Genomic DNA, 55,437 nt, shown 5'->3' with positions numbered 1-55,437 from the left:
GCCGGGCCGGCGATGATCGTCTGTTCGGCGGTCCAGGCGCCGATCGCTTGGAAGGCGGTGCCGGATTCGACACCGCTGAATACGTTGGATCCTCCACGGGGGTGAAGGTCGATCTGGCAGCGGGTAAGGGTGAAGGCGGCTTGGCCGACGGCGACACCCTACAGAGCGTCGAGGCCCTGGTTGGCTCCGACCACGCCGATTCCCTGTTCGGTGACGGAAGGGCCAACCGGTTGGAAGGTGGGGCCGGGGATGACCGCCTTTCCGGACGCGGAGGTCCCGACCAGCTGATCGGAGGACGCGGGGCCGACACCGTAACCTACCGGGGTGGCCCATCGGGTGTAGAGGTGGACCTCGCCGCGGGGACCGGCAAGGGTGGTTTCGCGGCGGGCGATTCCCTTACCGGGATCGAGAACGCGACCGGTACCGCCTTCGGCGACGGCCTGTTCGGAACCCGGGCCTCCAATACCCTTATGGGATCAAAGGGAGACGATCTCCTGGTCGGCCGCCAGGGTGGGGACCGCTTGGTCGGCGGGGCCGGTACCGACACGGCCGGCTACGCCGATTCCAGAGCCGGGGTCAGGGTCAACCTGGCCACCGGGGAGGCAGCCGGCGGTTCCGCGCAAGGGGATGTGCTGAGCGGCATCGAAGGCGTCACGGGGTCGGCCCACGGCGATCGGCTCTTCGGCGATGGAGGGGCGAATCCCCTGAAGGGCCTGGCCGGGTCGGACCGCCTTTACGGTATGGGAGGTGACGATACCCTGGCCGGAGGTGCGGGCTCCGATCGCCTCTTTGGGGCTGCCGGGGACGATACCTTGGCCGGGGGGCGCGGTAGCGATGTCCTGTTTGGCGGCCGCGGCAGCGATACGGCGAGCTACGCTAAGGCTTCCGAGGGGGTAACCGTCAATCTGGCTTGTGGCTACGCCCACCAGGCCAGCGGCACCGATCTGCTGTTCGGTATGGAGAATGTCCGCGGATCCGCCTTTGACGACACCCTAAGAGGTGACTGGGGGGCGAACCGGCTGGCCGGCGGCGCCGGCGACGACCGCCTGCGCGGCGGCTGGGGTAGCGATACCCTGGTGGGCGGCTCCGGAACCGATACCGCCGATTACCGCGATTCCTGGCGGGGCGTCTCGGTGGATCTCGGTGCGGGAACTGCCTCCGGTGGCACGGCCGAAGGGGACACCCTTATCGGGATCGAAGCCGTCGCCGGTACGTTCCGCAGCGATTCCCTCATCGGTGATGACCGCGCCAATACCCTCTCTGGCGATTACGGTTTCGACCACCTTGAGGGTGGTGGCGGAGCCGACCTCCTGAATGGTGGCCGCCACCATGATCGCCTCGCGGGAGGCACCGGTACCGATTGGCTCAACGGTGGTCGGGGGCGGGACCATTTCCGGGGTGGCCAGGGCAATGACGCGCTGCTTGGCGGAGCACACCGGGATCGCATGGAAGGAATCTCGGGCAATGACCTGCTGGCTGGCGGTGAAGGCTCGGATGCGCTTTCTATCGGCGGAAGCGATGTGGTCCTTCATAACGCCGATGAGGGTAGGGATCGCATCGAGGGGCTGGGGCGGACCAATCAGTTGACCCTCTCCTTGGGTGGTGGAACTTCTCTTGAGGACCTGAGCCTGAGCCGGCGGCAGGATGATTTGGTGCTTTACACCGGTGGCCCCGGTCAAGGTGGTCGCCGGTTTGGCTCCTTGTTTGGCGGCTTCCGGGGCGGCTGGGACGGCCTGGTTCTGGAGGACTGGTACGCCGACGGCGGTTCCGGTCAACCGGACTCGGTAACCCTGCAGATGGTCACCGAGGCCACCGACTGCTACGACCCGAACGCCGACTCTGAGCGCCTGAGCCAAAAGCTGAACCGCTACGACTTCAACAAGATCGTCGAAGCTTACGATCAGGCCAAGGGCGGAAAAGGACGTCGCTGGGAGGCCATGGATGCCGCCCTGGACAACCACCTGGCAAGCAGCGACTCCGAGGCCCTCGGCGGGGAGCTGGCCTACCGTTATGGCCTGAAAGGGTCCCTGGACGGCGCCTCCCGGCAGACGGTGCTCGCCACCCTGACCGATGAGCGGTTCGGCGAGAAGCCGCAAAGCCTGCAAGGTGCCGGCAATGGTTGAAGGGGGCGGAGGTGAGCGGTGATAAGGACGAGTCTCCCGTCCCGGCCTTTCATCCCCGGCTGATCGAGGTGGTGCGGCGGCCGCCTTCGCCCAAGCCACGGCTCATGCTCGGCCTGTTAGCGGCGTTACTGGTCGGGTTGTTGGTTTGGGCGGTGATCGGCCGTTTGGACGTGGTAGCCCGGGCGGAGGGGAAACTGGTTCCGAAGGGTAGGCTGAAGATCGTCCAGCCTTTCGAGAAGGGCCGGATTGAGCGGATTCTGGTGAAGGAGGGGGACAAAGTCGAGGAGGGCCAGCCGCTGGTCATTATGGATACCCGGCTGACCGATGCAGATCTACAGCGGATTGGTCATGAGCTGGCCCGGGTTCGTCTGGAGCTGCGCCGGGTAAGAGCAGAGCTGGAGCAGGGGGCTTTCGCCCAGCGTCCTCATGACCCCCCAAAGTTGTTCAAGCAAGTAAAGGCGAAGCTTGTAGGGCATCGCCGAGCTTTCCGAAACGCCCTGGCGCGGGAGGAATCCCGGCTGAAAAAGGCGAAGAATGACTTGGCCGCAGCCAAAGCGAAACAGCGGCGCCTGGAGAAGACCCTGCCCATCTTTAAAGCGAGTGAAAACGCCTTGGGTAAGCTGGAGCAAAAAGGCTACGCCTCCCATGTGGATCTTCTTGACAAGCGTCGTGTCCGTATCGAGACCCAGGAAAAGCTCGCCGGGCAGCACAAACGGATCAGTGCGCTCAAAGCCCAAGTCGAGGGGATCCAGGGGAAGATACGGTCCCTCCGCTCTTCCCATCGGAAAGAGCTACTCGACGAGCGGGTAAAGCAAAGCGCCCGACTGGAGGAACTGCGGCAGAAAAAACGCAAGCTGGACTACCGATTTAGTCTGAAGCAGATCCAGGCCCCGGAAGCCGGGGTGGTGAAAAGGTTGGCGACGCATACACAGGGCTCGGTGGTTTCCTCCGGCGCCGTGCTGATGCGCTTGGTTCCGGGCGATCAACCGCTGCAAGCGGAGGTGATGGTTTCCAATAGCGATATTGGGTTCGTTCATGCGGGGCAGGAGGCGAGGCTTAAGCTCACAGCATTCGATTTCCAGCGGTACGGCACCCTGGAGGCCGAGGTGGAGTACTTAAGCCCCGATGCTGGGAAAAACCGGAATGCCAAGGGGCGAAGGAAAGCCGGGTCCGCCCGTGCCCAGGGGGAGAGGTATCCGGCCATGCTCAGTCTTGAAAGCCAGCACATGACGGACGGCAAGGAGCGGCTGGACCTCCGGGCGGGCATGCACGTTACCGCGGAGATCAAGCTTGGGACCCGCAGTGTCCTGGAATATGTCCTTTCCCCGGTCACCGAAGGCCTGAAGGAGGCTGGACAGCAACGGTAGAGAATCAGACCTCCCATTGCTCCCGGGCAGACTGAAAGGCTGCGGGGTCGGCCCCCGCGCAGCGCAGCTCCTTGTCCTTCCCTTTCTCCCCCCGCTCCACCGTCACCGTCGACTTGGGCAGGCCCAGCTCCTTGGCTAGGAACTGGGTGAGGTGCTTGTTGGCGGCGCCTTCCACGGGCGGGGCCGTGATGCGTACCTTGAGGGCCCCGCCGTGGCGGCCGGCGACCCGGTCCCCGGACGCCTTGGGCTGGACGCGCAGGCGCAGGATCAGGTCGTCGCCGTCCCAGCGGAAGAAATCGGCCGCTTCCGCCATGTCTTCCTCACATGCCGTAGGCGAGCTGCTGGAGGCTGTTCACCAGGAAGATGCGCAAGAACTCGATGGCGAGCAGTACCACGAGCGGGGAGAGGTCCAGGCCGCCGAGCGGCGGGATGATCCGCTGGGCGGGGCGCAGGATGGGGTCGGTAGCCTGGATGAGGCCGCGCACCAGGGGATTGGACGGGTCGGGGCTCACCCAGGACATGAGCGCGCGGATCAGGATGGCCCAGAACATGAGGGTCAGTACCGCGTTCAGCAGGGTGGCGATGGCGTTCACGAAATTGGCGGCGATGCCCATCGGTGCTCCTAAATGGGTTGGGACCGGGGAGTTCGGAGTGTACGGAGGATAACAAACTCCGGCCAATCAAGGGTTAGCCAAACAGCCCAGCGTTCTTCGTATCAGCTACCCAGCTCCCGGGATCGGTTGGCCGCGGCGGCCACCGCATCCATGAGCGCGGTGCGCAGGCCGCCACGCTCCAGGGCCTCCAGGCCGCGGGCGGTGGTGCCGCCGGGGCTGGTGACCCGGCTGCGCAGGACGGCGCTGGGCTCCCCGGTATCCCGGGCCAGGGCGGCGGCCCCGCCGGCGGTATGCACCGCCAGGGTGCGGGCCGTTTCCCGGTCCAGCCCCTCGGCCACGGCCGCCTCCTCCAGAGCCTCCAGAATCAGGAAGAAATAGGCGGGCCCGCTGCCGGAGACGGCGGTGACGATGTCCATGTGGGCCTCCTTGGCCACCCAGACCACCTCCCCGGCCGCCTGCATGATGGCCTGGGCGGTGAGCCGGTGCTGCTCGGAGACGTCGTCGTCGGCATACAGGGCGGAGACCCCGGCGCCCACCAGCGCCGGGGTGTTGGGCATGACCCGCACCAGGGGGCCGTCGGTGCCCAGCCAGCCGCGCAGCTTGGCCAGCGGGATGCCCGCGGCAATGGAGATCACCAGGGGGGTCTGGCCGCGCAGGTCCGGGCCCAGGGCCTCCGCCACGGTGCCCAGGATCTGCGGCTTGACCGCCAGTACCACGGTCTCGGCGCCCTGCACGGCCTCGCTGTTGTCCGCCGTGGTCCGCACGCCGAACCGGTCACTCAGGTCCCGGCGGCGCTCGGCGTCCGGTTCGGCCACCATGACCTGCCCGGGCGTCCAGCCCGCGTCCGACAGGCCGCCGATGAGGCTCGCCGCCATGTTGCCGCCGCCGATGAAGGCGATGGAGGTTGGGGCCGCCATGGGGTTCTCCTTTGGTTGGTCCGGGAAGTCAAGTGTAGCTGCGCGCACCAAACAGGGCCGAGCCCACGCGGACATGGGTGGCGCCCTCCTTCACCGCCACCTCGAAGTCCCTGCTCATGCCCATGGACAGGGTGTCCCAGGCCGCTTCCGGGAAGCCGCCGCGGAGCTCGTCGGCCAGCCGCGCGAGCTGGCGGAAGGCCGGACGGGACGCCTCGGCCTGCGCGCCGGGTGCGGGGATGGCCATGAGTCCCCGCAGGCGCAGGTTCGGGCATTCCTGCAGCGTCACGCCCACCAGCTCCGGGATTTCCTCTGGCCGGCAGCCGGATTTGCTTTCCTCGCCGCTGACATTGACCTGGAGGCAGACGTTCAGCGGGGGCTGGCCTTCCCGGTGGCGGTTCAAGGTCCGGGCGATCTTGGCCCGGTCCACCGAATGCACCCAGGAGAAGCGCTCGGCCACGGGCCGGGCCTTGTTGCTCTGCAGGGGGCCGATGAAATGCCATTCAAGGTCGAGGTCGGCGAGCTCCGCCTGTTTGGCCGTGGCCTCCTGGGCGTAGGATTCGGCGAAAACGCGCTGTCCGGCCTCCGACAGGGCCCGGATGGCCGAGGCCGGAAAGGTCTTGGATACGGCCAGCAGGGTGACTTCATCGGCTTCCCGTCCGCTGCGCGCGGCGGCCTCGGCGATGCGGTGCCGAATGTCCGCCAGGGTCCCGCTATAGGCTGTGCGCTCGCTCACAATGCTGCTCTCCGGCCCGGAAGTGCTCGTCCTGGATGGAAGGAAACCGCTATTATGACGCCTCGGGCTCCGCGGCCAAAGCGGGGATGCGGATCGCGCCGGTAGGCGGTAGGATCGCGGGAATCGGTCAGCAGGAACCATAAAGGGGACGCAGATGGCGATGGACATTTCCGAACTACTGACCTTCGCGGTCAAGCACGGCGCCTCGGACCTGCACGTGTCCGCGGGCGAGCCCCCCATGATCCGGGTGGACGGCGACATCAAGAAGATCAAGGCCCCGGCGCTGGACGAGAAGCAGGCGCACGACCTGATCTACGACATCATGACCGACGACCAGCGCAAGAACCTGGAGCAGCAGCTGGAGGCGGACTTCTCCATGGAGGTGCCGAACGTGTCGCGCTTCCGTGTCAACGCCTACCACCAGGACCGCGGCGTGGCGGCGGCCTTCCGGACCATTCCCTCGGAGATCCTGACCCTCGCCGACATCAAGGCCCCGGACATCTTCGCGAGTATCGCCGAGAAGCCGCGCGGCCTGATCCTGGTGACCGGACCCACCGGCTCCGGCAAGTCCACTACGCTGGCGGCCATGGTCAACTACATCAACGAGAACCGGCAGGGCCACATCCTCACCATCGAGGATCCCATCGAGTTTGTGCATCCCACCAAGAATTGCCTGGTGAGCCAGCGCGAGGTGCACGCCCACACGCACAGTTTCGGCAACGCCCTGCGCGGCGCCCTGCGCGAGGACCCGGACGTGATCCTGGTGGGCGAGCTGCGCGACCTGGAGACCATCCAGCTGGCGCTGACCGCCGCCGAGACCGGCCACCTGGTGCTCGGCACCCTGCACACCAGCTCGGCGCCCAAGACCATCGACCGCATCATCGACGTCTTCCCGGCGGCGGAAAAGGACATGGTGCGCGCCATGCTCTCCGAGTCCCTGCAGGCGGTTATCTCCCAGGCCCTGCTGAAGAAGAACGGCGGCGGCCGGGTGGCCGCCCACGAGATCATGCTCGGCACCCCCGCCATCAAGAACCTGATCCGGGAGAACAAGATTTCCCAGATGGTCTCCTCCATCCAGACCGGCCAGCAGATGGGCATGAAGACCCTGGACCAGGATCTGCAGCGCCTCATCCAGAACCGGGTCATCACCGCCGAGGAGGCCCTCACCAAGGCCAACAACCCCGACGCTGTGAAGGCCGCCTGAGGCCGGCTGCCGGGTCGGGCCCTCGAGGTAACGGGCCCGGCCGCCATGCTTGGTTTCCCTCGGGAGTGGAAGCCGCGACCGAAGGCCGGACCCCTTATGGTGCGCAGGATCCGGATTGCCGGGAGGGGCGGTTCAGGGTGCGGGAAACACCCGCTCGGCGGGGAATACCGGACCGTCCACGCACACCCTGCGCATGGCCGGGCCCGTGGGCTCCTCCACGCGCACCGTGCAGCCGGCGCAGCCGCCCACGGCGCAGGCCATGTACTCTTCCAGGGACACCCAGGTAACCACGCCCAGCTCGCGGCCGAGGCGGGCCGCGGCGGCGAGCATGGGCTCCGGGCCCACGGCGTAGATGGCCGCCTTTCGCCGCTCGGCGGGCGCCAGGGGCTCCAGGAAGGTGGCCGCTAGGTCGGTGACGTAGCCCCGGTAGGCGCCGGGCAGGTCGGCCAGGGAGGCCAGCCGGCTCGGTATGCCCCAGGCCTCCAGGCGGGCGTCGGCGGCGGTAGCCTCCACCGGCGCTCCCGGGACCTCCAGTCCGGCGTCGCAGGTCTCGAAGGGGAAGGGGACCTCGGAGCCGAGGAAGGCCACCGGGGATAGGTCCTGGTGCTCCTTCAGCGCCTCCGCCAGAAACACCATGGGCGGGATGCCCACGCCGCCGCCGATGAGCACGGGGAAGTGGACGGATTCGTCCACCTCGAAGGGCTGGCCGATGGGGCCCATGAGACTGAGTCGCTCGCCTGGCGTCCGCCGGGCCAGGAGCCGGGTGCCGTGGCCGAGGCGCTTGTAGAGGAATTCCACAACGCCCGCCTCCGGCTCCACGCGCTGGATGGACAGCGGCCGGCGCATGGGCAGCTCGGGATCGCAGGAGAGGTGGGCGAACTGGCCCGGCCGGGCGCGGGACGCCGTCTCCGGGGCCCGCACCCGTAGCTCGAACTGGTCGCCCGGCCAATCGCGGTGGGTGAGGACCTCCGCGTCCTCCACGAAGATGGTGGGCTCGCGCCGGCTCACTCCTCGCCTCCGAAGGGGTACACTACCCGACCGCCCACCAGGGTATGGGTGACCCGGCCCCGGAGCTCCCAGCCGGCGAACGGCGTGTTGGTGGAGCGGCTGTACATGCGCTCCGGCTCCACGGCCCATTGCGCCTCGGGGTCGAAGAGGCAGATGTCGGCCATCTCGCCCACGCCGAGCCGGCCCGCCTCCAGGCCCAGTACCGCCGCCGGGCCGCTGGTTACCCGCGCCAGCGCGGTGGGCAGGTCCATGACGTCCTCGTCCGCCAGGCGCAGGGTCAGGCCCAGCAGGGTCTCCAGGCCAGTGACGCCGTTGGCGCAGCAGGCGAAGGCCTCGTTCTTGGCGTCCGCCTCGTGCGGGGCGTGGTCAGTGGCGATCACGGACAGCGTGCCGTCCGCCACCGCCGCCCGCACGGCCTCGCGGTCGGCGGGGCCGCGCAGCGGCGGGGCCATCTTGGCGTGGCTGTTGAACTCGCCCACGTCGCTGTCCGTAAGGAACAGGTGGTGCGGCGCGGCCTCGCCGGTGACCCGCAGTCCCTTGGCCTGGGCCTGGCGGATCAGCTCCACGCCGCCGGCGGTGGCCACGTGGGCGATGTGGATGCGGCCGCCGGTGAGCTCGGCGAGGATCACGTCGCGGGCGATCATGACGTCCTCGGAGGCGTTGGGGATGCCGGCCAGCCCCATGCGGGTGGCGTGGGCCCCCTCGTTCATGGCGCCGCCCGCCGACAGCGCGCCCTCTTCCTCGTGCAGGATCAGGAGGTAGTCGAAGGTGGCGGCGTACTCCAGGGCGCGGCGCATGATGCCCGCATCGGGCACCGGCCGGCCGTCGTCGGAGAAGGCCACGCAGCCGGCGCTGGCCAGCTCGTGCATCTCCGAGAGGGTCTCGCCGGCGAGGTCCCGGGTGATGGCGCCGATGGGGTGGACGCGGCTCAGGCCCGCCCGCTGCGCCGCCGACTTGATCTGCTCGGTGACGGAGCGGCGGTCGTTCACCGGCTGGGTGTTGGCCATGCAGGCCACGGAGGTCACCCCGCCCGCCGCGGCGGCGCGGCTGCCGCTCTCGATGTCCTCCTTCCATTCCTGGCCCGGCTCGCGCAGGTGCACGTGCATGTCCACCAAGCCCGGACAAACCACCTGGCCGCCGGCGTCGATGACCCGGTCCGGATCGAAGTCCCCGGGCACGTCGCCGACGGCCTGGATGCGGCCGTTGGCGATGGCGATGTCGGCGACCTCGTCGCGGCCGCTCGCCGGGTCGATGACGCGGCCGCCGCGAATGACCGTTCTCATGCGGATTCCCCTCCCGCCAGGAGCTTGAGCACCGCCATGCGGATGGCCAGGCCGTTGGTGACCTGGGGCAGGATCACCGAGTAGGGCCCGTCGGCCACCTCGGAGGCGATCTCCACGCCCCGGTTCATGGGCCCGGGGTGCATCACCAGCACGTCGTCGGCGGCGCGCGCCACCCGCCGCCGGTCCAGGCCGTAGAGCCGGAAGTATTCCCGCTGGCTGGGCACCGCCGCGCCGCGGATGCGCTCCAGCTGCATGCGCAGCATGATGATGACGTCCGCCCCTTCCAGGCCCGCGTCGGCGTCGTGGAAGACCTGCACCCCCAAAGCCTCCTCGGCCCGGGCCGGGATCAGCGTCTTGGGGCCCACCAGCCGGATCTCCGCGGCGCCCATGGTGTGTAGGGCGTGGATCTGGGAGCGGGCCACCCGGGAGTGCGCCGCGTCGCCGACGATGGCCACCCGCAGCCCCTCGATGGGGCCCTTGTGGTGCTGGATGGTGAGGATGTCCAGCAGGGCCTGGGTGGGGTGCTCGTGGGTGCCGTCTCCGGCGTTGATCACCGAGCAGTGGCTGGACAGCGCCCGCGCGGCCATATGCGGAGTGCCGCTCTCGGCGTGGCGGATCACCAGGGCGTCCGGGGTCATGGCCTCCAGGGTGCGCACCGTGTCCAGCCAGGTCTCGCCCTTCTGGGTGGCGGAGGCGGAAGCGTTGATGTTGATGACGTCCGCGGACAGGCGCTTGCCCGCCAGCTCGAAGCTGGTGCGGGTACGGGTGCTGGACTCGAAGAACAGGTTGATGACCGTGCGGCCCTTGAGGGTGTCGGCCTTCTTGTTCGGCTGCTCCACGAGCCGGCGGAAGCGGGTGGCCTCCTCCAGGATCCGGTTGATGGTGGCCGCCGAGACCCCCTCCAGCCCCAGGAAATGGCGGGGGAGGGCATCCGGCGCGGCCGGGCTTGCGGGGGCATTCATGGATGCGTCACACCTTGCGGGAATGATTGCTTGCGGTCGGGCGGCCGGTGCCGGCCCGCAATCTTACGCATGTCCGCTGTGCTGCACCAGCAGGCTCATGTCGATTCCCAGGGAGCGGGCGGCGGCCTCGCGCAGGTCCGTGAAGGGGGTCTCGAACAGCAGCTCGGGCGTGGCCGGTGCGGTGAGCCAGGCGTCCTGCTGCAGCTCCGATTCGAGCTGTCCCGGGCCCCAGCCCGCATAGCCGAGCATGAGCCGGTGGCGTCCCGGACCCTGGCCTCCGGCGATGGCCTCCAGGATGTCCCGGGAGCTGGTCAGGGCGCTGAAGTCGTTCACCGGCATGCTCTGGTCCCACATGCGGTCGGCGGAGTGCAGCACGAAGCCCTGCTCGGGCTGGACCGGTCCCCCCGAGAACACGGGCTCCTCCTGAACACTCAGGTCCGTCGTGGTGATCTCCAACTGGTCCAGGACCTGCCCGAGCGTCACGGTGGAGGGATGATTGAGGATGACGCCCATGGCCCCCTCGTCCCCGTGGCTGCACAGATACACCACGCTGTGCTCGAAGTTCGAGTCCTGAAGCGTGGGCAGGGCAATGAGCAGATATCCGGTCAGATCAGTGCTATTCATGGTGCGGTTCCCGCGCTGGCCCAAGCCGCTTCCCCGGGGCGATGTTCCGGGTCACACTGGATTCGGGGCGTATCGCGCCGCTCCGGGCGGCCGATGCCCACAGTATAGCGGACCGGCCTCGGTGAAGACGAGGATGGACCCGATGCCGTTCCGATCCGGCCTCGGAGACGAGGCGTGAATCCCGAGCGATGATGGAGACGCGCAATGGAAGAACCCCCCTACATCATCTGGTTCCAGGATCTGAGCATGGACATGGTATCCCAGGTGGGGGGCAAGAACGCCTCCCTCGGGGAAATCACCCGCAACCTGGCGGAGGCGGGAGTGCGGGTTCCAGGGGGCTTCGCGGTTACCGCTAAGAGCTACCGCGCCCTCATTGACGGGGCGGAGCTGCGGGAGCCGCTACGCGAGCTGTTCCGGGATCTGGATATCTCCAACCGGGCCGATCTCGCCTTCGCGGGGGAGCGGGCCCGCGGCTGGATCCTCAACGCGGAAATGCCCGCGGAGCTGGAGCGGGAGATCCGGGATGCCTATGAGCGCATGTGCTCGGATCGCGGCAAGCCGGAGATGGCTGTGGCGGTGCGCTCCTCGGCCACCGCGGAGGACTTGCCGGACGCCAGCTTCGCCGGTCAGCAGGAGACCTATCTGCATGTCCACGGTGCCGACAACCTGGTGCGTGCCGTGCACAAGTGCTTCGCCTCGCTGTTCACCGACCGCGCCATCTCCTACCGCACCAAGCGCGGCTTCGATCACCTGGACGTGGCGCTGTCCGTGGGTATCCAGGAGATGGTCTACGCCGACCGGGGCGCGGCCGGCGTGATGTTCTCCATCGACACCGAATCGGGCTTCGAGGACGCGGTATTCATCACCGCCGCCTACGGCCTCGGCGAGAACGTGGTGCAGGGGGCGGTGAATCCCGACGAGTACTACGTCTTCAAACCGCTCCTGGAGCAGGGCAAGCCCGCCCTGATCCGGCGCAAGCTGGGCGACAAGGCCCTGCGCATGGTCTACGGCGAGAACGGCAATCCGCGCAACGTCCGCGTGCCGGAAAAGGAGCGCAAGCGGTTCGTGCTGTCCGACGGCGAGGCCCTGACGCTGGCCCGCTGGGCGGTGGCGGTGGAGAAGCACTATTCCCAGGTGCACGGCAAGCCCACCCCCATGGACATGGAGTGGGCCCGGGACCAGGACACCGGCGAGCTGTTCATGCTCCAGGCCCGCCCGGAGACGGTGCACGCCGGCAAGAAGCCCGAGCTCCTGCGGACCTACCGCCTGAACGAGGCCGGGGAGGTCCTGGCCACCGGCCGCAGCGTCGGCGCCGCCATCGCCAGCGGGCCGGTGCGGGTGGTGGAGACGCCGAAGGCGCTCCGCCAGTTCGAGACCGGGGATATCCTGGTCACCGACATGACCGACCCCGACTGGGAGCCGATCATGAAGCAGGCCGCCGGCATCATCACCAACCGGGGCGGCCGAACCAGCCATGCGGCCATCGTCTCCCGGGAGCTGGGGATCCCCGCGGTGGTGGGGGCCGGCAACGCCACCGACGTGCTCGACCCGGACCAGAGGGTGACCCTGTCCTGTGCCGAGGGGGATACCGGCTACATCTACAAGGGCGAGCTGGATTATTCGGTGGAGGAGCTGCAGATCGGCGAGGATGCCCTGCCGGAATCGGTGGGGCTGATGATGAACGTAGCGAATCCTGAGCGGGCGTTCACTTTCGCGCAAGTCCCCAATCATGGGGTGGGCCTTGCCCGCATGGAGTTCGTCATCAACAACGAGATCGCCGTCCATCCCATGGCCCTGCTCAACCCCAACCGGACCAGCAACCAGGACCGCGCCGAGATCCGTCGGCGCACGGAGGGCTTCGCCGACAATCACGAGTTCTTCGTGCGTACCCTGTCCGAGGGATTGGCCACCATCGCCGCGAGCTTCTGGCCCAAGGACGTGATCGTGCGGCTCTCCGACTTCAAATCCAGCGAGTACGCCAATCTCATCGGCGGTAGGTACTTCGAGCCCGAGGAAGAGAACCCCATGATCGGCTTCCGCGGCGCCTCGCGGTATTATTCGGACGCCTACCGCGAGGGCTTCGCCATGGAATGCGAGGCCATCCGGCGTGCACGGGATGCGCTGGGGCTCACTAACATGAAGGTCATGGTGCCCTTCTGCCGTACGGTGGAGGAAGGCGAGAAGGTGCTGGGAGAGCTGGCCGCCAACGGCCTCGAGCAGGGCGCCGACGGCCTCGAGGTCTACATCATGTGCGAGCTGCCCACCAACGTGATCCTGGCCGAGGAGTTCGCCGATGTCTTCGACGGCTTCTCCATCGGCTCCAATGACTTGACGCAGCTCACCCTCGGCGTGGACCGCAACTCGGCCCTGGTGTCGCCGCTGTTCGACGAGCGCGACGAGGCGGTGAAGCGATTCATCGCCGACGCCATCCACAAGGTGAAGGGCAGGGGCCGCAAGATCGGCATCTGCGGCCAGGCGCCGAGCGACTATCCAGAGTTCGCGCAGTTCCTGGTGGAGCAGGGCATCGATACCATCTCGGTGAACCCGGACGCCCTGGCGGTGACCGCCAAGTATCTGAAAGGACACGGCGGATAGGTGGACCCGGATGCTTGTCAAAGGTCGGACATATCCTGTACTGCTGCGCGGAAAGGCCCCCGGGATCGAGGCTGGACACCATCGGAAGGTTCCGCGTGCCCGTCGGTCTGAATCCGGGGGCGGACCCCGTTCGTATAGAGAACGGATCCGTTACCGCAGCATCACCATCCCATCGGGAAGGAGGAAATCATGACGGATAGCAAGCGGCATCCGCGCGGCGGACCGGCTGGATACATGCTCGGAGCCACCATGGCCGGCGGTCTGGCCCTGGGCGCCGTGAGTGCGCAGGCGGACGAGGCCGACCCGTTCCGGGTCGCCGAGCTGAGCAGCGGCTACATGGTCGCCGACAGCCACGCGGAAGGAAAATGCGGCGGCGGGGCCTCCGACGAGAAGAAGGGCAAGGAGGGCAAGTGCGGCGGCATGGACGACGGTGGCTCGGCCGAGTCCGGGCACGCCGGCGACAAGGAAGCCGCCAAGAAGAAGGGCGGTGAGGGGAAATGCGGTGAAGGCAAGTGCGCCAGTAGCTGACCCGGCCTCCGGAACGGGTATCCGCGGAGCGGGGCTCGGCGTGCGCCGGGCCCTGCTCGGCCCCCTTCTCGAACGGCCCGACGCCGCGCTGGACTTCCTGGAAGTGACTCCGGAGAACTGGATCGGCGTGGGCGGTGCCCAGGGCCGTTCCTTCCGGCGGGTCATCGAGGGCCGGCCGCTGGCGGCTCACGGCCTGTCCCTGAATATCGGCGGCCCCGCCCCCCTGGATGCGGACCACCTGGATGCCCTCAAGGCCTTCCTCGACGACAACGGGGTGGCGGTCTACAGCGAGCATCTCTCCTACTGCGCCGACGACGGCCAGCTCTACGACCTGCTGCCGCTGCCTTTCACGGAGGAGGCCGTGCATTACGTCGCCGGCCGGGTGCGGCGGGTGCAGGAGCATCTGGGACGGCGGATGGCGCTGGAGAACGTCTCCTACTACGCGGCGCCGGGGCGGGCCATGGACGAGGCGGCCTTCGTCTCCGCCGTCGCGGAGGAGGCGGACTGCGAGCTGCTGCTGGACGTGAACAACGTCTACGTGAACAGCGTCAACCACGGCTACGACGCCGAGTCCTACCTGGCGGCGCTGCCCGGGGACCGGGTAGCCTACTTCCATATCGCCGGGCATCGGCAGGAGGCCCCGGATCTGGTCATCGATACCCACGGGGCGCCGGTGATCGATCCGGTGTGGCGGCTGCTGGAATCCGCCTATGGCCGCTTCGGCCCCCTGCCCACGCTTCTCGAGCGCGACACCGAGATCCCGCCCCTGGACGATCTGCTGGCGGAGGTCGCCGCCATCCGCCGCAGTCAGGCGCGGCTCGAGGAGGTCCGGGCATGAGCGGGCGGGATTCCCGGGAGCCGGAGCCGCCGGCCACCCTGCGCGCCCAGCAGGAGGCCCTGGCCGCCTACCTCCGGAATCCGGCGGAAGCCCCGCCTCCGGAGGATCTGGACGACCGGGGCCGGCGCGTCTACCGGCGGCTGGTCTTCAATAACCTCAAGGGGCTGCTGTCTTCCAACTTCCCCGTGCTGCGCCGGTCGCTGGGGGAGGAGGTCTGGCTGGACCTGGTGGCGGACTTCCTCGCCGAGCACCACGCCGAGACCCCGTACTTCCTGCGGGTGGGCGAGGAATTCCTGGCCTACCTGGCCGGGGCGCGCGGTGATAGGTCCGGGGATCCGCCCTTTCTGCTGGAGCTGGCCCACTACGAGTGGGTGGAGCTGGCGCTTTCCGTGGCCGAGGAGGAGCCCGGCGAGGTGTCCGCCGATCCGGAAGGGGACCTGCTGACGGGCCTTCCCGTGCGCTCCCCGCTCGCCTGGACGTTGCAGTATCGGTTCCCGGTGCACCGGATCGGCCCCGGCTTCCTCCCGGAAGAGCCGCCCGAGCAGCCCACCTGCCTGGTGGTCTATCGCGACCGGGTGGACGCCATGGGCTTCCTGGAGATCAATCCGGTGACGGCCCGGCTCCTGGAGCTGATCACCGAGGACCCGGCCCCGGGCGCCGAGCTGCTGCGCCGGGTCGCCGGGGAGATCGGCCACCACGACCCCGAGCGGGTGGTGGCCGCCGGCGCCGATATCCTGGCCGATCTGCGGGACCGGGATGTGCTCCTGGGCACGGCCCCGCCGGCGGGGCCGCAGACCGGATCCTGATCGGCCCGAGCTCCCGCTTCCGGGGGGCGGCCTCATTGCCCCCGCAGCACCGCCCCGACCCATGCGAGCAGATCATCCGCCTCGTCGGCGTTCACCCCGTGGTCAATGGAATAGGGGTGCCAGACCGGCTCGCGGCAGCCCAGGGCGCGCAGACGGTCGCGCGCCGCCTCGCCCTCCGGAAAGGGCACGATGCCGTCATGGCGTCCGTGGCCGAGGAAGATCGGAGTCTCCTTCTGGACTTCGGCCAGCGGCGGTTCCGCGGGCAGGTAGCCGGACAGGCCGGCGATCCCGGCCAGGGACCGGGACAGACCGAGTCCTGTCCAGAGGGCCACCAGCGCGCCCTGGGAGAAGCCCCCGATCACCGTCCGCTCGGCGGGGATGCCCGCCGACTCCAGCATCTCCACCAGGCGCTCGACTGCTCGGGCCGACCGGTGGATTCCCGCCAGGTCCGGTTCCACCGTCAGGTCCGGATTCACCACGTCATACCAGGCGCGCATGCGCATGCCACCGTTGATGGTGACCGGCTGCTCCGGGGCATGCGGCAGCAGCACGCGGACCCCGGGCAGGCGATTGCCGATACCCCGGAAGAGCGGAGCGAAATCGTGGCCGTCCGCGCCCAGGCCGTGCAGCCAGATTACGGCCGCCCTTGCGGGGCCCTGCTCGGGGGCGAGGTCGAGGTGCTCGAGCGGGGTCTCGGATGGTTCCTGCATCGTGCTATTTTTCCTTGGTGGACAAGTGGCTGCGGCCTTGACGCGCAAGACCCGGGAGGTCCTGATGACGCGGCGAAGCCAGCGCATTCGGTGGATCGCTCCGCTGGCGCTTCTTGCCCTGCTGGCCGGTCCCTCGGCCGCGCAGGCGGTTTCCTGGAAGCAGGTTCCCTACGCCCGCGCGGATATCCCCATGAAGCTGCACGAGGCGGCGGAGGGCGTCTATTACGTGGTCGGGCGCAGCGGCGTCCCGGACGCCGGGAACCAGGGCTTCATGTCCAATGCCGGGTTCGTGGTCACCAGCCGGGGCGTGGTGGTCTACGATGCCCTCGGAACCCCCTCGCTGGCCTGGAAGCTCCTGCAGAAGATCCGGACGGTCACGGATCAACCGGTGACGCGGGTGATCGCCGGGCATTACCATGCCGACCATATTTACGGGCTCCAGGTATTCAAGGACCACACCGACGCCGTCATCTGGGCCCAGGAGGATGCCGCCGGCTACGTGGACAGCCGCGGCGCCCGCCGCCGGCTGGAGCAGCGCCGGCAGGCGCTGTTCCCGTGGGTGGACGAGGCGACCCGCCTGGCTCCCCCCGACCGGACCTTTGCCGAGCGCCAAACCTTTGACATGGGTGGCCGGCGTCTGGAGCTCCTCCACGTGGGGCCCGCCCCCCGGATCATCATTCCCGGCCACGGCGCCGCAAGCAAGGACACCTCCGGGGCCATCCGCTTCATGCGCGGCTACATCACCGGGCTCCGCGAACGCATGGGGGAAGCGGTGCGCAACCTGCGCCCCTTCGAGCAGGCGTACGCCGACGCGGACTGGTCGCAGTACCGGGGCCTGCCCGCCTTCGAGGCCACCCACCGCAGCAATGCCTACAACGTCTACCTGGAGCTCCAGGAGGAGCTGGGCGGCGGTTTTTAGGGCGGCGCCACCGTACTCCGCGCTGCGGCCGTCGGGGCCCGGGATACGGAGCAAGGTCCCGGTCCAAGGGGGTCCTGTCCTCCGGGTTCCGCCCCGCGGTCGCTCGGCGGCCTTGGCCCGCTTCCCGGCCGGTCGGATGCGTCTTTTGGGAGCCTGGACCGTTTACCCCTCACGGCAGCGCTGGTCGCTCCCCCGTCTCCAGGAAGCGCCGGTAGTCGGCTAGGATGGTGCCGTGATCGAAGGCGGTCTCCGGCAAGCCATTCAGGGGGAACCAGTCCAGATGGGCCGCGTCGCTGGCGGCGCGGGCCTCGCCCACGGGACGGGCCACGTAGACGGTGGAGATGGTATGGCCGCGGGGGTCCCGCTCCGGTGCCGAGTAGGTGGCGAACTGGTACAGATCGGCCAGCTCCAGCCCGGTCTCTTCGGCCGCCTCGCGGCGCGCCGAGGCGTCCAGCCGTTCCCCGGGGTCTACGAACCCGCCGGGAAGGGCCCAGCCGTACGGCGGGTTGGCCCGCTCCACGAGGAGGACACGGTCATCGGGGGTATGGATAATGATGTCCGAGGTGCTGTAGGGTTCCGACATCCTTCCGGCTCCTCCCCGGGGTTGGGTGGCTGGAAGGCCCAGTATAGGCGGGTGCCCGGCGGGTCAAAAGGCCCGGCAAATTTTTCCCCTTCCACGGGTGGCCGCGTCCCGGAGCGGCCGGAAGCGGCGTGGGGGCTGAATTGGTACGGTTTGTGCTAAGAATGGGCAAACGCGGATTACGGAGATAGAGGCTATGGAGATCGATCCCTCCAAGAGCCTGAATCAGGCCATGCCCGGGAACGGGAACCAGAAGCAGAACAAGGTCGCCGATGAATCGGCCTTTTCGGCGGCCCTCGACAAGGCCCGTGCCCAGACCGGCGGCGGTGCGGGGGCGAGCAAGGCGCCTGGCGGCGCGGGAACCAGTCCGGCCGAGCTGGTGGGCATGCTCCGGCACCAGGCGGTGCAGAGCGAGGGCCGTGTCCAGCAGGCCATGGATCTGGTGTCCAGCCTGTCCGCCGACTTCGCGCACGGCCGCTCCCCGGAGGTTTCCGAGCTGCGGGGGGCCGATGAGGCCCTGGCCCGCCTGGAGGGACAGTCCATGGGCGAGGAAAAGGAGTGGCTGCGGGGGCTGCGCAGCGCGGTGAACTTCTACCTGGGCCGCATGGAGCGCGAGCAGGGCGGGACCTGAGGCGCGGCTAGCCCGAGCCGCGCTCCCGGCGGCGTCGTACCTCCTCCCGATGACGCCGGAAAATGTAGCCGCTCAATGCCCGTTCCTCGTTCTCCGTGATGTTGGCGAATGCCAGATCCGCCCGGAGGGCGGCTTCCGCATCCCCGTCCCCGGGGTGGTCCACCGTCCGGACCCGCGCCGGGGTCTGGAAGCCGATGCGGGGCCGTCCGGGGAAGTAGGCGCGAATCCAGACCCAGCCTCCCCGCTCCGGAAGCGGGACCGATTCCGGCAGATCGACGCGCATTCCGTCCAGGCCCAGCTCCACGGAGCGCGCGGGGGGCAGGTCTTGGTTCGTTTCGGGGACGCGCTCTTCCAGCAGGGTGATCAGGTAGCTCATCTTGGCGTCCAGGAGCCGCAGGGCTTCCGCCAGCGGTCCGTCCAGGCCCTGGCCCTTCGCGTAGGAGCCCAGTAGCTCGTCGACGCTGGCGTAGCGGCGGTTGTCCCCCTCCGGCCGGTCGGAGAGCTCCGGACCCAGCCGGCCCGATTCCGCCTCGGCGATCCATTCCGGGCCGAGAGGCCGTACCTCCACCGGAATCCTGTCGCGGATCCGCAGGGTTCCGCTGTCGCCGGTGCCGCCGTTCGATCCCGCCTCCGACATCTGCGCACTCCCAGGCTTCCGGTTCTTCTCTTCAGCTTACCCCGTGCAAATCCGTTCAGACAGATCTTGTCTATTTTCCCTACACCTCGTAGGCTTGCCGTCACAATTTTGACGAGCCGTTGCTGAATGACGACGACCGAACGACAGGGGGGCGTTGGGCCGGGTGACCATGCCACGGGCGGAAATACCGGGCTTTAGCGGGGTGGATCCGGCGTGCGCGCAGGGGGCCGCTTCGACGGGGCTGGAGGTGCTGGTGGGCCCCGGTCTGGAGGCGCATGCCGGCGAGCTGGAGCCCGTGATACGCGCGGCCGGATACCCGGTGCGAAGCGGCGCGCGTCCGCACGCGGATGGCGGACAGCTCGTCCTCCTGGGTCTGGATGCCTCCCCGGCGGGCTGGCAGGGGCTCGATTCATGTCCGGCGGGGAGTCTCGCCGTCGCCATGTTCCTTGCGCAGCCGCGTCCCGACGAGGTGCGCAACGCCTTCCGCAGGGGCGCGGCGGACGTCCTGCTCGCGGAGTCGGAAACCCCGGGCGGGGTGGTTCGGGATTTTCTGGAAGCGCTGCGCTCCTCCCCCGGGCCCGCGGCGGGACAACCGGCCGGGGAGCGGTTCGGCGGGCTGGTGGGGGTCTCGGAGGCCATGACCGAGATCCATTCCATGGTGGGCCTCGTGGGACCCGCGGATACCACCGTGCTCATTCAAGGGGAGAGCGGCACCGGCAAGGAGCTGGCCGCGCGCGCCATTCACGCCGCCTCGCCACGCGCCGATGCGCCCTTCATGGCCATCAACTGCGGGGCCATCCCCCCCGATCTGCTCGAGGCCGAGCTCTTCGGCCATGCCAAGGGGGCCTTCACCGGGGCCATCCAGTCACGCCAGGGACGCTTCGCCAAGGTGGGCGCCGGGACGCTGTTCCTGGACGAGATCGGCGAGATGAGTCCGGATCTTCAGGTGAAGCTCCTACGGGTCATCGAGGAGCGGACCTACGAGCCCCTGGGAAGCTCCCGTTCCGTGGAGTTCTCCGCCCGGATCCTGGCGGCCACCAACCAGGATCTGGAGCTGGCCGTGCAAGCGGGCCGTTTCCGGGAGGATCTCTATCACCGGCTCAATGTCCTCTCCCTGGAGCTGCCGGCTCTCCGCGAGCGCGGCGGCGACGAGATCCTGTACCTGCTGGACCATTTCCTGGCGCAGCTGAACCGCAAGCACGGCACCGAGGTGGGCGGAGTCACGCCGCTCGCCGGGCATCTGCTGGCCACCTATTCCTGGCCGGGCAACGTTCGCGAGCTCCGGAATCTGGTGGAGCGTCTGGTTATCCTGAAGCGGGCCGGACTGGTGGAGCCGGCGGACCTGCCGCAGAAGGTGCGCGGTGTCCAGGCCTCGCTGGAGGAGACCGGCTCCGGCGCGGAGCGCACGGAGCTGGAGCGCGACATCCTGCTTGGCCAGGGACGGGATATGAAGGCGGAAGTGGAGGCCTTCGAGAACCGCATGATCATGCAAGCCCTGGAGGCCACCGGCGGCAACCGCAATCAGGCGGCGCAGCTTCTGGGGGTGAAGCGCACCACCCTGGTGGAAAAGCTCAAGAAACGGAATCTGGGCTGAATGGGGGTGCAGGCGGCCAAAAAACCGTTTCGGGCCGCTCCTGCGGCTGCTGTGCTGGGAGGCTTGGCCGCCCTGGTGCTCGGCGGCGGCAGCGCTGCCGCCGCCGATCAAGCCGTGGGCGTGCGCTGTGGTGACCACGGCGCCTACTTCCGGGTGGTCTTCGACCTGCCCCGTTCGGCCCCCCTTTCCGCCGACCCCGGCGCGGGGCGCGTGGCCCTGCGGTGGCAGGAGGGCTGGACCCTGGAAGGGGTCGAGGCCTGCCGGCGCGCCATGGCGGGGCTCACCGCCGTCGAGCGGCGCGGCGCGGATCGGCTCGAGGTCCGCTATGCCCCCTCGGACCTGGAGGTCCGCACTTTCCCCCTGGAAGATCCGCCGCGCTGGGTGGTGGATGTGGGCCGCATAGAGGGCGCGGAGGGTGCCGCGCCTCCGGCTGCCGCTTCTTCCGGTTCCGGTGGTGAGCCGCCCCCCGTGCCACCCGCGCCGGTGGCGGGTATGGCCGAGGGCGGCGTGCCCCTGCCCCCCGCCATTCCACCTCAGCCCCCGAAGGCACTGGACGAGTATCGGAAGCGCATCCAGCGGGGCGGAGTGAACGAAGTGGTGGCCGAGCTCGGTGCGAAAGCGCGTGACGGGAACGCCATGAGCCCGGCTCTGGGCTTTCTGCTGGGCACGCTCCACCAGCGGCAGGGGCAGGAGCTGGATGCTGGCCGGGTCCTCTGGAACACCGCGCGGGCCAATCCCGAGCATCCGTATACCACCGACGCTCTGCGAACCGCTTCGAAGATCTTCAACGGTCTGGGCTTCCATTATCAGGCCACCAAGCCGCTGGAAGCCTACCTGCGCCATTATCCCCAGGATTCTAACCGGGCGACCATCCAGCTCCGGCTGGGACGCCTGTACGCGCTGGGCGACGACCCGGGTGCCGCCCGCGGCCAGCTGGTGCCCCTCCTGTATCAGGGCTCGAAGGGGCTCCAGGCCAAGGCCCGCCTGTGGCTCGCCTACCTGCTGGTCGAGGAAGGCCAGTTCGGGGAGGCCGCCAAGCAGTTCCGTGCCAACCGGGAAACGGTTCCCGGCTATTTCTCCGCCCATCCGGAGCTGATAGCAGCCGCCGGTCAGGCCGAGGTGCAGGGGGGCGATGCCGGCAAGGCCCTGACGCTGCTGCGGGAGTTCAGCCAGCGGTTCTCCGGCCATTCGCGCTACCCGGAGGCGCTCCTTCTCCAGGGGCATGCCCAGGGGCGCCAGGAGGCATGGCGCAAGGCGCTGGACCTGTACCGCAAGGTGCTCGGCATGGAGGTCCAGGCGGATCTGCGGGCGAGGGCGCGGGCGGGGGTCGTCGAGGCCCTGCATGCCCTTGGGGAGGTGAAGACGGACAGCGCCGTGGCTCGCCTGGATACCATCGCCGAAGGGCTCCCCTACTCCCGCGCGGCATGGGAGGCGCGGCACACGGCGGCCCGGCTGCTTGAGGGGCAGGAGCGCTACGGGCGCGCCTTGAAGCAGCTGGGCACGCTGCTCGGGCAGGGGCGCCCGGCCGAGCGCAAACGGCTGCGCCAGCGGGTGCACGGGCTGCTGCCCCGGGCCATGCGGGCGAAGCTGGAGAGCGGCGCCCCCTTCGAGGCCTTCAAGCTCTTCAACCGCCATGCCGGGGATCCGCCTCCGCCCGGTGCCGGTAAATACGCCACGCGCGCCCTCCTGGCACTGGGGGCGCTCAAGGCCGCCCGGCGGACTCTGGCCGAGTACCAGGAGGCCTACGGGGAAACAGTTCAGAGCCAGCGCTGGGAGTACGAGGTGGCCCAGGGCTACCGCGAGGCGGGCGACCCGGCCGGCCTGGCCTGGATCGACGGGCTGCTCGCGGACGGTGCGGACCACCCCTGGAAGGCCGAGCTCGGGGTGGAGCGGGCCCGGCTGCTGGCGAAGCTGGACAGGCACGAGGATCTGCTCCGGTATGTGGAAAAAACTTCCGGGCTGCCCGGCGCCGACGCGGCCCGGCTCCGGGCCCGGGCGCAAGAGGCGCTGGGCCGGCCGAAATCGGCCTTTCGGACTCTGGACGGCTGGCTTCGCGGTGCCGCGGGATCCGGGGTCCCCGGCTCCCTGTACGCGGAGGCGGGGGACCTCGCGGCCCGGGTCGGCCAGGTCTATGACGCCCGGGACTATTGGCAGAAGGCGCTGAAGGCCGGGGTGCCGGATTGGCAGGTGCGCCAGCTCCGGGTCCTGCTGGGCGTGGACGCCCTGCACAGGGAGGATTTTGCCGGGGTGAAGGAATACCTGAAGGACGTGGAGGGCGATGGAGCCTTCGCCCGCACGGCGGCAACCTATACCGCCCTCATGCCCATGATCCGGGAGCGACTCGATTGAGTAGGGAACAGACGCCCAAGATTCTGTTGATCGGCTTTCCCTCCTCGGCGCATGGGGAGCTGGCCGACGTCTGCGGGGGGGCGGGCGGCCGCCCGGTCTTCCTCGACGGCGTGCCCGAGGGTGGGGGGCGGGCGAATCCGGACTGCGCCTTTCTGGACGGCGACGGTCTGGACGGGGATCTGCCGAATGCGGTCACCACCCTGGTGGAGCGCGATATCGCCGTGGGCGTGGTGGTAACCCGGCCCGATCCGGAGCAGGCCCGCTCCCTGGGCCAGGCCGGCGCCGAGGATTACCGGCCCAAGCCGCTGACCGCGGAGGTGGTGCGCGCCCTGCTCCCGGACGAGGCCGTTCCCGCCGGAGCGGGCGAGTTTGTCACCGCCAGCCCCGGAATGCAGCGGCTCCTGGAGCAGGTCCGCAAGCTCGCCCGCAGTGACGGTCCGGGATTGCTCTGCGGCTCCTCCGGCACCGGCAAGGAGCGCCTCGCCGGTTTCGTGCACCAGAGCTCGCCCCGGTACGACGGGCCCCTCGTGGCGGTGAACTGCGCGGCGCTCCCGGTGAATCTGCTGGAGTCGGAGCTGTTCGGCCACGAGAAGGGGGCCTTCACGGGCGCGGACCAGCGCCGGGACGGCCGCTTCCAGGAGGCACACAACGGTACCCTCCTGCTGGACGAGGTGACCGAGATGCCCGTGGACATGCAGGCCAAGCTCCTCCGGGTGCTGCAGGAGGGCATGGTGAACCGCGTGGGTGGGGGACGGCCCGAACCGGTGGACGTGCGGGTGCTGGCCACAACCAACCGCGATCCGGACGGTGCCGTTCAGGATGGCCGTCTGCGCGCGGACCTGCTCTACCGGCTGTCGGTGCTCCGGGTGCGGCTGCCGGATCTGGAGCAGCGGTCCGAGGACATTCCAGTGCTCGCCGAGCATTTCGTGCAGCTCTATGCCCGGCGCTACGGGCGCCGCATCGAGGGACTGGATCGCCAGGCCCGGGAGCATCTCCAGGGTCGGCGGTGGCCCGGCAACGTCCGGGAGCTGGAAAACGCCATCCATCGGGCGGTGGTGCTCGCCGAGGACGGTTACATCGGCCTCGCCCACCTCCAGCAGGAGGAGCTGAGCATCGATGCCGTGGGGGCGCCGCCCGAGGAGCCCGTCAAGACCGCGGAGGCCGAGCCCGAGGGGACGGGAGACAGCCAAGCCGGTCCCGGCGCCACGGCGGCGGTGCTGCCCGAGGAGGACCTCACCATCCGGGAGATGGAGGACCTGCTGATCGAGCGGACACTGGAGCGGGTGGACGGCAACCGGACCCGCGCGGCCGAGCTGCTGGGCATCAGCATCCGGACATTGCGCAACAAGCTGAACCAGAAGGGCGGATCCGAATAGCACCGGCGTGCGGACATGCCCGCCGTATTTCGGGCTTGCGCAACGGCCTGTTTTTGGCTGAAACTCCTCCCCAGGCTAGAAAAAAGTGGATGAAGCGGGGGAACCTTTCATAGAATTCCCGGGAGCCGTGCCGAGCCATGGCCGCGGACGAAGGCCGCGCGGAATGGGAAACGGGCCCGAGAGCGCGGAAACGGCACATCGATTGCATAAAGGGTGTCCGGTGGACATTCCTACGGCGAGGACCGGCAAATTATGCTCTTCCAAAGTAAATTCGCTGTCATGGGCAAGAGCCTGGATCTGCACCAGGAACGGTTGGGCGTCATCGCGAACAACATCGCCAACTCCGATACCCCCGGCTATCACGCCAAGCGCCTGGAGTTCGACGATGCGCTCCGACAGGCGTTTGACGGTGGGGACGGGAAATTGACACCGGTCCGGACCCATCCGGAGCACCTGGGCAATGCCACCTCCGTGGATAATGTCCAGCCCACCGTCCGCGAGGTGGTCCAGGGAGGCCGCGTGGACGGCAACACCGTGAACACCCAGCAGGAGCTGGAGCGCATGGGCGAGACCCGGCTGGTCTACCAGATGGTTACCCAGTTGGCCGGCAGCCGTGCCAAGGGCCTGCAATACGCCATCGACAAGGGAGGACGCTGATCCATGGATCTCTTCTCCGCCATGCGCGTGGGCGGCAGCGGCCTCGCCGCCCAGCGGGTCCGCTTGAACCTGGCCGCCGAGAACCTTGCCAACGCCAACACCACCCAGACTCCGGAAGGCGGACCGTACCGGGCCAAGCGGGTGGTGCTGCATTCCAGCCCGGGACAGCAGGGCAGCGCCGATTTCGAGCACTACCTCCGGACTGGCGGGAACCAGTCCAGCCCGGAGCACGTGCAGGTCACGAACGTGGTGCGGGAGGACGCCGATCCCCGCCAGGTGTACGACCCCAGCCATCCGGACGCCGATGAGGAAGGGTTCGTGGCCATGCCCAACATCGACGTGTCCACCCAGATGGTGGACATGATGGAGGCCAGCCGCAGCTACCGGGCCAACACCCTGAGCATCAAGGCGGCCCGGGAAATGGCCATGCACGCCTTGCAGATCGGCAAATAAGGGAGCGCTGCCCCATGGTTGACCAGATCGGCCAGAACTTCGCCAATGCCCTCTCCCAACAGACCCAGAAGCAGTCCGGGTCCGACCAGGGCACCTCCAATTTCGAGGAGGTCCTGAAGGGCACCCTCGAGGACACCAACCAGGCCAAGCTGGAATCCCGCGACATGGCTGACGGCCTGGCGGCCGGCGAGCATAGAAAGATCCACGAGACCATGATCGCCGCACAGGAGGCGGACCTCTCCTTCCGCCTGGTGACCCAGGTGCGGAACAAGGTCGTGGACGCCTACCGCGAAATCTTCCGGATGCCGGTCTGACCGCTCTTGAGGAAGATCTGCCTCCGCCGCGGCCGGGTGGCCCCGGCTCCCAGCGGCGGGGCGGCTCCGTCGGGATAAGGCCCCATGGCTAACGGCACCCTGTCCAGCACCGGCCGGTCGCTGCGCGAGACCCTCAGCGCCATCCCCCGCGAGAAGCAGGTGGCCATCGCCGCCCTGGGGCTGCTACTGCTCGCGGGCTTCGCCGGGCTCATATACTGGGCGCAGAAGGCGGAGTACGCGGTCCTCTACAGCCAGCTGGGCCAGAAGAACGCCGGCAATGTGGTGGAGGCGCTGGAGCAGCAGGGCGTCCCGTACAAGCTGGTAAACGGCGGGACCATGATCCAGGTCCCGGCAGACCAGGTGAGCCGCCTGCGTCTTTCCCTGGCGAAATCGGGGGTGCCCGACGCGGGGCGCAAGGGCTATTCGCTCTTCGATAACCGGGACGTGGTGGGCATGAGCAGCTTCGCCCAGAAGCTCAATTTCAAGCGTGCCCTGGAGGGGGAGCTGGAGCGCACCATCAATGGCCTCGGCGTGGTGGAAAAGAGCCGGGTCCATCTGGTCACCCCCGAAAAGGCCCTGTTCGAGAAGGACCAGAAGCCGGCCAAGGCTTCGGTGGCCCTGCAGCTGGCTAACGGCAACAGCCTCGACCAGGAAACCGTGGACGGCGTCGTGCACCTCGTGGCCGCCGGCGTGGAGGGCCTGAAGCCCGAGCAGGTCACGGTGGTGGACCAGAACGGGCGGGTGCTGAACGGCGAGGACGACCCCAAGCAGAAGACCGGTCCCGGCGACGAGCTGGTCGCCTACAAGCGCAACCTTGAGAACAACCTGCAGAAGCAGCTCACCTCCCTGGTGGAGCGCGTGGTGGGTCCCGGCCGGGCGGTGGTGCGGGTCAATACCGACATCAACGACAAGAAGGTGCAGCTCCACGAGGAGAGCTACGACCCCTTCAGCAAGGTGCCCCGCAGTAAGCAGACGCGCAGCCGCACCGGTGGCTCGGCCGGGGGTGTGGGCGGCGAGGCGGGGGCGGCCGCCAACGTGCCCAGTAGCGAGGAGGAGGGCCCTCAGCAGGGCTCGGGCTCCGGTGGCGTCCGGGTTCGCGAAGAGACCGTGAACTACGAGATCAGCAAGACCGTTCGCGACGTGCTCAAGCCCGGGGGTGGTATCGAGCGCCTCAGCGTGGCGGTGCTGGTGGACGGCAGCTACGAAACGGTGGACGGCAACCGGCAGTTCGTACCCCGCGACCAGGAGCAGCTCGATAGCCTGCGCTCCCTGGTGGCCGATGCCGCCGGCATCAATCAGGGCCGTGGCGATTCCGTCACCGTGGAAAGCATGCCCCTCCATGCGCCGGAGCAGGCCCAGGGCGCCGTGGGCGAGCTGACCTGGTGGGACATCGGTATGGAGGGTGCCCGCTACGGGGGCTACGTGCTGGTGACCTTCCTGATCCTATGGTTCGTGGGCCGGCCGCTCATGCGCTACCTCACCGAGCCGACCCTGCGCAGGGCGGAATCCTCCGCCGAGCTCGAGGAGGGCGGGGGCTCGGGGCAGGCCCTGAGCAACGCGCTTGGGGGCTGGGACGAGGAGCGCCGCGAGCTGGAGAGCCGCAGGAGCGAGATCGAGGAGCGGGCGGCCACGGAGCAGGAGCGCCGCGAGCAGGTACGGGACGTGGTGCGCAAGGAGGAAGAGAACTCGGTGGCCGTGGTACGGCAGTGGCTGCGGGAATGACCGGAGCGCGAGGCTAGGGGGACCGAATGGCCGAGGCGGTACGCAGAGAAGGTTCCGGGAAGGAAAACATCAAGAGCCTGTCCGGCCTGGACAAGGCCGCCATCCTCATGCGGTATCTGGGTGAGGATGCGCGGATGATCCTGGAGAAGATGGACCAGGAGTCGGTGCTGCGGGTCTCCCGCCACATGCTGGACATGGAGCCCGTGGAGGAGGCCCAGGTGAAGGGGGTGGTGGACGAGTTCCTCGACCGTCTGGGCGTCCCCACCACGCCCACCTTCGGGCACACGGCGGTGGTGGAGTTCCTGCGCAACACCCTCGGCCGGCGGGCGGACCCCATCATCCAGCGTCTGGAGACGCCGGGCACGGAGTTCATCTGGGACAAGCTGAACAACGCCAAGCCGGAATTTCTTGCCGAGTACTTCGCTCGCGAGCAGCCCAAGACCACGGCCTTGGTGCTTTCCTACCTGAGCGAGCAGAAGGCCCAGCAGGTCTTCACCCATTTCCCCGACGAGTACCAGCAGCGCGTCACCCTGGCCCTGGGCCGGATGGAGGAGGTTCCCTCCGAGCTCATGGACCAGATCGAGGAGATCCTGTCCGAGGACCTGGAGCAGCTGGAGCAAGGGGTGGTGACCAGCTTTTCGGGTCTGGACATGGCGGCCGGATTGGTTGCGAGCGTGGGCATGGAGAACTCGGAGGATCTGCTCGCCGGGGTCAGCGAGTACGACGAGGAGCTCGCCGAGGAGCTCGACAAGCGCATGTTCAAGTTCGAGGATCTGGACAGCCTCGACGACCGGAGCCTCCAGCGCCTGCTGCGCGAGGTGGAGAACGACGACCTGGTGCTCGCCCTGAAGGGGGCGCCGGAGGACCTGCGCGAACGGTTCTTCCGCAACGTCTCCAAGCGCCAGGGGGAGATGCTCCGCGAGGACCTGGAGGCCCTGGGGGCGGTCCGCGTATCCGATGTGGACGACGCCCAGCAGAAGATCATCAGCACGGCCAAGCGCCTGGAGGAGGAAGGCACCATCTTCCTGCGCGTGGCCGGCCAGTCCGAAGAACGCTACATCGAATAGGGCCGCGCACGAGGGGCCGAGCTCGCCATGGCCAAGACCCGGTTTACCCCGCTGCAGTTCCGGACCCAGATCCATCAGCAAGAGGAGGAGCCGTCCGGCTACGAATGGCTGGCGGATCTGGACGAGCCCCGCGAGGAGCCCGGGCAGCAGCCGTTCCATCCCGGCCTGGAGTATCAAAAGAGCGGCGCCGAGAAGAACCGCGCGCGCGCGAAGGCCGCGCCCGCCCCCGAACAACAGCCCCGGGAGGCCGAAGCGGAGGAGGCGTCCCATGGCGTGGACCCCGAGGAGCTGGAGCGCCTGCGCGAAGAGGCCCGCCAGGAGGGGTACAACGCCGGGCTCCTGGAGGGCCGGGAAAAGGGGGAGGCCGAGGGCCGGGAGGCCATGGAGCGGGTCCAGTCCACCTTTCTGGACAGCTTCGAGCAGGCCCTAAAGACCCTCACCGAAGGCCAGCCCGAATCCGTCACGCACTGGCAGGAGCCCCTGGAGGGCCTGATCCGGACCGTCTGCGAGCGGGTGCTGCGCACCGCCCTGAGCGAGGACCTGTCCGGTTACCTGGAGCGGCTGATCGTTGCCGCCCTGGAGGAAATGGACGCGGGCAGCGAGGTGCGAGTCACCCTGGGCGAGGTAACGCCCGGGCTCGTGGAGGAGATGCGCGAACGTCTGGCGTCCGAGCCCGGCATGGAGAAGCTCCGCCTGCACATGGAGGCGGGACAGCCGGCGGATTTCGTCCGTATCGAGACCGAGTACGGGGTGATCCAGACCACCCTGGAAAGCCAGCTGAATCGGGCGGCCGGGGAGGCCGCCCGGGCCGCGGCGGGGAGTGAATGACCCTGCCCGGACCCGACTGGGAAGGCGCCCTGGACCGCGCCCGGCATACGCCCCTCTGGCGGGTGGACGGACGCGTGTCCAAGGTGATCGGTCCGATCGTGGAGAGCCGGGGGCCGCAGGCCCGGGTGGGGGAGCTGTGCCGCATCCGAATGCCGGATCAGGCCGACGTGGACGCCGAGGTTGTGGCCTTCCACGAGGACCGGCTGCAGCTCATGCCGGTGGGTAATCCCGATGGCATCGGCGCGGGCTTGGCCGTTTCCGGGACCGGGCGCGGTCCGGAGGTCCCCGTGGGAGAGGACCTGGTGGGACGGGTTCTCGATCCCCGCTGCAAGCGGCCCTTGCCGGGTGAGAGCGGCGGTTCCGGGCCGTCGCGCACCGAGCCTATGGATGGACTGGGCATGCTCGGGGCAGGCCCCACCGCGCCCCTCTACCGGGAGGTCATCAACCCGCTGGACCGGACGCCCATCGACGAACCGCTGGACCTGGGCGTGCGCAGCGTCAATGCCCTGTTTCCCGTGGGCCGGGGGCAGCGCATGGGCATCTTCGCCGGGGCGGGCGTGGGCAAGAGCACCCTGCTGGGCATGATCGCGCGCTATACTGCCGCGGATGTCATCGTCATCGCCCTTGTGGGGGAGCGGGGCCGGGAGGTCCGGGAATTCCTGGAGCGCGATCTGGGGCCCGAAGGCCGCGAGCGCTCCGTGCTGGTGATCGCAACCTCGGACATGAGCCCGCTGCTCCGCATGCGGGCCGCCTTCATGGCCACCTCCATCGCCGAGCAGTACCGCGCCGAAGGGAAGCACGTGCTGCTGATGATGGACTCCCTCACCCGAATGGCCTGGGCCCAGCGGGAGATAGGCCTCGCCGTGGGGGAGCCGCCCATCGACAAGGGATACACCCCGTCGGTGCTCAATCTCCTGCCGCGCCTGCTGGAGCGGGCCGGCCGGGATTCGGGGCCCGGCTCCCTGACGGCCATCTACACGGTCCTCATGGAGGGCGACGATTTCGACGATCCGGTGGCCGACGCGGTGCGGGCCATCCTCGACGGCCATCTGGTGCTGGACCGGCGCCTGGCCGACAAGGGCCACTATCCGGCCATCGATCCCCAGGCCAGCATTAGCCGCCTGGCTTCCACCTTGCACTCCGAGGAGGCGGCCGAGCATGCCCGCAAGTTCATGCGGGCCTGGGCGCACATCCAGGAGGTGGAAGACCTGGTGCAGGTGGGCGCCTACCAGGAGGGCCAGCGCCCGGAGGTGGACCGGGCGCTGGCCAACCGGGACCGGCTGGAAGGCTTCCTCCGGCAGGGGGTGGGACAGCCGGCCACCCTGGAGGACGCTTGGGCGGAGCTGGCGGAAGTGGTCGCCCCGCTGTAGATTGCGCCGTTCCGGCCCGGCAAAGGCAGGGCCGGGCCCGCGAGGCCCCAGGGGGCCGTTCCCGCGGACTCCGGCATGGAACCTTTCGGGGGTATAGAGGCAGAAAATGGGCGTGAGCGCGAAAAACGGCAAAAATTTCCGGCTGGCCCGGGTCCTCCATTTGCGGCACCAGCAGGTGGAGGTCTGCCGGGACCATCTGGAGAGCTGCCGGTCGGACCTCGAGCGTTGGCAGGCGCACCACCAGGAGATCCTGGCCCAGCAGCAGGCGGCGGGATTGCAGCCGGGCGCCAGCGAGGGCCTGATGGATGCCGCCCAGCTCCAGCTACGCGAGCAGGGGAGGCGCTGGTTCCAGCGGGAGCTGGAGCGCCTGGCCGTTGAGATCCGGGAGCGGGAGCAGGCCCTGGAAACGGCCCGGGCGGAGCTGTGGGCGGCGGAGCAGCGCCGCCTCCGCCTGGAGCGCCTGCGTGAGCGGTTCGAGGAGCAACAGCACCAGCTGGCCAAGCGCGGTGAGCGCAAGCGCCTCAATCGTTGGACGAGCCACCAGAGCGGGACGCAGGGATGACCGGCGCCATGAGCGCGGCGGGCGGCTGGCTGCGGCGGGCGGTACTCGGCGTGCTTGGCCTGCTGGTGCTGCTGCGGTTCGTGGGCAGCGAGGGGCCTACGCAAGGTGAACGGGCCGGTGATTCCCTGCGGGTCCCCCGCGATGCAGTAACCACCGCCCGGGCGGAAGAGCAGGCGGACGGCATGCAGGGGGAAAAGCCGGCGGTCGACCTACGCCCGGAGGAAGTCCGGGTCCTTAAGGAGCTCAAGGCCCGCCGGGAGTCCGTGCGCCAGGACCGGGAGAAGCTGGAGAAGACCCGCGAGCGGCTGGATATCCTGGAAAAGAAGGTCTCCAAGGACCTGGGCCGGCTGAAGCGCTACCGGGACCAGATCCAGGCGGGTCTGGACCGCGAGGAGGAGATCCGCTCGGACAAGATGCGGCACCTCATCTCCGTGTATTCCAACATGAATCCCCAGAAGGCCGCGGAGCGCATCAACAGCATGGATAAGAGCACGGCGGTGAAGCTGCTCTCCGGCATGTCCGGCCAGGCGGCGGGACGCATCCTGTCCTTCGTGGAGCCGGAAAAGGCCAACCGCATCTCCCAGTCCATGACCAAGCTGGTGAATGACGTAGAAGACTGAGCCGGAACCGGGAAATTTTTTCCCGGGACGCCGGCCATCCCCTCCCTCTCCGAAGCATTCCCTTTCGCCGTTGAAGCCCGGACCCACGGGTCCTCCCGCCAAACCGAGCCGATTGGCCCGCCTCTTGCAGCTACGGCCGCGGGAGGATACGAGCCATGAACGATTTACCGTTTCCGTTACAACGCCCCTCGGGGGCGGATCTCGCACCGCCGGGCCGCAGCAGCGGCGCCCCGGCGCGCGGCGAGCAGGGCGGTTTCGACCGGGCGCTGGATGAAGCGTCCCGGTCCGCTCCGGAGCGCCGGGACCCGCCCGCGCCCGACCGCAGCGCCTCGTCCTCTTCTTCCTCCGACGAGGGAAGCACTTCCGACAAGAGTGCCCGCAACCAATCGGGACAGCGCTCATCCGGAGGGGGTGGCGCCGACGACGGCCAGGCCGGCGCGGAGGAGGGTGGAAGCTCCGGGGAGGGGCAGAGCCGGGATGGCAAGCAGGAGAGCAAACAGGCCGAGGGCGGAAAAGAGGCCGCGGCCGCGGTGGCGGATGCTCAGCAGGAAGCCAAGCAGAAGGCCAAGGGCGGAAGCTCGGCGGAGGATCTCGCGGCCATGCTGGCGGCCGGCAAGGAGCAGAAGGGCGAAAAGGCGAGCCAGAGCGGCGAGCAGTCCGGCCAGGCGGCCCTGCTGGCCAAGGCGAACGGCGACGCCGAATCCCGCTTGCGGCAGGTGATCCAGGAGCAGCTGGGGCTCAACGGCAGAGGCGACGGCAAGGCCCAGCAGGCCGCCGGACAGGGCGGGCCCACGCTCCGCCAGGATGCCAAGGCGGCAGGAAAGGGCGAAGGCGACTCCAAGGCCCAGGATGCCCGGACCAAGGACGGTCAGGGGAATGCTCTGTTCCAGACCGGTAGCAATGGCAGTGCCAGTGGTACCGGTGCCCAGACCCCGGAGCACGCCAAGGGGGCCACCCGAATGGCCCTGGAAGGCAACAGCGCCCAATTGGCGAAGGCGGGCGCCAACGGCGCCCAGCAGGCATCCGGTCAAACGCCGGCAGCCGACACCAAGAGCGGCGAAGCTTCCAGCCAGCAGCGGCAGAGCGCGGACGCCCAGATGCGCATGGACGGCATGGGCGCGGGCCAACAGTCCCCCAATACCGCACGAACCGAGGCCCCTTCCGCGCCGCGCCAGACCCAGCAGTCGCAGACCATGAACCAGGCCGTGGTCCAGGTGGCCAAGGAGGCCGCCGACGGCAAGCGGGATGTGCAGATCAAGCTGAACCCCCCACACCTGGGGCAGATGCGGGTAGAGCTCCAGATCAGCGACAACAAGGTCAATGCCATCTTCCATATGGATAACCGGGGAGCCGCCAACCTCCTCGACGGCCAGATGCAGCACCTCCGTACCGCGCTGCAGAACCAGCAGCTGGAGCTGGAGGATGCCCAGGTGCAGGTGGGCGGAGACGGCGCATCCGGCCAGCAGCCCCGTGACGGAGAAGGGGAATCGGAATCCGGAGGAGGCCGGTCGGGCGGCCGGATGGCCGATTCCGACGGCCAGGGCTCCGGCGGGGGCGAGGAGGACGGGCAGTCCGCGCGGATCGGAACCCCCGGCAACTTGAGTCTGCTGGCCTGAACGCCCAGCCAAGAATAGGTAGAGGTGCGACATGGATACGTTTTTCGGGAACGCGGCCGGCAGCGCCGCCCTGCAGCAGGCTAAGGGCGGGGGATCTTCCGGGGCCGCCGCCTTGCAGCAGGCCAAGGGCGGGGGATCTTCCGGGGCCGCCGCCCTGCAGCAGGCCAAGGGCGGGGGATCTTCCGAGGCCGCCGCCCTGCGGCAGGCCACTAGCAGGGCGCCCTCCGGCGAGTCTTCCCAGAAGAGCTCCTCCGGCAGCGGCTACGACCCGGAAGAGCAGCGGCAGCTGTTCCTCAAGATGCTGGTCACCCAGATGGAGAACCAGAACCCGCTCGACCCCATGAAGAACAAGGAGATGCTGTCGCAGATGGCGCAGTTCTCCGGGGTGGAGCAGCAGATCAAGACCAACGATCTGCTCGGAAAGCTGGCGGGTCAGCAGCAGAGCAGGAACATGGACGCGGTGGGGCTGCTCGGCAAGACCGCGTGGGTGGAAGGCCAGCCGGCCCGTTCCACGGGCGAGGGGCAGAGCCACAAGTTCCAGTTCAGCCTCGATTCCAACGGCTCCAGGGTGGCCAAGGTCAAGAACGACGCGGGCAAGGTGGTCCGGACCATCGACCTGGGCAGCCTGGATAGCGGCATGCAGCAGGCCGAGTGGGACGGCAAGACGGATGACGGAAAGCCCGCCCCGCCGGGCACCTATGACATCCAGGTAATGCGCGCCGATGTGAAGGAGCCGAAGCCGCAGCCGGTCCAGATACAGTCCACCGTCCAGGAGGTCCGGTACGGCGAGGACGGCACGCAGGTGGGCATCGGCGATGGACGATTCGTGGCCTTCGACAAGGTGGCTGCGGTGACCAATGAAAAGAGGGAGGAGTAGGGCAATGGCAAACTTCGGGGCACTGAGCACCGGCGCTAAGGCCATCCTTGCCCATGACCAGGCCATGGGCGTGATCGGCGATAACATCGCCAATATGAACACCACCGGTTACAAGCGGTCGCGGGCGGTCTTCGCCGACGTGCTCGGCAGCGTGGCCAAGCGCAACGAGGCCCTGGGCCAGAACATCATCGGCGGCGGCTCCAAGCTGGACATGATCAATCCGGACATGTCGCAGAGCTCCTTCAAGAACACCTCCCAGGCCACGGACATGGCCGTGGACGGCGACGGCTTCTTCATCACCCGGAATCCGGACACCGGGGAGCAGCTCTATACGCGGGCCGGGAGCTTCACCGTCGACAAGGAAGGCTACCTGGTGACCTCCGGCGGCAACCGGGTCCGGGGCTGGTCCACCGAGGAGGTGGACGGCAAGGTCCAGACCCAGGGCGAGCTGGGAGACGTGAACCTCACCGAGAAGCAGAGCACCGCGGAGCGGACCCGCAACATCAACCCCAAGGCGAATCTGGACGCCGACGCCGATCCGGCGGAGCCCCGTGGCACCATCGCCAATGATCCCAACGGCGCGGCGGAGCCCTCGTTCGATTACCATTTCAAGACCGACTTCAAGGTCTACGACTCGCTCGGCTCCAGCCACGACGTTTCCGCCTACTTCACCAAGACCGACAAGAACGAGTGGGATGTCCGGGTGATGGCGGACGCCGAAGAGGTGAACACCGAAGGACTGACCACCTACGACACCACCGGCTCGGGCGAGGCGGATCTGGCCCAGCTCACCCTCCCCTCGGGGCAGCAGGGTATCCATCTGACCTTCAACCAGGACGGCTCGCTCAAGTCGGAAAAGCGGGGCCTGGCCGCCAACGGCAACGTCTCCGAGGAGGCCTTCGGGTCCAACTCGTTCCAGGTGCCCTGGTCGAACGGCTCGGAGGCGGGCCACGCCATCTCCATGGACATGGGGGACGACACGGCCACCTCGGGCAGCTCTGGCGGCCTGTCGGGGGTATTCCAACGCCCGGGCGGGTCGGTGCTCTATTCCGCCGATGTGGACGGCCGCCAGGCCGGGGACCTGCAGAGCTTCTCGGTGAACGAGGCGGGCGTGATCGTGGGCAGCTTCGACAACGGCGCCACGGCTCCCCTGTACAAGGTGGCGCTCGCCGACTTCAAGAACGCGGACGGCCTGAACAAAGTGGGCAACAGCAACTTCCAGGCCTCGGACGCCTCCGGGGAGCCGTCCATCAAGAAGCCCGGGGAGGCGGGTGCCGGGAACGTCCGGGGATTCGCCCTGGAGGAGTCCAACGTGGACGCCTCGGAAGAGCTGGTGCGCATGATCCTGATCCAACGCGGCTATCAGGCCAACACCAAGGTGGTGACCACCGTGGATGAGATGCTGCAAAGCCTCATGAACATCAAGCGCTAGCATCCGGGCCTAGCGGCCCCTTGAGGGTGGCTTGTTGAGGGGCCCTTTTCGGGCCCCTTATTTGTGTCTGCTATGGCCAGGTAATAGGGGTTTTCCCTATGATAGGACACGGCGTGGGCCGGGTCGGCGCCGCGCATACGGGTGTAAAACGGGGAGGACTGGATGGACATTGCAACCCTGATCGGCCTGGTGGCCGCCTTCGGGCTCGTCCTGTTGGGGATCCTGCTGGGAGGAACCCTCGGGTCGTTCCTGAATGCCCCCGGTGCCCTGATCGTCATCGGGGGTACACTCGGGGCCACGCTGGTGAGCTACCCGCTGCAGCAGGTGCTCAATGCCGGAAGGGTGGTGAAGAAGACCTTCTTCCATCAGTCCGAGAACCCCAAGGACGTGATTGCCGAGCTGCTCGAATACGCGCAGACCGTCCGGAAGGAAGGGGTGCTGGCCCTGGAGGATCGGGTGGAATCCCTCGAGAATCCCTTCATGCAGAAAGGCCTGCAGATGGCCATCGACGGCCAGGAGCCCGAGGTAGTCGAGGCCATTCTGCAGAACGAGGTGGACAAGATGGAGGACCGCCATGAGACCGGCGCGGCCATCATGGATACCATGGGCAGCCTGTCTCCCGCCTTCGGCATGATCGGCACCCTCATCGGCCTCGTGCAGATGCTGCAGAGCATGGAGGACCCGAGCACCATCGGCCCGGCCATGGCCGTGGCCCTGCTGACCACCTTCTACGGCGCCCTGATGGCCAACGCCATCTTCATTCCCATGGCCGGGAAGCTCCGGGCGCGGAGCGAGGAAGAAACGCTGAACTACCAGATCATAATCACCGGGGTGCGCAATATCGTGGCCGGCGAGAATCCCCGGATCCTAGAGCAAAAGCTGCTGGCGTTCCTGGCTCCCAAGGAGCGCGAGCCCCAGTTCGACTAGGGGGGCCGAGCATGGGCAGCAAGGGTGGCCGCAGCAGCGAATCCCGCAAGATGGGGGAACGGGTGATGTTCGTTTCCCTGTTCATGATCCTGCTCGCCTTCTTCATCCTCCTGAACAGCATCGCCAAGATCCAGGAAGAGCGGAAAAAGCAGGCCATCGAATCCCTGGGCGGCGCCTTCGGCTACATGCCGTCCGGACTGAGCCTGTTCGATACGGCCTCCGAGGCCCCCAATCCCCCGGGGCCGCCGCTTAAGCCGGAAACGGAGCAGGATCGGCTCATGGACCAGCTGCGGCGGATCTTCACCGGAAAGCTGGGCGCGGGCGTGGAGGTGCGGCCCGCCGCCACCGGCAACGGAGCCCTCATCGAGGTGGGGACCCCCACGGTCTTCTCCGGGACGAGCACCGAGCTCCCCGCCGACCTGGCGGACCGCATCCGCCGTATGGCGGATCTGGTGAGTGCGGCCAACGTGGAAGTGATCGTCCGGGGGTATACCAACCTCCGCTTGCAATCGGACTTCCGGGACGCCCTGTGGGTCAGCGGCCGCCGGGCCCAGAACGTGGCGCGGCTCTTCCGGGAGCGCGGCGTGCCCATGGAACGCCTGCGCCTTGAGGGGCGGGGCGATCTCCGCCCGGCGGCGGAAGAGTATTCGGAGGAAGGTCGGCGGAAGAACGAGCGTGTCCAGATCCGCCTGAAGATCCAGGAGGACAGCTCCCTGCGGCCCCTGTTCCCGGAGGGGGATCTGGCCCCGAGCGTCGAGGGCGGCGGCAATGGCCAAGAATAAACAGGATCGGGGACCGGACAAGTCCTTCTGGATGGTGACGTTCTCGGACCTGCTGAGCCTCATGCTCACCTTTTTCGTGCTGTTGCTGTCCATGTCCGTCATGAATCAGGACCCCCTGAAGAAGATCTCCAGCTCCTTCCAGGAAGGGCTCGGCATCCTCGGCAACGGGGGGCCCTTCGGGATATGGATCGCGCCCCGGGAGATGGTGGTGCCTCCCCGCGTCCCCGCGGCGTACCGGGAGCGCATGGAGACGCTGCACGACAACCTCCGGTCCCGTTTCAAAAAGACGGGACCGGAGGTGGAGCTGGGCACGGATCCGCAGACGGGCAACCTCACGCTCAACCTGAGCGCGGGCGGCATGTTCGCCTCGGCATCCACGCGCCTCTCGGAGGAGGCCCGTTATGCCCTGAACCAGATCGCGGACGTCCTTCGGCACATACCGGGCCGCGTGGAGGTTTCCGGCCACACCGATAATGTCCCCATGCAGGGGAGCGGGCGAAAACGGGACAACTGGAGCCTCTCCCTGGCGCGCGCGGTGAACGTGGCGGGGTACCTGGTGGAAGACCGCCGCCTGGATGCGCAGAGATTGGCCGTCGCGGGATACGGTCCGTCGCGCCCGGTCGCCGACAACGGCACCCCGGAGGGGCGGGCCGCCAACCGGCGCATCACCATCGAGGTCATTGACGAGCCCCTTTCGGGCCAGTAGCGGCACCCGGGCCCCCCGGGTACCGGCAAGAGACACCAGGCAAGCAGCTAATCGAGCGAGGGCGGAATGGCGGAAGAAGGCAACCAGAACCAGGACGGCGAACTGCAAGACGGCGAGGGCCGGGGAGGAAAGCTCAAGCCCGTCCTGATCGCTTTGCTGGCCTTGCTGGTGGGGGGCGCGCTGGGCGGTGGGGGGGCTTGGTTCATGCTCTCCGGACAGGCGAGCGAAAAGACGGCGGCCCAGTCGGGCGGACAGTCCGGCTCGGACGGTTCCGGCTCCAGCACGTCCGCCCCTCCGCCCGCCCCCTCTTCGGGCGGCAAGAAGGAGATGTATCAGATTCCGGGGCTGGTGGTGAACCTCGCCCGGAGCGACCGTACCCGGTACCTGAAGACCTCCCTGCAGCTGGAGCTGCGCGGGAAGAGCGCGGCCAAGCGGGCGGAAGAGATGAAGCCCCAGCTGAAGGACGCGCTCCTGATCCTGCTGTCCAACCACAGCGTCGAAGAGCTCAAGACCATGCAGGGGAAATACGAGCTCAAGCGGCAGATCGTGGCGCGTCTGAACAGCGTTCTGGGTGAGGGGATGGTGCTCAATACCTACTTTACCGAGTTCGTGATCCAGTAGGAGGCCTGCATGGCGGGCGGTCAGATTCTGGAAGAAGAGGAAATCCAGACCCTTCTGGAGGGGCTGGACCAAGGCTCCCTGGAAGGGGGGCGCGGCGGTGCGCTGCATCCCGATGAAGACGATGTTGCGCCCTACCACTTCTCCGAAGCCGAGGAAGAGGAGAGCCCGGAGCTCCCGGCCTTCGATGTGGTGGCCCAGCGCTTCGAGCGCTTCTTCAATGACAGCATGGCCGGCGACTTCCCCGTGCTGCGGCCCTCCCTCTCCTATCAGGGATACGACCTCGACCGGTTCGGCGTGGTTGCCGAGGAGGCCTCCAGCCCCGGGGTCTACGTGGTGCTCCAGACGCCCCAGGGCAAGCTGCTCATGAGCATCGAGGTGGAGGTGGCCCGCACCATGGTCGGGGCCGTTCTGGGCGAGGAGCACCAGAATCTCGAGGAGTCGGAATCCGAGAAGCGCGAGCTGACCCGCATCGAGCAGCGCCTGTTCCTGCGCCTCCTGCAGTCCATGGCCCAGGACCTGGAGCGGGCCTGGGAGCCCCTCTACATCAACAAGATCCAGGACATCCGCCTGGAATCCTATATCCGCGACGCCTCCATCGTCCGCCGCGACGTCCGGGTCTTCCGCGTTTCCTACAGCCTGACGCTCGGCGATATGGAATGCCCCATGCTTCTCGTCTATCCTCTGCCGGTGCTCGATCCCTACATGGACCTGCTGCGCGGGGATTTCCTGGCCGGCGGCGCCGAGGTGGACGAGGAGTGGCGCCAGGAATTCCAGAAGGAGGTATTCCGCGCCGAGACCTATCTGTCCGTGGTCCTGGGCCGGACCCACATGACCCTGCGCGAGCTTTTGAAGCTGGAGCCTGGGGAGCTCCTCTACCTGGACAGCCAGCCCGGCGACCCGGTGGAGGTGGTGGCCGGGGAGCAGACCCGCTGGCGGGCGGAGGCGGGCAAAGTGGATGGCCAAGTGGCGGTCCGCCTTTTGCATAAGGTGGATGGCAATGAAGACGGTGAGGTAGCCAAATGAGCGAAGAGAACGGAGAGCAGGGCGGCCCCGCCGGCGAGGAAGCCGCTGGCCCCGAGCAAGGCGGCCAGGAATGGCAGGAGGGCGCCGAGGAGCAGGCCGCCGCTCAAGCTGCCGCTGCGGCCATCGCCGGCGTTTCCGGGCAGGGCCAGGAAGGCGGCTCGCCGGGACAGAACCTGGAAATGCTCCTGGATCTCCCGCTGGAGCTGAGCGTGGAGCTCGGCCGCACGCGCATGAGCCTGCAGGAGCTGCTGAAGCTGGACAAGGGTTCGGTGATCCGCCTGGGCCGCACCGAAGGGGAGCCGCTGGAGATCCAGGTCAACGGGCGCACCGTGGCGCGCGGGGAGGTGGTGGTGGTCAATGACCGCCTGGGCGTTCGGGTCACCGAGATCGGCGAGGCCCGGGAACGGATCAAATCCCTGGAATGAACGGGCCGCCCGTTTTGCGGATGATCCTGCCCGTCGGGCTGCTCGTGCCGGACGTGGTCCGGGCGGCGAACGGCGGTCCGGATTTCGGCGTTGCCCTGGTCAAGATGCTGGTGGGCCTGGGCATTGTGCTGGGGCTCTTCGCCCTGGGCGTCTATGCGCTGAAGCGCTTCGGACTCCTGGCCACCGGCACCCAGGGGGAGGAGCTCCGGGTGGAGCGCATGATCTCCCTGGGGTACCGGAACCGGCTCGCCATAGTACGGGCGGGGAACCGTCGGCTCCTGGTGGGCGTCACGGCCGGCTCCGTCACCCGCTTGGCGGACCTTTCGTCGCGGCAGGACGGCGGCGATCTGCCGGATACGGAGGGGTCCGACCCGTGACCGCCCACCGGATCGGCCTGCTCTTCCTCCTGCTCGGTCTGCCCGGGCTGGCGGGCGCCCAATCGGCCCTGCCCGGTCTGGACATGGAGCTCACGCCCATGAACAGCCCGGACGAGGTGGCCACCGGGCTGCGCATTCTGGCCCTGCTCACCGTCCTTACCCTGGCCCCGGCCATCCTCGTGCTGATGACCTCCTTCGTTCGGGTGGTGGTGGTGCTCTCCTTCCTGCGCCAAGCCCTCGGTACCCAGCAGACACCGCCCAATCAGGTCATCATCGGGCTGTCCCTGTTCCTGACCCTGTTCATAATGGCCCCGGTCTGGCAGCAGATCGACCAGGAGGCCCTGGGGCCCTATCTGGACAATCAGATTTCCTTCCAGGAGGGTGCCATGCGGGCCCTGGAGCCGGCCCGCGAGTTCATGTTCGCTCAGGCCGGAGACCGGGAGGTGCGCCTGTTCATGAACCTGGCGGGGGAGGACAAGCCGGCGGACTTGAGCGAGATCCCCACCCGGGCCCTGATCCCGGCCTTCGTCATCAGCGAGCTGAAGACCGCCTTCGAGATCGGCTTCCTGATCTATATTCCCTTCCTGATCATCGACATGGTGGTGGCCAGCGTGCTCATGTCCATGGGCATGATGATGCTTCCGCCCGTCATGATCTCCCTGCCCATGAAGCTGATCCTGTTCGTCCTCGTGGACGGCTGGTACCTGATCGTCGGCTCCCTGGTGGAGAGCTTCCAGTAGCCACCCGACCGCGGGGCCGGGGTCAGTCCCGGACTTCCTTCTGGAGCCGGCTGCGGTACTCCGACTCGGGGGCGATGCGCTGGATTAGGTAGAGCATCTCCCGCGCCTGTTTGGGGTTGCCGGCCCGGTCGTAGAGCCGCCCGGCCTCGTAGAGATTCCGGCAGGCTTCCTGGTCGCGTCCCTTCGCCCAGTAGGCGGTGGCCAGGTTGTAATGGGCGGAGATGTGCTTCGGGTCCAGGCGAATGGCCTCTTTGTAGGCGTCCATCTCCTTTTCCATGTCCCCCGTATAGGCATAGGCCACCCCCAGGTTATAGAAGGCCGAGGCGGATTGGGGGTCCAGCTGCACCGCGCGCTTCAGGGCCCGTACGGAATCCCGGGGCCGGTCCTGCTGGGCGAAGGCCACGCCAAGCAGGAAATGGGCGTCCGCCAGCCGGGGGTTGATGTCTATGGCGTTCCGATAGAGGGCGATGGCGGCCTGCCATTGCTCGTTTTCCGCGTAATCCCGACCGCGATGGAGGAAGGTGCGCGCCTCCTCGCGGAGCGTATCGGCGCCCGTGTCGCCGGGAATGGCCACTGCAACGGCCGGAAGCCCCAGCAGCACGGCGGCCAGGGTGATGGGCCATGCCCGTAGGAACGGGGGAAAGGTGAACACCATGGTCGGCCTCCCTCTATATTCCGGAACGGAATTCAAGCTCCCCTCCTACATAACAGGATTCTCCCCCTTTAGGGAGCCCTTTCCGGACTCGGTTCCCGGGATGGGCGCAGGGGGGGGCGGCAAGTTTTGCCGAGCGGCGTGGGTAGGGGCGTCCTCCATGCGAAGGACAGGACCGAAAACCGTCCGGGTGGTACGGCGTGGCCGGATCTGGGTGGCGGCGGAACGCCGCACGGCCCGCCCGCGAGGCGGGCCGGAATGGGGAGCGGTGCTTTCCTCGGGGTACGGCGCGGGGCGGGTCGGCGGGCGGCCCTAGACGATTATGTCGAGCCAGCCGTTGGAGTCGTCGCTGGATCTCGACTCCCGGCCTTCGGTGGCGGCCTCGTTGCCGTTTACGCGCTGGTCCGCCTCCGCGGTGTTGGAGGAAACGCGTCGCCCGGAGTCCCGCTCGGGGTCGTTGGCCGCCTGGTTGCGGGCTTGGTTGTTGGCCAAGCTTTCCCCGCCGTTCGGGAGGGGATTTTGCGGCGCGGCTGGGTTGATCGCCATTTCCATGCTCCTTCTTGAGGACATAAACAGAATCCCGCGTCAATAGGTTCCTGTCAAGGTGGGCAATTTTTGCCCCTCCGCCCGCCCGTGACGCACGTCCGCGGCCCGGATCGCGCGGTTCTCTGGCGGGGCAGCCCATGGCATGTGACTTGCAATTACCCGTTCGGGGCACCTGCCGCGTCCGGTACCGGATTCTGTCCGGATAGCGGAAACCCCCGGCCGGTGCCGAGGGGGGTCAAGTACGCGGTGGCGCCGACGATAAGGAGTGGACAGGGAAAGGGCTCCCCGTCCTTGTGCAGGCCCAGTCAGGGAATTACGAGCATGAGCCAAGAAGCGGTCCGGATCCTGGAGCGACTGGAAGCGGCCCACGCGGCCATGGAGGCGTTCCTGGAGGAGGAGCGGGGGCATCTGGCGGACTTCGACTGGGAGGCCCTGGCCGAGGATCAGGAGCGCCGGGCTGCCCTGACCGAGGAGATCTCGGCGGCGGACGCGGAACGGGCCGGGCTCGGCCGGAGGCTCGGCGCGGGCGCCGAGGCGAAGCTGGGGGATCTCCTCCCCGGCGACCCCTCCCTCTGGGATCTCCGGCGGGAGCGTCTGCGGGAGCTGGTGGCCCGGGTGCGCCAACAGAACGATGAGAATACCCGCCTGATCCGGGAAGCCATGGAGCGCAACGAGCGCCTGCTCCTGTGGCTGACCGGAGAGGTGGAGGAAAACCGCTATACCGCTGAAGGCCAGGCCAAGGAGAGCGTTGGCGGGTCTTCCCTCTTTTCCAGGAAGGTGTGAGCCATGGCCATCAGCCCCGGCTTCTCCACCGCCGTGAGCGCCCTGCACGCCAACCAGCTGCGCATGGCCACGGCGAGCAACAACATCAGCAACGCCCAGACGGAGGGGTACAACCGCCAGCGGGTGGACGTCACCTTCTCGCAGAGCAGCCCGGAACAGGGTGTGCGCATCGGGGACGGGGCCAGGGTCCGGGACGTGAACCGGATGGTGGACGATTTCATGATCCGGGAAGAGATCGACCAGACCGGGAAGCTGGGCACCACCAAGACCCGTTCGGAGCTGGCGAGCCGCCTGGACGGCTTTTTCGACGAGCCCGAGGGAGGCGGCATCAGCGGACGGATCCAGGAGTTCTTCCGCAAGGTATCGGATCTCTCCAACAACCCCGGCGGCGACGTGGAGCGGACCCAGGTGCTGAGCATGGGGCGCGAGCTCTCCAAGCTCATGTCCGACCGGGATACGCAGCTCTCCGGGTATCAGAAGGAAATCGACGACCGCGTCACGCAGAAGCTCCGGGACATCAACAACTCCATCCGCCAGATCGCCGACCTCAACATCCGGATCGGACAGGTGGAGAACGGCACCGGCCAGGAGGCCATGGCCCTCCGCGACCAGCGCGATCAGCTGACGCGGGAGCTGTCGGAGAAGATCGGCATCAATTATTACGAGGACAACCAGGGCAGCTACAACATCCAGATGAAGAACGGCGGTCACTCCCTGGTGAACAAAGGGGAGGCCACCACCCTGAGCCGGGGCCTCAAGACCGAGGGCGGGGCCATCACCTTCTCGGGAATCACCCTGGACGACGGTGTCCCCAAGGAGCTATCGGATGGCATCCGCGACGGCGAGATTGGGGCCATGCTGCGCATCCGGGACGAGACCATCCCGGAGCTCCGCGGCCGCCTGGATGACCTGGCACAGAGCATGATCGGCGAGGTCAACAAGGTGCATGCCAAGGGCGTGGGCCTGGAATACCAGGATTCGGCGCGAGCCTCCATGGCCACGGGCGATCCCACCGCGCAGCTGCAGGACGAGAAGAGCAGCAAGCTGCCCTTCGGCGAGCTTTTCCAGGCGGGCCAGGTGGATTTCGCCGTCCATAACAAGGCCACCGGCCAGATCGAGATGGTCTCCGTGCAGCTCGACGGCAACGAGGTGCTGGAGGACGGCAGCTCCGGTGACATCGTCAGCAAGATCAACCGGGCCGTGGGCGATGCCGCCGCGGACTCGGAGTGGCTGAGTGCCGGTGATCTCCAGGCCGGGCTGAGCAACGGACATCTGGAGCTGAAGACTTCTGAAGGGGTGGATTTCGCCCTGAAGTCGGGCCCCGATGGCCGCGAGCAGATAAAGACCACCTGGGAAGGGAGTGTGGCATCGGGCGGCCAGCTCCAGTTCCGGGTGCGCGGACCGGGCGGGGAGGTCAGCACCTCGCCCGCGAGTCCCATTTCCTACGGTTCCGGGGCCGGCGGAGCGGACATCGCCGAGGCCATCAATGCCGCGGGCAGCCGGGTCTCCGCCAACTGGAACGCCTCCAAAAATGAGCTGACCCTGTCCGCGCCCGGGGGCTACGAGATCGAGGTCAAGAAGGACACCGGCAGCTTCATGGAGGACGCCGGGATCGACGGCTCCAGCAATCTGTTCGCGGCGGTGGGCATAAATACCTTTTTCACCCTCGATCAGGGGCAGAACGTCGCCGAGGGCGTCTCCTCCGCCGCCGGTTCCATGAAGCTCGATCCGTACGTGGAGGGCAGCCCCGAGCGGGTCCATGCCGGCCATCTGGGGGCGCGTCTGAGCGATGCGGGCGAGCCCCGCAGAGACTCCAACGGCGAGGTTGTGTACGAGATCGGCGTGGGCGACAACAGCGCTGCGCTGGACATGCTGGATCTGCAGTCCGCCGGGTTCGAGATCGGCGGCGGTAAGCCGCGCACCTTCGGCGAGCACTACGCGGGGACCATCTCGCGAGCTGGCGCCGAAAAGGCCAATGCGGACAGCTTGGTGGAGTTCCAGCAGCGCGTGATGGACCAGATCAAGGAACAGCGGGAGTCCGTTTCCGGGGTGAATACCGAAGAGGAGCTGGTCCGGATGATGAACTTCCAGCGCGGCTATCAGGCGGCGTCCAAGGTGATAAGCTCCACCGACCGGATGTTCCAAAGCCTGCTGCAGTCCGTCTGACTCGGGCGACCAAGCTACTGAGGCGGAAATACCATGGTGGCACGCGTATCCGACAGCATGATGCTGGACGTGGTCCAGGGGGACCTGCGCCGCAATTACAACCGGGTTTTCGATGCCCAGCGCGAGGCCGCTACGGGAGACCGGGTCAGAAAGCCCAGCGATGACCCCACCGCCATGCAGACGCTCAAGCGCTACGAGGAGCGCTTGAAGGCCATGGACGGCTACGACCGCAATGTGGAAGAGCTCCGCGGCATCCTGAACTACACGAACACCCAGTACGACGAGGCCAGTAAACTGCTCCAGCGGGGGCGGGATCTGGCCCTCTACGCCGCCAACGAGACGAACACCCCCTCCGACCGGAAGGCCATCCAGGAGGAGGCCGAGGAGGTGCTGAAGCAGCTGTCCCAGATCGCCAACGAACAGCTGGAAGGGGAGTACCTGTTCTCCGGCACCGCCAGCAACCGGCAATCGGTGGTCATGAGCCAGGAGGCCAACGGCGTCTACAGCTTCGAGTACCCCGGGAACATCCAGCCGGTGGAATACGGCATCGGCCGGGAGCAGCGTATCACCGTGGATCACTCCATCAAGCGGCCGGGCAGTCCGCTCCGGCAGGGTCTGGAAGCGCTCGCCACCATGGTGGAGGGGTTCGACGAGAAGCAGTTCAGCCACCTCTATGCCACCAGTACCGCCGCCGATACCACCCTGCCTCTGGGCAATTCCAATTCGGGACTCCCCGTGGAGGAGCTGCGGGATGCCAACGGCGACGGCGCCGCCGATCCCGGGCGGCTCTCCATCCGAATCCTCGATAAGCAAGGGGAGGTGGTTGCTCCGGCCTATGACAAAGGGGGCTGGGATGCCGCCAGCGGGAACAATACGGCCGACCTGACCATCGACCCGAGCAAGGACGCCCTGGACGATCCCGACAAGGATCCCGCTACGCCCGCCGAGTCAGGCAACGGCGACATCGTGGACCGTCTGGACGATATCGAGCATCTATCGGCCTGGGTCAACGACGAAGGACGCGTGGAGATCAAGGCCGACGAGGGCTACCGGTTCGAGGTTACCCGGGACGACGTCAATCTGCGCGGCGTGCTCGGCATGGATCAGGACGTCCCGCAGCTGCAGACGGCCATCCGCGATATCGACCGGGCCATCAACAGCTTGGCCAGCGAGCGGGGCGAGCTGGGCAGTAAGCTCAACCGCCTGGATCTGGCGGCGGACCGCCGGGGTACCCTGCGCACCGAGCTGGAGAAGCTTTCCACCCACCTGGGCGACGTGGATGTTTTCAAGGCGGCCTCGGAGCTGATGGCCCGGCAGGGCAATCTCCAGGCGGCCATGAAGAGCTCCTCCGTTCTCCGGGATACCTCCATCCTCAATCACATCTGAAGGCGGCCTAGCGGCTCCGGCGCGGCCCGGGGAACGCGGGGCCTTGGGGCCGAAAGCGGCTTTCGCAGGCCGGGAGTGACAAGATGACCGAAGCCGACGCCGGAAACGGTAATGCCCAGGATGCGCGGATCGCGGAGCTGCTCGATACCGCCCATCTCCACCACAAGGGCGGGGACCTGGAGCGCGCCGAGGACCTGTATCGGGAGATCCTGCAGAATGACGCCGGGGTGGCCGGGGCCCACCACGGCATGGGGCTGATCGCCCTGCAGGTCGGTCAGCCGCGGCTGGCGGTGGAATTCTTCCGGACGGCCATCGAGCTCAAGGACGATCCGCTCTACCACTGCAATCTGGCCACTGCCCACTTCTCCCTGGAGGACCTGGCGTCGGCGGAGGCGGAGTACCGCAAGGCCATCGAGGCGGCGCCCAGCTACGGCGAGGCCTATCTCAACCTGGGTCTGACCCTGAAGGCGGAGGGTCGCCACCAGGAGGCCTGCGACGTGCTGGACCGTGCGGTGGTGCTGCGGCCCCGCGACCCGCAAGCCTTCGCCAAGCTCGCCGAGGTGCTGCTTCTCCTCGACCGCCACGACGAGGCCAAGGAGATCGCCCGCGCCGCGGCCAACCTCGGTCCCCGGGGCACCGAGGCGCGGGAGACGGTGGCCAAGGTGCTGCGCTCCCTGAGCCTGCCCAAGGAGGCCATGCTAATCAGCCGCCAGCTGGTCAACGAATTCCCGGCCGAGGCCAAGTACCGCATCCAGCTGGCCGGTGATTACCAGTCCATGGGCTTTTCCCAGGCTGCCAGGCCCGAGGCGCAGCGGGCGGTCAATCTCGAGCCGGACAACCCGCGCGGCTATGGTGCACTGGCCCATTCCCTCGCCGCCGGCGGAGACTGGGACGGCGCCGAGGAGCAGATCGACAAGGCGCTGGAGCTGGCCCCGGACGACGAATTCCTGATCGCCCAGAAGGGCAATCTGCTGGAGCGCAAGGGGAGCTTCAAGGAGGCCTACAAGCTGGTCCGGCCGCTCATCGTGAAAGGCGGAGAGTACAAGCCGGCCATCTTCAATCTGTTCCTGACCCTCACCCGGCGGTTCGATGCCCAGGAAGAGGCCATCGGCATGCTGGAGAACGCCCTGAATAACCAGGGCCTGCCCAACGGCGTGCGGCTGGAGCTGAATTTTCAGGCCGGGCACATGTACGCCGACCTCGGGCGCTATGACGAGTCCTTCGCGGCCTACGCACGGGCCAACGCCCTGAAGCCGCGGGTATACCACCGGGATCGGGAGGAGGAGAACTTCCGCAACCTCATGGAGGGGTTCAGCGCCGAGCTCTTCCGCCAGGCGCCCCGGTCGACCCTGGGCTCCCGGCGTCCGGTATTCATCGTCGGCATGCCGCGCTCCGGAACCAGCCTCACTGAGCAGATCCTGGCCAGTCACCCCGACGTGTTCGGAGCGGGAGAGCTGAGCGAGGTGGACCGGATCCTCAACCAGCTCACCAATCGCTCCGGCGGCAAGTATCCCGGCTTCTTGGCGGAGGTCGAGGCCGGGGAGCTGGATTGGGGCGCACAGGAGTATCTGAACCATATCAATACCCTGGCGCCGGAGGGGGTGGAGCGGGTCACGGACAAGATGCCCCAGAACTTCCTGCATCTGGGGCTGATCGCCCTGCTGTTCCCCGAGGCGAAGATCATCCACACCAACCGCGACCCGCTGGACAACTGCCTGTCCTGCTACGTCCAGAACTTCGCCGCGGCCGGCATGAGCTTTACCTACAGCCTGGAAAACCTGGGCCATTACCATCGGCTCTACCAGCAGCTCATGGAGCACTGGCGGCAGGTGCTGCCCATGCCCATCTACGAGCTCCAGTACGAGGAGCTGGTGGAGAATCCGGAGGGGGAGATCCCCCGGTTGCTGGACTTCGTCGAGCTGCCCTTCGACCAGGCGTGTCTGGAGCCGCACAAGACCAAGCGGGATACCAAGACCGCCAGCTACGATCAGGTACGGCAGCCCATCTACAGGAAGTCCAAACAGCGGTGGCGCAAGTACGAGAAGCATCTCGGGCCCCTCATGGAGGCCCTGGGCATGGACGCCGGGGAGCTGGATGACGCCTGAGACGGGATGGACCGGGACAAAAAAGCCTCCCGCCGGCGGCGGGAGGCTCGGTAATTTTTTCCGGGCGCGGAAGGCCGGAAAAAATTTTCGGGTGCCCCTAAAGGCCGGACAGGTGTCCCCGATAAGGATGGGTGAAGGCGACGGCACGCGCCTCATCTACCCAAAAGGGATAACCGGCCCAAAGGCCAAAGGACCTCTCCAAGGAGGCACCAATGCTCAGCATCAACAGTAACATTTCGTCGCTCATGGCGCAGAACAACCTGCGCGAGAGCACGAACGACCTGCAGACCAGCTACCAGCGGCTGTCCTCCGGTAAGCGGATTAACTCCGCCAAGGACGACGCCGCCGGCCTGGCCATTTCGGACCGCTTGACCGCGCAGATCCGGGGCCTCAACCAGGCCGCCCGGAACGCCAACGATGGCATCTCCCTGGGGCAGACCGGCGAGGGCGCCATGCAGGAGATGTCCAGCATGCTCCAGCGCATGCGCGAGCTGGCCGTTCAGTCCGCCAACGACACCAACTCCAGCTCCGACCGGAAGTCCCTGAACCAGGAGTTCCAGAACCTCTCCGACGAGCTGGACCGCATCGCCAAGACCACCTCCTTCAACGGTCAGAACATCCTGGACGGCTCCGCCGGGGCTATGAGCTTCCAGGTGGGCGCGAACGTCGGCGAGACCATCTCCGTGGATCTGAGCAACAGCGTCGAGGCCGGTAACATCGGCAAGCTGTTCTCCCAGGAGATGACCCTCCGCAACCAGACCGGTGAAAACGCCGCCTCCATCACCGCCAACCAGACCGCCGGCACGGTCATGGAAGGCATGAACACGGGCGACCTCACCCTCAACGGTACCAGCATCACTGCCGCCACCAACGAGGGCAACGGCAAGTCGGCCGTGAGTGCCGCTTCCATCGCCGAGGCCATCAACAAGCAGGCCTCCGAGACCGGCGTGGAAGCCAAGGTGGCCGAGCAGGCCCGGACCACCATGAACATCAGCAACTCCAGCGTGGGCACGGACTATGCTATGTCCATGAACGGCGTGGAGGTGATGACCGCCGTGGCCGGGGAAGAGGTCACCCAGGACCGCGTGGTGGACGCCATCAACGCCAAGTCCGACCAGATCGGCGTGCGGGCGGAGAAGACTACCGGCGGCGAGGTCATGCTGCAGGCCTCCGACGGCCGCAACATCTCCGTGTCCGAGCGTGGCAGCGGCGCGCTCTTCGGCTCCGGTGCCGGCAGCCAGGCCAGCGTCTACACCGGCAAGCTGGAGCTCGCGGGCAAGGGCGAGCTGCGGATTCAGACCGCCAACAATGTCGGCAACGAGTCCGCCAACGCTTCGCAGCTGACCAACTCCGCTGCCTACATGTTCACCAACTTCGATACGGGCACGGTCGACCCCACCGATGAGGGCACCCTGGGTGACGCCAACATCCTGAACAAGGATGAAACCGATCAGGCCATCCAGAAGCTGGACCAGGCCATCGACGAGATCGACAGCCTGCGGGCCACCTTCGGTGCGGTGCAGAACCGTTTCGAATCCACCATCGCCAACCTCAACAACACCTCGCAGAACCTGTCGGCTGCGCGGGGCCGGATCCTGGATGCCGACATCGCCAAGGAGACGGCCGAGCTTACCCAGAACTCCATCACCCAGCAGGCGGGTGTCTCCATTCTGGGCCAGGCCAACCAGCAGCCTCAGATCGCGCTGCAGCTGCTCGGCGGCTGAGGCGGATCCGGAGCCCGGAGCTATGCTCCGGGCCTTCCCCGCGGGGACCGCGCGGTCCCCGCGGGGAAGGCCCGAGAGGGTCGAGGTTCAGAAGCCCGATGGTCGTTGTGGACGGGCAGGTACGGGTGCTGGGCCCGGAGGGGTAACCAGGTATGGAACCGTCAGGCATCAATCCGAAGCAGCCTTTCTTGCCGAATTTTCAACCGGCCCAGGGAGGCGGCGAAAACCATTCCGGCGCTCCCGCGAAGCCGAGCGGCGAGGGGGATTCCGGGCCCGGCGCCTCGCGTCAGGAAGGCAAGGAAGAGCAGCGTCCCAAGGCGGCCTCCCTGGATGAGGAAAGCCTGAAGGAGGTCCAGAAGCGCATCAACGAGGCGCTCGACAAGCTGCGCTTCAACCTGAATTTCTCCATCGACCGCGAGGTGGACGAGCTGGTGGTCAAGGTGGTGGATCCCGATACCCGGGAGGTGGTGCGCGAGATTCCGCCGGAGGAGATGCGCGAGCTGGCCAAGCGCATGGAAGAGGTGACCGGCATTCTGCTGGATGAGCGGAGATAGCCATGCCCGCCACGGGTAGTATCAGTCAGCTGGGCATCAAGAGCGGCATCGGCAAGCAGACCGTCGATAAGCTGGTCAATGCCCGTAGCGGCCAGCTGAAGCGGCTGAACCAGGATAAGGGCGAGGCCGAGCAGGACAAGAAGCTTTTCCAGAAGCTCAACAGCCAGCTCAAGGGCCTCCTCGACGCGGCACGGGCCCTGAACGAGGCGAAGACCTACCAGTCCCGCAAGGCCAGCAGCTCCGATCAGGAGGTGGTGAAGGTCAGCGCCGGCAAGGAGGCGGAGCCCGGCTCCCATTCCTTGAATGTCTCCGCCCGCGCCACGGCCCATTCCCAGATTATGGGGGTGGGCGGCGGATCCGGGCAGGATGCCGCCGAGCCCGGCTCGGGGGATTCCGGGGGCGTGACCAAGGGGATCGCCGCTACGGGTGACGCCAAGGCGATCAATGACGGCGTTACCGTATCCTTCTTCCACGAGGGCAAGGAATACAGCCACACCACCGACGCCGAGACCACGCTGGCGAGCCTCGCGAAGGCCGTCGACGAGGAGGACAATGGCGTCGAGGCCCGGGTGGCCAACATCGACGGCACGGGGAAGGATCCCCAGTACGTCCTGACCCTGAAGAGCCAGTCCACTGGCGCCGGTACCCACCAGATCACCACCGATGCCGAGGGGGGCAGCCCCGGGATCGCCACCTCCGGCGGCTCCCTCTTCGCTGCCGGGGACAAGCAGGAACAGGCCCAGGAGGGCCAGAATGCCCAGTTCACTGTGGACGGCATCAGCTACACCCGCGCCACCAACGAGGTGGACGATGCGCTGACTGGGGTCACGCTGAACCTGCAGGCTGCCGGCGAGGCCACCATCGACGTGACCCACAATACGAGCGCCGCTGGCGAGAAGATGCAGGCATTCGTGGACGCCTACAACAAGGTCGACGATTTCCTGCAGAAGAACATGGCCTACGATGCCCAGAACCAGCAGGCCTCGCCCCTCACCGGCGACGCAACGGCCCGGGGCGTGGAGCGCAGGCTGCGGTCCATGGTGGGGCAGTTCCTTGAAACGGAGGACCTCCAGACCTCCATACAGACCCTGACCGAGGTGGGTGTCCGAATTCAGCGGGATGGCAGCCTCAGCCTGGAGAAAACGGATTTCGAGGAAAAGCTGGAGAGCAACCCCGAGGGTGTCCGGGCCTTCTTCGTCGGGGATGGACGCATGGCCGACCGGCTTGTGAAGGATCTGGAAGGCCTGACCGGCACCGGCACGGGCGTCGTCCCCTCCAAGATCGATTCCCTGGAGGACAGCCTGGACCGCTTTGGCAATGAGATCGACGCCGAGCGCCGGGATCTCCAGGAGTACCGGGAGCGGATGACGGAGAAATACGCCGAGCTGGACAAGGTGATGGCGTCTTTCGAAGGGAAGAAGTCCCAGCTCAAGGCCGCCCAGCAACAAATCGCCAACCTCTGAGGGCCACCCCAGGGAGGGAAGCCATGAAGAACCCCTACAGCCAGTATCGCAAGACCCAGGTGGAGAACGCTTCTCGGGAAGATCTGCTGATCCAGCTCTACGAGAAGGCCATCGGCAATATCCGGCAGGCGCGCGAGCTCTGGGATGGAGAGGACGGAGTGCGGGCCCGGGAGCTGCTCATGCGCGCCCTGGACATCGTCTACGAGCTGGACAGCACCCTGGACCGGGAGCAGGGCGGGGACGTGGTCGAGCACCTGGAGGCCCTCTACGACTTCCTGGAGCGGGAGATCACGCAGGCCAATCTGCAGGGGGAGTTCCACCGGCTCGGCTCCGTCCAGGAAGTCCTGGAGACCCTCTACCAGGGATGGCGCGAGGCGGTGCGTCAGCACCGTTACGAGCAGTCCAGCGGAGCCACTCAGGATGTGGCCGGCTGAAATGACCCGGGACCGGTCGGCGGATGCGCTCTCCGCGCTGGAGGCGGCCCTGGACGCCGCCCGCGACCAGGGGGAGCGGGTGCGGGCGTGTCTGGACGCCCCGCCGGAGGACCAGGCGCCGCTGGAGGAATCGGCCTTCGTTTACGTGGAGCTGGTCGGGAGCGCCCTCGAAGAGCTGGAGGGCATCGATGCGATGGCCTCCTCGCCACAGGCCTCCCGAAAAGCGGCCCTTAAGGCCGCCATGGACGACCTCGTGGCCCAATACGAGGAGCTGGAAGCGCGTATCCGAGCCACCTACCAGGAGCTGGGCGAGCGGCTCGCCCACCTGCAGCGCGGCGGCCGTACACTCAAGGCCTATTCCGGTGCCGCCGGACAGGCCGGCAGCTATTTTGTGGATAGACACGGCTAGCCCGGCTATCCTGTCGCCATGAACGAGCGACCCGATCCCAATCCGGCCGGCTTCGCCGGCATGCCCTCCCCGAGCATGTACCTGCAGGCTCCAATGCCGCGGCAGTGATCGCCGCCTTGAACGGGTACGCCACCGATATGGCCCTTCGGTCCTACCCCAAGGCGGACCTCCGACGCCAGGATGGCCGGACCCTGCCGCTGCCGGCGGCCCTCGACACCGCGTGCCGGTCACCGGGCCTGGACCCGGGCGCGGAGCCCATCGGCGGGCCCCGCCGGGGAGCGAAGACCCTGGGACTGGCCAACGTGGTGCTCCGATAGGCGCACCTCGCCAGCTTTCCAGGATTCGCGGGCTCGGCTTGCCGGAAGTCGCTTCCCTCCTTGCCAAAACCCCGGGCCGTGCGGATACTCCCGATGCGCAACGAAGCCTGCATGGATAGTTCCTCCGGGAGCGATCGATGCGGAGGCGGACGGGAAGGCTCGGCCTCTGGCCGGAATGGGCCGGCCGGAGGTGGCGCGGCAGATGGCCCGGTTCCTCGCGGAGGGCGTCCTCCGGATGCTCGGGCTCGTGGCCGAGCCACCTGGCAGAGAAATTGCTTTCCTTCCGACAGGCTGCAGCCCGCGAGGCGGCCACATGGCCGCACGGCCCCGTGCCAGTCTTCCGGCTTCGTCAATTTTCCGACGCGGGCTATACCCAAGCGTCAAATCCCCAACGGGGGGTGCCGTGGACGCCGATCAGGTAATCTACATTGCTTCCCGGGCCCTGGAGATGGTCCTGATCATTTCCTCGCCGCTGCTGGGGGCCGCCCTGGTGTTCGGCCTCGCCATCGCCATCTTCCAGGCCGTCACCCAGATCCAGGAAATGACCCTGACCTTCGTGCCCAAGATCGTTGCGGTGTTCGTGTTCGCCATGATCTTCGCGTCCTGGATCCTGCACACGCTGATGACCTTCACCACGGAGCTGTTCCATTCCATCCCCAGCATGGTGAACGGGGGCTGACGGCGCGCTGCCGGCGGAGCGGATAGATACCCATGGAGCCCTTCGGCTTCACATACCAGGACCTGTTCGCCGGACTCTTGGTGTTCGTGCGCGTCATGGCCTTCGTCGGCACGGCCCCGCTTCTGAGCAGCAGCCAGATCAGCGCCCGCATCCAGGTTCTGCTGGGACTGTCGCTGGCCATAACCCTGTATCCCTTCGTCCGGGCCGAGATTCCGGAGCTGCGCATCGATAGCACGGTGTGGATCGGCATTCTGGGGGTGCAGGAGGTCCTGGCCGGGGCGCTTATGGGCTTCTCCTTCACCCTGCTGCTGGCGGCGATACAGCTGGCCGGACAGTCCATGGGCTCCACCATGGGCCTGGCCCTGGCGAACGTCTTCGACCCCGCCACAAGCGCCCAGATCAACGTCCTGGCGCAGTTCTACAGCCTGCTGGCGCTGGTGCTATTCATAAGCGCGGACGGCCATTTCATGTTCCTGCGCCTGCTGGTGGAGAGCTTCGAGCGGGTTCCGCCGGGCTCCATCGCCCTGGGCGACGCCGGCGCGCGCGCGGTCCTGGAGGCCGGGGCGCATGTGTTCGCTCTCGGGGTGCGTCTGGCCTTCCCGGTGCTGCTGACGCTGCTGCTGGTCTACGCCGCGGCCGGCGTCATGAGCCGGGCGGCGCCCCAGATCCAGGTGTTCTTCGTGCTGCATCCTCTGAACATCG

At 67.6% G+C, this 55,437-nt stretch carries 57 protein-coding genes (2 of these 57 only partly in view); 44 read left to right on the top strand and 13 right to left on the bottom strand.

Going from position 1 to position 55,437, the window contains the following annotated elements; translation table 11 throughout:
- On the top strand, positions 1-2,123 hold the 3' end of the coding sequence (locus ACERLL_RS11930; RefSeq protein WP_373656322.1) for a hypothetical protein. It extends 8,497 nt beyond the left edge of the window; the window shows 2,123 of its 10,620 coding nt (coding positions 8,498-10,620); its start codon lies beyond the left edge, outside the window; its stop codon occupies positions 2,121-2,123.
- An 11-nt stretch (positions 2,124-2,134) separates the two neighbouring features.
- Positions 2,135-3,490, top strand: coding sequence for an HlyD family type I secretion periplasmic adaptor subunit (locus ACERLL_RS11925; protein ID WP_373656321.1), 1,356 nt, complete (start codon positions 2,135-2,137; stop codon positions 3,488-3,490).
- Positions 3,491-3,494: 4 nt separating this feature from the next.
- Here ACERLL_RS11925 and ACERLL_RS11920 read toward each other — a convergent pair whose 3' ends face one another.
- The 4 genes from ACERLL_RS11920 to ACERLL_RS11905 all read right to left on the bottom strand — a co-directional run bounded on the left by ACERLL_RS11920 (position 3,495) and on the right by ACERLL_RS11905 (position 5,754).
- On the bottom strand, positions 3,495-3,803 hold the full coding sequence (locus ACERLL_RS11920; protein WP_373656320.1) for a DUF167 family protein: 309 nt from the start codon (positions 3,801-3,803) through the stop codon (positions 3,495-3,497).
- Between the two features lie 7 nt (positions 3,804-3,810).
- A complete protein-coding gene (locus tag ACERLL_RS11915; RefSeq protein ID WP_373656319.1) occupies positions 3,811-4,104 on the bottom strand; it encodes a YggT family protein in 294 nt (97 codons plus the stop codon).
- 101 nt (positions 4,105-4,205) lie between these two features.
- Positions 4,206-5,021 carry a pyrroline-5-carboxylate reductase gene (proC, locus tag ACERLL_RS11910; protein ID WP_373656318.1) on the bottom strand — a complete coding sequence of 272 codons (816 nt, stop codon included), beginning with the start codon at positions 5,019-5,021 and terminating at the stop codon, positions 4,206-4,208.
- 28 nt (positions 5,022-5,049) lie between these two features.
- On the bottom strand, positions 5,050-5,754 hold the full coding sequence (locus ACERLL_RS11905) for a YggS family pyridoxal phosphate-dependent enzyme (protein WP_373656317.1): 705 nt from the start codon (positions 5,752-5,754) through the stop codon (positions 5,050-5,052).
- Positions 5,755-5,914: 160 nt separating this feature from the next.
- Between ACERLL_RS11905 and ACERLL_RS11900 the strand changes: the two genes are divergently transcribed.
- Positions 5,915-6,958 (top strand): type IV pilus twitching motility protein PilT, encoded by a 1,044-nt coding sequence (locus ACERLL_RS11900; RefSeq protein ID WP_373656327.1) that lies wholly within the window; start codon positions 5,915-5,917, stop codon positions 6,956-6,958.
- A gap of 132 nt (positions 6,959-7,090) precedes the next feature.
- Here ACERLL_RS11900 and ACERLL_RS11895 read toward each other — a convergent pair whose 3' ends face one another.
- From ACERLL_RS11895 to ACERLL_RS11880, 4 genes are all read right to left on the bottom strand, one after another.
- Positions 7,091-7,966, bottom strand: coding sequence for a dihydroorotate dehydrogenase electron transfer subunit (locus tag ACERLL_RS11895; protein ID WP_373656316.1), 876 nt, complete (start codon positions 7,964-7,966; stop codon positions 7,091-7,093).
- A complete protein-coding gene (locus ACERLL_RS11890) occupies positions 7,963-9,249 on the bottom strand; it encodes a dihydroorotase (protein ID WP_373656315.1) in 1,287 nt (428 codons plus the stop codon). Before ACERLL_RS11890 ends, ACERLL_RS11895 begins: the two co-directional genes overlap by 4 nt.
- Positions 9,246-10,211 (bottom strand): aspartate carbamoyltransferase catalytic subunit, encoded by a 966-nt coding sequence (locus tag ACERLL_RS11885; protein WP_373656314.1) that lies wholly within the window; start codon positions 10,209-10,211, stop codon positions 9,246-9,248. The genes ACERLL_RS11890 and ACERLL_RS11885 overlap by 4 nt, the downstream gene beginning before the upstream one ends.
- Before the next feature lie 63 nt (positions 10,212-10,274).
- Positions 10,275-10,835: a YqgE/AlgH family protein gene (locus ACERLL_RS11880; protein ID WP_373656313.1), complete on the bottom strand. Its 561-nt coding sequence runs from the start codon at positions 10,833-10,835 to the stop codon at positions 10,275-10,277.
- Positions 10,836-11,039: 204 nt separating this feature from the next.
- Between ACERLL_RS11880 and ppsA the strand changes: the two genes are divergently transcribed.
- The 4 genes from ppsA (at position 11,040) to ACERLL_RS11860 (ending at position 15,602) form a co-directional block, all read left to right on the top strand.
- Positions 11,040-13,430, top strand: a complete 2,391-nt coding sequence (gene ppsA / locus ACERLL_RS11875) for a phosphoenolpyruvate synthase (protein ID WP_373656312.1) — start codon at positions 11,040-11,042, stop codon at positions 13,428-13,430.
- A gap of 189 nt (positions 13,431-13,619) precedes the next feature.
- The gene (locus ACERLL_RS11870; protein ID WP_373656311.1) at positions 13,620-13,958 is read left to right on the top strand and encodes a hypothetical protein; all 339 of its coding nucleotides are present in this window, start codon (positions 13,620-13,622) and stop codon (positions 13,956-13,958) included.
- Positions 13,933-14,796, top strand: a complete 864-nt coding sequence (locus ACERLL_RS11865; RefSeq protein WP_373656310.1) for an HvfB family MNIO-type RiPP peptide maturase — start codon at positions 13,933-13,935, stop codon at positions 14,794-14,796. Before ACERLL_RS11870 ends, ACERLL_RS11865 begins: the two co-directional genes overlap by 26 nt.
- Positions 14,793-15,602, top strand: a complete 810-nt coding sequence (locus ACERLL_RS11860; protein WP_373656309.1) for an HvfC family RiPP maturation protein — start codon at positions 14,793-14,795, stop codon at positions 15,600-15,602. The genes ACERLL_RS11865 and ACERLL_RS11860 overlap by 4 nt, the downstream gene beginning before the upstream one ends.
- A 32-nt stretch (positions 15,603-15,634) precedes the next feature.
- Here the strand turns inward: ACERLL_RS11860 and ACERLL_RS11855 are convergent, their stop codons facing one another.
- Complete coding sequence (locus ACERLL_RS11855; RefSeq protein ID WP_373656308.1) at positions 15,635-16,312, bottom strand: alpha/beta hydrolase; 678 nt, start codon at positions 16,310-16,312, stop codon at positions 15,635-15,637.
- A gap of 190 nt (positions 16,313-16,502) precedes the next feature.
- On the opposite strand from ACERLL_RS11855, the gene ACERLL_RS11850 reads away from it, so the two are divergent.
- On the top strand, positions 16,503-17,231 hold the full coding sequence (locus ACERLL_RS11850; RefSeq protein ID WP_373656326.1) for an MBL fold metallo-hydrolase: 729 nt from the start codon (positions 16,503-16,505) through the stop codon (positions 17,229-17,231).
- Positions 17,232-17,400: 169 nt separating this feature from the next.
- Here ACERLL_RS11850 and ACERLL_RS11845 read toward each other — a convergent pair whose 3' ends face one another.
- On the bottom strand, positions 17,401-17,814 hold the full coding sequence (locus tag ACERLL_RS11845; protein ID WP_373656307.1) for an NUDIX domain-containing protein: 414 nt from the start codon (positions 17,812-17,814) through the stop codon (positions 17,401-17,403).
- A gap of 193 nt (positions 17,815-18,007) precedes the next feature.
- Between ACERLL_RS11845 and ACERLL_RS11840 the strand changes: the two genes are divergently transcribed.
- Positions 18,008-18,442: a hypothetical protein gene (locus ACERLL_RS11840; protein ID WP_373656306.1), complete on the top strand. Its 435-nt coding sequence runs from the start codon at positions 18,008-18,010 to the stop codon at positions 18,440-18,442.
- A 7-nt stretch (positions 18,443-18,449) separates the two neighbouring features.
- Here the strand turns inward: ACERLL_RS11840 and ACERLL_RS11835 are convergent, their stop codons facing one another.
- Positions 18,450-19,079 carry a hypothetical protein gene (locus ACERLL_RS11835; RefSeq protein WP_373656305.1) on the bottom strand — a complete coding sequence of 210 codons (630 nt, stop codon included), beginning with the start codon at positions 19,077-19,079 and terminating at the stop codon, positions 18,450-18,452.
- Between the two features lie 169 nt (positions 19,080-19,248).
- Between ACERLL_RS11835 and ACERLL_RS11830 the strand changes: the two genes are divergently transcribed.
- The 23 genes from ACERLL_RS11830 (at position 19,249) to fliP (ending at position 41,517) form a co-directional block, all read left to right on the top strand.
- Positions 19,249-20,673 carry a sigma-54 interaction domain-containing protein gene (locus ACERLL_RS11830; RefSeq protein WP_373656325.1) on the top strand — a complete coding sequence of 475 codons (1,425 nt, stop codon included), beginning with the start codon at positions 19,249-19,251 and terminating at the stop codon, positions 20,671-20,673.
- The gene (locus ACERLL_RS11825; RefSeq protein WP_373656304.1) at positions 20,674-23,022 is read left to right on the top strand and encodes a tetratricopeptide repeat protein; all 2,349 of its coding nucleotides are present in this window, start codon (positions 20,674-20,676) and stop codon (positions 23,020-23,022) included.
- Positions 23,019-24,398, top strand: a complete 1,380-nt coding sequence (locus tag ACERLL_RS11820) for a sigma-54 interaction domain-containing protein (RefSeq protein WP_373656303.1) — start codon at positions 23,019-23,021, stop codon at positions 24,396-24,398. Before ACERLL_RS11825 ends, ACERLL_RS11820 begins: the two co-directional genes overlap by 4 nt.
- A gap of 252 nt (positions 24,399-24,650) precedes the next feature.
- The gene (flgB, locus tag ACERLL_RS11815; RefSeq protein ID WP_373656302.1) at positions 24,651-25,055 is read left to right on the top strand and encodes a flagellar basal body rod protein FlgB; all 405 of its coding nucleotides are present in this window, start codon (positions 24,651-24,653) and stop codon (positions 25,053-25,055) included.
- A gap of 3 nt (positions 25,056-25,058) precedes the next feature.
- Complete coding sequence (gene flgC / locus ACERLL_RS11810; RefSeq protein WP_373656301.1) at positions 25,059-25,508, top strand: flagellar basal body rod protein FlgC; 450 nt, start codon at positions 25,059-25,061, stop codon at positions 25,506-25,508.
- Positions 25,509-25,522: 14 nt separating this feature from the next.
- Entirely contained in the window at positions 25,523-25,822 is a 300-nt protein-coding gene (gene fliE, locus ACERLL_RS11805; RefSeq protein ID WP_373656300.1) for a flagellar hook-basal body complex protein FliE, read from the top strand.
- An 84-nt stretch (positions 25,823-25,906) separates the two neighbouring features.
- Complete coding sequence (gene fliF, locus ACERLL_RS11800) at positions 25,907-27,544, top strand: flagellar basal-body MS-ring/collar protein FliF (protein ID WP_373656299.1); 1,638 nt, start codon at positions 25,907-25,909, stop codon at positions 27,542-27,544.
- Between the two features lie 26 nt (positions 27,545-27,570).
- A complete protein-coding gene (fliG, locus tag ACERLL_RS11795) occupies positions 27,571-28,611 on the top strand; it encodes a flagellar motor switch protein FliG (RefSeq protein WP_373656298.1) in 1,041 nt (346 codons plus the stop codon).
- A 27-nt stretch (positions 28,612-28,638) separates the two neighbouring features.
- The gene (locus ACERLL_RS11790; RefSeq protein ID WP_373656297.1) at positions 28,639-29,439 is read left to right on the top strand and encodes a FliH/SctL family protein; all 801 of its coding nucleotides are present in this window, start codon (positions 28,639-28,641) and stop codon (positions 29,437-29,439) included.
- Complete coding sequence (locus ACERLL_RS11785) at positions 29,436-30,809, top strand: FliI/YscN family ATPase (protein WP_373656296.1); 1,374 nt, start codon at positions 29,436-29,438, stop codon at positions 30,807-30,809. Before ACERLL_RS11790 ends, ACERLL_RS11785 begins: the two co-directional genes overlap by 4 nt.
- A 112-nt stretch (positions 30,810-30,921) precedes the next feature.
- A complete protein-coding gene (locus ACERLL_RS11780) occupies positions 30,922-31,371 on the top strand; it encodes a hypothetical protein (protein ID WP_373656295.1) in 450 nt (149 codons plus the stop codon).
- Complete coding sequence (locus tag ACERLL_RS11775; protein WP_373656294.1) at positions 31,368-31,991, top strand: MotE family protein; 624 nt, start codon at positions 31,368-31,370, stop codon at positions 31,989-31,991. Before ACERLL_RS11780 ends, ACERLL_RS11775 begins: the two co-directional genes overlap by 4 nt.
- Before the next feature lie 155 nt (positions 31,992-32,146).
- Positions 32,147-33,607: a flagellar hook-length control protein FliK gene (locus ACERLL_RS11770; RefSeq protein ID WP_373656293.1), complete on the top strand. Its 1,461-nt coding sequence runs from the start codon at positions 32,147-32,149 to the stop codon at positions 33,605-33,607.
- 31 nt (positions 33,608-33,638) lie between these two features.
- Positions 33,639-34,484, top strand: coding sequence for a flagellar hook assembly protein FlgD (locus ACERLL_RS11765; protein ID WP_373656292.1), 846 nt, complete (start codon positions 33,639-33,641; stop codon positions 34,482-34,484).
- Positions 34,485-34,488: 4 nt separating this feature from the next.
- On the top strand, positions 34,489-35,916 hold the full coding sequence (locus ACERLL_RS11760; RefSeq protein ID WP_373656291.1) for a flagellar hook protein FlgE: 1,428 nt from the start codon (positions 34,489-34,491) through the stop codon (positions 35,914-35,916).
- Between the two features lie 162 nt (positions 35,917-36,078).
- On the top strand, positions 36,079-36,843 hold the full coding sequence (locus tag ACERLL_RS11755) for a motility protein A (RefSeq protein ID WP_373656290.1): 765 nt from the start codon (positions 36,079-36,081) through the stop codon (positions 36,841-36,843).
- A gap of 11 nt (positions 36,844-36,854) precedes the next feature.
- A complete protein-coding gene (locus tag ACERLL_RS11750; RefSeq protein WP_373656289.1) occupies positions 36,855-37,625 on the top strand; it encodes an OmpA family protein in 771 nt (256 codons plus the stop codon).
- Entirely contained in the window at positions 37,612-38,331 is a 720-nt protein-coding gene (locus tag ACERLL_RS11745; RefSeq protein ID WP_373656288.1) for an OmpA/MotB family protein, read from the top strand. Before ACERLL_RS11750 ends, ACERLL_RS11745 begins: the two co-directional genes overlap by 14 nt.
- A gap of 66 nt (positions 38,332-38,397) precedes the next feature.
- On the top strand, positions 38,398-38,952 hold the full coding sequence (locus ACERLL_RS11740) for a flagellar basal body-associated FliL family protein (protein WP_373656287.1): 555 nt from the start codon (positions 38,398-38,400) through the stop codon (positions 38,950-38,952).
- 9 nt (positions 38,953-38,961) lie between these two features.
- Complete coding sequence (locus ACERLL_RS11735; RefSeq protein WP_373656286.1) at positions 38,962-39,975, top strand: flagellar motor switch protein FliM; 1,014 nt, start codon at positions 38,962-38,964, stop codon at positions 39,973-39,975.
- The gene (fliN, locus tag ACERLL_RS11730) at positions 39,972-40,400 is read left to right on the top strand and encodes a flagellar motor switch protein FliN (RefSeq protein WP_373656285.1); all 429 of its coding nucleotides are present in this window, start codon (positions 39,972-39,974) and stop codon (positions 40,398-40,400) included. Before ACERLL_RS11735 ends, fliN begins: the two co-directional genes overlap by 4 nt.
- Positions 40,397-40,777, top strand: coding sequence for a flagellar biosynthetic protein FliO (fliO, locus tag ACERLL_RS11725; protein ID WP_373656284.1), 381 nt, complete (start codon positions 40,397-40,399; stop codon positions 40,775-40,777). The genes fliN and fliO overlap by 4 nt, the downstream gene beginning before the upstream one ends.
- A complete protein-coding gene (gene fliP / locus ACERLL_RS11720; protein ID WP_373656283.1) occupies positions 40,774-41,517 on the top strand; it encodes a flagellar type III secretion system pore protein FliP in 744 nt (247 codons plus the stop codon). Before fliO ends, fliP begins: the two co-directional genes overlap by 4 nt.
- A gap of 22 nt (positions 41,518-41,539) precedes the next feature.
- On the opposite strand, the gene ACERLL_RS11715 is transcribed toward fliP, so the two are convergent.
- Positions 41,540-42,172: a tetratricopeptide repeat protein gene (locus tag ACERLL_RS11715; RefSeq protein WP_373656282.1), complete on the bottom strand. Its 633-nt coding sequence runs from the start codon at positions 42,170-42,172 to the stop codon at positions 41,540-41,542.
- A 309-nt stretch (positions 42,173-42,481) separates the two neighbouring features.
- Complete coding sequence (locus tag ACERLL_RS11710) at positions 42,482-42,715, bottom strand: hypothetical protein (RefSeq protein WP_373656281.1); 234 nt, start codon at positions 42,713-42,715, stop codon at positions 42,482-42,484.
- A 321-nt stretch (positions 42,716-43,036) separates the two neighbouring features.
- On the opposite strand from ACERLL_RS11710, the gene ACERLL_RS11705 reads away from it, so the two are divergent.
- The 12 genes from ACERLL_RS11705 to fliR all read left to right on the top strand — a co-directional run.
- Positions 43,037-43,498 (top strand): flagellar protein FlgN, encoded by a 462-nt coding sequence (locus ACERLL_RS11705; RefSeq protein ID WP_373656280.1) that lies wholly within the window; start codon positions 43,037-43,039, stop codon positions 43,496-43,498.
- Between the two features lie 3 nt (positions 43,499-43,501).
- A complete protein-coding gene (gene flgK, locus ACERLL_RS11700; RefSeq protein ID WP_373656279.1) occupies positions 43,502-45,664 on the top strand; it encodes a flagellar hook-associated protein FlgK in 2,163 nt (720 codons plus the stop codon).
- Between the two features lie 33 nt (positions 45,665-45,697).
- Complete coding sequence (flgL, locus tag ACERLL_RS11695) at positions 45,698-47,050, top strand: flagellar hook-associated protein FlgL (RefSeq protein ID WP_373656278.1); 1,353 nt, start codon at positions 45,698-45,700, stop codon at positions 47,048-47,050.
- 83 nt (positions 47,051-47,133) lie between these two features.
- Positions 47,134-49,155: a tetratricopeptide repeat-containing sulfotransferase family protein gene (locus ACERLL_RS11690; RefSeq protein ID WP_373656277.1), complete on the top strand. Its 2,022-nt coding sequence runs from the start codon at positions 47,134-47,136 to the stop codon at positions 49,153-49,155.
- A gap of 212 nt (positions 49,156-49,367) precedes the next feature.
- Positions 49,368-50,879: a flagellin N-terminal helical domain-containing protein gene (locus ACERLL_RS11685; protein ID WP_373656276.1), complete on the top strand. Its 1,512-nt coding sequence runs from the start codon at positions 49,368-49,370 to the stop codon at positions 50,877-50,879.
- A gap of 188 nt (positions 50,880-51,067) precedes the next feature.
- Positions 51,068-51,433, top strand: coding sequence for a flagellar protein FlaG (locus ACERLL_RS11680; protein WP_373656275.1), 366 nt, complete (start codon positions 51,068-51,070; stop codon positions 51,431-51,433).
- Between the two features lie 2 nt (positions 51,434-51,435).
- Positions 51,436-52,896, top strand: coding sequence for a flagellar filament capping protein FliD (fliD, locus tag ACERLL_RS11675; protein WP_373656274.1), 1,461 nt, complete (start codon positions 51,436-51,438; stop codon positions 52,894-52,896).
- 23 nt (positions 52,897-52,919) lie between these two features.
- Entirely contained in the window at positions 52,920-53,330 is a 411-nt protein-coding gene (gene fliS / locus ACERLL_RS11670; RefSeq protein ID WP_373656273.1) for a flagellar export chaperone FliS, read from the top strand.
- Positions 53,317-53,739 carry a hypothetical protein gene (locus tag ACERLL_RS11665; RefSeq protein WP_373656272.1) on the top strand — a complete coding sequence of 141 codons (423 nt, stop codon included), beginning with the start codon at positions 53,317-53,319 and terminating at the stop codon, positions 53,737-53,739. The genes fliS and ACERLL_RS11665 overlap by 14 nt, the downstream gene beginning before the upstream one ends.
- 137 nt (positions 53,740-53,876) lie before the next feature.
- The gene (locus tag ACERLL_RS11660) at positions 53,877-54,056 is read left to right on the top strand and encodes a hypothetical protein (protein ID WP_373656271.1); all 180 of its coding nucleotides are present in this window, start codon (positions 53,877-53,879) and stop codon (positions 54,054-54,056) included.
- 403 nt (positions 54,057-54,459) lie between these two features.
- Complete coding sequence (gene fliQ, locus ACERLL_RS11655) at positions 54,460-54,735, top strand: flagellar biosynthesis protein FliQ (RefSeq protein WP_373656270.1); 276 nt, start codon at positions 54,460-54,462, stop codon at positions 54,733-54,735.
- 32 nt (positions 54,736-54,767) lie between these two features.
- Positions 54,768-55,437 carry the 5' portion of a flagellar biosynthetic protein FliR gene (gene fliR, locus ACERLL_RS11650; RefSeq protein WP_373656269.1) on the top strand. Its footprint extends 119 nt past the window's final position, so 670 of the gene's 789 nt are visible here — the first part of the coding sequence; it begins with the start codon at positions 54,768-54,770; its stop codon lies beyond the right edge, outside the window.

Origin of the sequence: Thiohalorhabdus sp. Cl-TMA, assembly GCF_041821045.1 — a bacterium.
Taxonomy (GTDB): Bacteria; Pseudomonadota; Gammaproteobacteria; order Thiohalorhabdales; family Thiohalorhabdaceae; genus Thiohalorhabdus; species Thiohalorhabdus methylotropha.
The sequence above is the reverse complement of the archived record's forward strand: the minus strand, read 5'-3'. Positions and strand labels throughout refer to the sequence as shown.

Bases quoted from the DNA above. Each gene is read 5' to 3' on its own strand.
- ACERLL_RS11920 (WP_373656320.1), bottom strand. From the start codon at position 3,803: ATGGCGGAAGCGGCCGATTTCTTCCGCTGGGACGGCGACGACCTGATC.
- ACERLL_RS11915 (WP_373656319.1), bottom strand. From the start codon at position 4,104: ATGGGCATCGCCGCCAATTTCGTGAACGCCATCGCCACCCTGCTGAAC.
- proC (WP_373656318.1), bottom strand. From the start codon at position 5,021: ATGGCGGCCCCAACCTCCATCGCCTTCATCGGCGGCGGCAACATGGCG.
- ACERLL_RS11900 (WP_373656327.1), top strand. From the start codon at position 5,915: ATGGACATTTCCGAACTACTGACCTTCGCGGTCAAGCACGGCGCCTCG.
- ACERLL_RS11890 (WP_373656315.1), bottom strand. From the start codon at position 9,249: ATGAGAACGGTCATTCGCGGCGGCCGCGTCATCGACCCGGCGAGCGGC.
- ACERLL_RS11885 (WP_373656314.1), bottom strand. From the start codon at position 10,211: ATGAATGCCCCCGCAAGCCCGGCCGCGCCGGATGCCCTCCCCCGCCAT.
- ACERLL_RS11880 (WP_373656313.1), bottom strand. From the start codon at position 10,835: ATGAATAGCACTGATCTGACCGGATATCTGCTCATTGCCCTGCCCACG.
- ppsA (WP_373656312.1), top strand. From the start codon at position 11,040: ATGGAAGAACCCCCCTACATCATCTGGTTCCAGGATCTGAGCATGGAC.
- ACERLL_RS11870 (WP_373656311.1), top strand. From the start codon at position 13,620: ATGACGGATAGCAAGCGGCATCCGCGCGGCGGACCGGCTGGATACATG.
- ACERLL_RS11860 (WP_373656309.1), top strand. From the start codon at position 14,793: ATGAGCGGGCGGGATTCCCGGGAGCCGGAGCCGCCGGCCACCCTGCGC.
- ACERLL_RS11855 (WP_373656308.1), bottom strand. From the start codon at position 16,312: ATGCAGGAACCATCCGAGACCCCGCTCGAGCACCTCGACCTCGCCCCC.
- ACERLL_RS11850 (WP_373656326.1), top strand. From the start codon at position 16,503: ATGAAGCTGCACGAGGCGGCGGAGGGCGTCTATTACGTGGTCGGGCGC.
- ACERLL_RS11845 (WP_373656307.1), bottom strand. From the start codon at position 17,814: ATGTCGGAACCCTACAGCACCTCGGACATCATTATCCATACCCCCGAT.
- ACERLL_RS11840 (WP_373656306.1), top strand. From the start codon at position 18,008: ATGGAGATCGATCCCTCCAAGAGCCTGAATCAGGCCATGCCCGGGAAC.
- ACERLL_RS11835 (WP_373656305.1), bottom strand. From the start codon at position 19,079: ATGTCGGAGGCGGGATCGAACGGCGGCACCGGCGACAGCGGAACCCTG.
- ACERLL_RS11830 (WP_373656325.1), top strand. From the start codon at position 19,249: ATGCCACGGGCGGAAATACCGGGCTTTAGCGGGGTGGATCCGGCGTGC.
- ACERLL_RS11825 (WP_373656304.1), top strand. From the start codon at position 20,674: ATGGGGGTGCAGGCGGCCAAAAAACCGTTTCGGGCCGCTCCTGCGGCT.
- flgB (WP_373656302.1), top strand. From the start codon at position 24,651: ATGCTCTTCCAAAGTAAATTCGCTGTCATGGGCAAGAGCCTGGATCTG.
- flgC (WP_373656301.1), top strand. From the start codon at position 25,059: ATGGATCTCTTCTCCGCCATGCGCGTGGGCGGCAGCGGCCTCGCCGCC.
- fliE (WP_373656300.1), top strand. From the start codon at position 25,523: ATGGTTGACCAGATCGGCCAGAACTTCGCCAATGCCCTCTCCCAACAG.
- fliF (WP_373656299.1), top strand. From the start codon at position 25,907: ATGGCTAACGGCACCCTGTCCAGCACCGGCCGGTCGCTGCGCGAGACC.
- fliG (WP_373656298.1), top strand. From the start codon at position 27,571: ATGGCCGAGGCGGTACGCAGAGAAGGTTCCGGGAAGGAAAACATCAAG.
- ACERLL_RS11790 (WP_373656297.1), top strand. From the start codon at position 28,639: ATGGCCAAGACCCGGTTTACCCCGCTGCAGTTCCGGACCCAGATCCAT.
- ACERLL_RS11785 (WP_373656296.1), top strand. From the start codon at position 29,436: ATGACCCTGCCCGGACCCGACTGGGAAGGCGCCCTGGACCGCGCCCGG.
- ACERLL_RS11775 (WP_373656294.1), top strand. From the start codon at position 31,368: ATGACCGGCGCCATGAGCGCGGCGGGCGGCTGGCTGCGGCGGGCGGTA.
- ACERLL_RS11770 (WP_373656293.1), top strand. From the start codon at position 32,147: ATGAACGATTTACCGTTTCCGTTACAACGCCCCTCGGGGGCGGATCTC.
- ACERLL_RS11765 (WP_373656292.1), top strand. From the start codon at position 33,639: ATGGATACGTTTTTCGGGAACGCGGCCGGCAGCGCCGCCCTGCAGCAG.
- ACERLL_RS11760 (WP_373656291.1), top strand. From the start codon at position 34,489: ATGGCAAACTTCGGGGCACTGAGCACCGGCGCTAAGGCCATCCTTGCC.
- ACERLL_RS11755 (WP_373656290.1), top strand. From the start codon at position 36,079: ATGGACATTGCAACCCTGATCGGCCTGGTGGCCGCCTTCGGGCTCGTC.
- ACERLL_RS11750 (WP_373656289.1), top strand. From the start codon at position 36,855: ATGGGCAGCAAGGGTGGCCGCAGCAGCGAATCCCGCAAGATGGGGGAA.
- ACERLL_RS11745 (WP_373656288.1), top strand. From the start codon at position 37,612: ATGGCCAAGAATAAACAGGATCGGGGACCGGACAAGTCCTTCTGGATG.
- ACERLL_RS11740 (WP_373656287.1), top strand. From the start codon at position 38,398: ATGGCGGAAGAAGGCAACCAGAACCAGGACGGCGAACTGCAAGACGGC.
- ACERLL_RS11735 (WP_373656286.1), top strand. From the start codon at position 38,962: ATGGCGGGCGGTCAGATTCTGGAAGAAGAGGAAATCCAGACCCTTCTG.
- fliN (WP_373656285.1), top strand. From the start codon at position 39,972: ATGAGCGAAGAGAACGGAGAGCAGGGCGGCCCCGCCGGCGAGGAAGCC.
- fliO (WP_373656284.1), top strand. From the start codon at position 40,397: ATGAACGGGCCGCCCGTTTTGCGGATGATCCTGCCCGTCGGGCTGCTC.
- ACERLL_RS11715 (WP_373656282.1), bottom strand. From the start codon at position 42,172: ATGGTGTTCACCTTTCCCCCGTTCCTACGGGCATGGCCCATCACCCTG.
- ACERLL_RS11710 (WP_373656281.1), bottom strand. From the start codon at position 42,715: ATGGCGATCAACCCAGCCGCGCCGCAAAATCCCCTCCCGAACGGCGGG.
- ACERLL_RS11705 (WP_373656280.1), top strand. From the start codon at position 43,037: ATGAGCCAAGAAGCGGTCCGGATCCTGGAGCGACTGGAAGCGGCCCAC.
- flgK (WP_373656279.1), top strand. From the start codon at position 43,502: ATGGCCATCAGCCCCGGCTTCTCCACCGCCGTGAGCGCCCTGCACGCC.
- flgL (WP_373656278.1), top strand. From the start codon at position 45,698: ATGGTGGCACGCGTATCCGACAGCATGATGCTGGACGTGGTCCAGGGG.
- ACERLL_RS11690 (WP_373656277.1), top strand. From the start codon at position 47,134: ATGACCGAAGCCGACGCCGGAAACGGTAATGCCCAGGATGCGCGGATC.
- ACERLL_RS11685 (WP_373656276.1), top strand. From the start codon at position 49,368: ATGCTCAGCATCAACAGTAACATTTCGTCGCTCATGGCGCAGAACAAC.
- fliD (WP_373656274.1), top strand. From the start codon at position 51,436: ATGCCCGCCACGGGTAGTATCAGTCAGCTGGGCATCAAGAGCGGCATC.
- fliS (WP_373656273.1), top strand. From the start codon at position 52,920: ATGAAGAACCCCTACAGCCAGTATCGCAAGACCCAGGTGGAGAACGCT.
- ACERLL_RS11665 (WP_373656272.1), top strand. From the start codon at position 53,317: ATGTGGCCGGCTGAAATGACCCGGGACCGGTCGGCGGATGCGCTCTCC.
- ACERLL_RS11660 (WP_373656271.1), top strand. From the start codon at position 53,877: ATGGCCCTTCGGTCCTACCCCAAGGCGGACCTCCGACGCCAGGATGGC.